Source organism: Pseudomonas sp. LBUM920, from assembly GCF_003852315.1.
Taxonomy (GTDB): Bacteria; Pseudomonadota; Gammaproteobacteria; order Pseudomonadales; family Pseudomonadaceae; genus Aquipseudomonas.
This window is the reverse complement of sequence record NZ_CP027762.1, coordinates 4,212,859-4,270,354: the sequence shown is the minus strand read 5'-3', so window position 1 is coordinate 4,270,354 and position 57,496 is coordinate 4,212,859. Positions and strand designations below refer to the sequence as shown.

Below are 57,496 nucleotides of genomic sequence, written 5' to 3'. Positions count from 1 at the left end.
AGGCGTGGATGTCGTCGATCTGCGTGGTGTTCCAGTTGAACCCGGCGGAGTATTTGAGGTTGCCGTAGGCGCCGATGTCCTGGCGATAATCGCCGACCAGATCGACGCCGCGGGTGGTGGTATCCAGGGCGTTGGTGAAGTAGGTGACCGCCTGGTTCGGGTTCAGCCCGGCGGCGGCGAGAATGGCGCTGATCTGCGGGGTGCCGCCCAGGTAGCCGGTCTGGGCGATGCGGTCCTTGATCTTGATCTGGTACGCGTCGAGGGTGATGTTGGTGGCATCGGTGGGCTGCAGGGTCAGACCGAGGCTGAAGTTGGTCGACTTCTCGGGCTTGAGGTTGCTGGCGCCCAGCGCCTTGGCCACGTCGGAGTTCACCGCCACGTTGCGGTAGTCGAACAGTTGGCCGTTGACGCTGGTTTGCGAGGTGGCGCTGTAGATCTGCTGGGCCAGCGACGGCGCGCGGAACCCGGTGCTGAAGGTGCCGCGCACGGCCAGGATCGGCGTCAGCTGGTAACGGGTCGAGAACTTGCCGTTGGTGGTGGTGCCGGAGCCGTCGTTGTAATGCTCATAGCGACCGGCCAGGTCCACGTGCCATTTATCGGTGAAATCCTGTCCGACCTCGCCGTATCCCGCCAGGCTGATACGGCTTTTTTCGGCGGCATCGGCCGGTGTGGTACCGGCGCCGGAAATCGTTCCTGGTGGAATGATTGACCCGTCGGCGCCAGTGCCGAATGGCCCGCTGGCGTAAGAGGCGACGTCGCCCTTGCCGATTTTGTAGTCCTCGTAGCGCTGCTCCAGGCCCCAGGAGATTTGCGTCGGCTTGTACAGGCCAAGGTCAAAGGCGCGGGTCAGGTCGAGGTTGTTGGTCCATTGGCTGAAGGTCTTCACGCCGGTGTCCACCGAGGTCGGCGACGTCGGGCCGTAGCTCAGGTTGTAGGTGTCGGTCAGCGTGGCGCGCGCATGGTCCTGGCCGTAGGTGCTGGACAAATCGTAGTCCCAACCGGCCGCCTGGCCTTTACCGCCGAACGCGACCTGGAAGTCATCTTCGATAAAGCGCAGGTTGTCTTCGATGCCTTCCGGGTACGGGGTCTGGATGCCGTTGAACGACGGTGGCTGGTGGAACGCCAGGGGCTTTTCCGAATTGCGATGGGTGAAGGTCGAGAACGAGTACAGGGTCAGCGCGTCGGCCACCGGCAGCTCGGCGTTGTAACCCAGGCTGAAGTTTTTCGCCTCGGGCAGGCCGGTGCCGTAGTAGGTGTGGCGTTGGCTGGTGTTGCCGGCAGAGTCGGTGTACGGCGCGTCGTCGGAACGGTCCGAGATGTTCTGCTTTTTCACGTCCAGGGCCAGGTTGATAAAACCATCGTTGGGCAGCGCCAGGCCGACGTTACCGGTTTGACGCACGGTTTCACCGTCGCCGTTTTCGTAGTTCTGGCCGTAGCTGGTGGACAGGCTGCCACCGTGATCGGTCTGCTTGAGCACGATGTTGACCACGCCGCCGATGGCGTCCGAGCCATATTGCGCCGAGGCGCCGTCGCGCAGGACTTCGACATGATCCACCAGGGCGGTGGGGATCATGTCCAGGTCCACTGGCTGCGAGCCGGAGTTGAGGTAAGTGCCATTGTTCAGCAGCGCGCTGTTGTGGCGGCGCTTGCCGTTGACCAGCACCAGCACTTGGTCGCCGTTGAGGCCACGCAGGCTGATCGGGCGCACCACCGAGGTGGAACCGAAGCCCGAGGAAGCCGGTTGGTTGAGGGACGGCAGCACCTTGCTCAGCGCACGGGTCAGGTCGCCCTGGCCGGTGGCCAACAGTTGCTTGGACGAAATCACATCCACCGGCGCCGGGCTTTCGGCCAGGGTGCGTGCCTGGCCACGGTTGCCGATCACGACGACCGTGTCCAAAGGGTTGTCACTGGCCGGCGCGTCGGCGGCCAGGGCCAGGCTGCTGTAGCTCGCGGCCTCGCACAGGGCGAGGAATAACAGGGTGTGGGCGAAGGCCTGGCGGCCTGCGGCGCGTGATGCATTCATGATGGGAAACACTCCAGTGGTTTTAAGGCGTTGGCCTTGATCGAGGTCGGCTTGTTGGGTTCAAGCTCTGGTGGAGGCAGGAGAGCAAAGGCTGTGCCACCTGAAAAAAATGTTTTAAAACAGCTGGTTGGAGTGATGTTGGCGCCTGTGTTGGTGTTTTTCTAACAGGCCAAAGGGCAGGGTGTTGGTTTTTGTGCAGGACACGCTCGCGCGGACCGCAATGCACGCCGTAACGCCGGGGTATTGCGGCTTGGCACACCCCTTGCTCTCCCCACGCCATACCTGAACCCAAGGAAGTTTTTTCTGTATGCCTAGACCCGGCCCGCGCAATGCCCTTTCTGATATCCCAGGCCTCACGGTCGGCCACGCCACGGACCTGCACGTCGACACTGGCGTCACGGTGATCCGCCCCGATGGCTTCTGGACCGCCAGCATCGACATCCGCGGCGGCGGCCCCGGCGGGCGTGAAACAGCGGCCCTGGAGCCGGAAAACATGGTCGGCCAGCTGCACGCGCTGGTGTTTGCCGGCGGCTCGGTGTTCGGCCTCGGTGCGGCCGATGCGGTGGCGGCCAAACTGTCTCAGGACGATGTTGGCCTGCATTTGAAACCCGGCGCGCCGGCGATTCCCATCGTGCCGGCGGCCGTGTTGCATGACCTGGCCAATGGCGGCGACAAGGCTTGGGGCCTGGAGCCGCCTTATCGGCGCCTGGGGTTTGAAGCGTTGGCGAATGCGGCTGAGGACTTCGAGCTGGGCTCGGTGGGCGCTGGCCGTGGCGCCATGGCGGGCGTGTTGAAAGGCGGGTTGGGCAGCGCCTCTCTGGACCTGGGCGATGGCTTGATCGTCGCGGCGCTGGTGGTCGCCAACCCGATTGGCTCGGTGTATATGCCCGATGGCGAAACCTTCTGGGCCTGGCCTTGGGAGGTGGAGGGCGAATTTGGCGGGCATCGGCCGCAAACCGAAATGGACTGCAGCGATCCGATGCCGGAGCTGTCGCGCCTGGACTCCATGGGCCGCTTGCAGGCCGGGGCCAATACCACGTTGGTGGTGGTCGCCAGCACCGCGCGGCTGACCGTCGCCGAGTGCAAGCGTGTTGCAATCATGGCCCAGGACGGGATTGCCCGAGCCGTGCGGCCGGCGCATCTGCCGTTTGATGGGGACACGGTGTTTGCCTTGGCGTCGGCGGCGGTGGCATTGACCGACGGCCCACGGCGGCAGGTGGAGATTGGTTGTATTGGGGCAGCCGCCGCGGATTGTGTGGCGCGGGCGATTGCCAGAGGGGTATTTGCCGCTCGGGGCTGATTAACCAGTGAGCGCGCTCAAAGGTGCGAGCTGGCACGCCAGCTCGCACATTTTTTAACGGTGTTTTTCAGCTGAAACGCAGCACTCGCGCCTGCGCTTTTGCTGCCTGCTCGGGTAGCCCCAACGCCTCATACACGCGCACCAAACTTCGGTTTGTCGGTACATCCCAGCCGTCATACCGGCGCCGTAATTCCAAGGTTTGCTGGGCAGTAAACCAATCACCTGTGCGCAACCGCGCATCCAGTTCGATCTGCGCAAACAAATCGCGCTGGGCATGACTGCCGCCAATCTCGTTCAGGCGCGGCAGGGCGATTGCCAGTTGCTCCAGGGCCTCGTGTACATGGCCTCGCGCATGCGCCAGTAAGCCGCGCGCCAGCGGCAATGTCACTTCGCCCCACACCGGTCGCGCCTCACCACTATGCTCGCGCAGCGCCGTCAGCAACCCATCCGCCTCGGGCTTGCCGGCCCGCGCCAACCCATACAGATATTGCACACTGAGAAACGGCTGCACCGTATCGCCCACCCGTGATTGCAGGTACGGCGCCAATGCTTGCCAGCGCTCACCCACATCGATGCCCGCCAGCTCCATACGCGCCAGCAAGGACACGGCGCCGACCTGATCCTGCGAGTATTGCGGCAGGATGCCCCACACGTGGCGGTCGTAAATCTCCAGGACCTGCTGGTCATCCCCGCGCGCGAGGTAAAACAGCGCCAGGTGCCACCAATTGTGCGTGTACATGAAGGAGTTCAGGCCGTCCCAGTGGTGCTTCACGCCTTGCAGAAAAGCCGTGCCTTCCTCGATACGGCCTTCGGTGAGCATCACATGGGCCAGGGCATGGTGGGCCCAAGGCTCGCTCGGTTGCAGGCGCAAGGCTTCGCGCGCGCTGGTTTGAGCCTCTTCGAGCAGATGGCATTGCTCATAGGCAAAAGCCAGCAGGCCGTGGCTGTGGGCGATGTCTGCGGCGCCGGCGGTGGCTTTGAGGCCGATGCGCAGCAGCGCCGGCCAGTTGCCGCGATTGAACTCCACATACTGGTTGAGCTTGGCGGCGAACAAGTCGCGCGGGTAGCGTTCCAGCAGGTGGTCGCTCAGGTGCACGACTTGATCGAGGTCGTCATTGATCCAGGCGTCCAGCACGGCAAGGTACAGCTGCGCGCGCGGGTGGTCGGTGTTCACGGCGGTGGCGCGTTGGCGGTAGTGGTCGGCCAGTGCCGGGCCTGCGGGGGACTCGATAAACATCAGCAACAAGCCGGCAAACGCATTGGCCAGCGCGGAGTCCGCGTTGGCGTCGGCGGTGGCCAGAATGCGCTCGGCGCGCGGCTGGTAACCGAGAAAGCCGCCGATGAAATCGTCCAGGCCCTGGCGGGTGGCGGCGTCGGTGGTGTCGATGGGGTTGCCCAGGTAATCCAGTGACATGAGGTTCGGCTCGTTGATACAGATAACGGTGACAGGGGCAAACCTTGTGCCAGCTGACACCCTGGAATCCCTGTGGCAGCTGGCTTGCCTGCGCTAGCGCTGGTTCGGCCAACTCATCCGCCCTCCGGCCCACCGCAATCGCAGGCAAGTCAGGTCCCACAAGTGAACGGCGGTGCTGTTGCTTTTTGCACACTCGCGCAGGTCGCTGTGGTTTTTTCATCAGCTCGCCCGATTGCAAATCCAGCAATCTCAAGCCCGAAGCCCCATGGCACAGCGCTTGCAAAACCGCTGGCATCTCTTTCAACCCGAGGAGCCTCCATGCGCTCATTCTCTTTGCGCCGCGTCCTGTCGTCCGTGGGCCTGTGCACCGTTTTGCTGGCCGGCCAGGCGCTGGCGCAACCCCAGGACGGCGGCGTGCTGAACCTGGTGGCCCAGCCGGAGCCGCCGTCGCTGATGCATGGCGTGGTCAGCCATGTGTCCACCCAATACGTGAGCGGCAAGATCCTTCAGGGCCTGCTGACGTTCGACACTGACCTGAACCCCAAACCGGTATTGGCCAAAGCCTGGACCCTTTCGCCGGATGGCCTGACCTACACCTTCGACCTGCAGGACGGCGTGCACTGGCATGACGGCCCGGCTTTCACCGCCGATGACGTGGTGTTCAGCTTCCAGACCTTCTACCCGGAGGTGGACAAGCGCCTGGGCGGCATCATCACCGAATACGTTGACAGCATCACCGCTACGGGCCCGTTGCAGGTGGTGTTCCACTTGAAGAAACCCTTCGCCCCGTTGCTGTCGGCCCTGGGCAGTGGCCTGCGCCCGGTGGTGCCCAAACACCTGTACGAAGGCACTGATTTTCGCAATAACCCCTACAACCTCAAACCGGTCGGCACCGGGCCGTTTGTGTTTGTCGAGTGGAAGCGCGGTGCCTACATCAAGCTGGCCAAGAACCCCACCTACTGGAAAAAAGGCCTGCCGCACCTCGACGGCATCATCTTTCACGTGATCCCCGACGGCTCCTCGCGCGCCGCCGCATTCGAGCGCAACGACGTGCAAGTGCTGCGCAGTGGCGATGCCGATTACGCCGACCTCAAGCGCCTGAGTGCCTTGCCCGATGTGCAGTCATCGCACAAGGGCTGGGAGCTGTATGCGGGCCTGGCGTTTTTGCAGATCAACACACGCAAGCCGCCGCTGAACAACCCCAAGGTGCGCCAGGCGATCCTGTATGCGCTGAACCGGCAGTTCATCGTCGATAACATCTTCTTTGGCTCGGGCAAGGTCGCCCAGGGCGAGTTCGTCTCGACCACGCCGTACCACGATCCACAACTGCCGCAGTACGCCTATGACGTGAACAAAGCCAAGGCCTTGATTGCCGAGTCCGGCGTGGACGTGGGCGCGGTGCGCATCCGCCTGCTCAATGGTGAGAAGGGCGGCGCGTGGGAGCGCCTGGCCGAATACACCAAGCAGTCCTTGCAACCGCTGGGTTTCAAGGTGCAGGTGGTGACGTCCGACGCCGCGACGTGGTTCCAGCGCGTCAGTGACTGGGATTTTGACCTGACCTACAACTTTATCTTCCAGATCGGCGACCCGTACCTGACCAGTGCCTACCTGTTCCGCTCCGACTACATCCTCAAGACTTCGCCGTTCGCCAACGTCAGCGGCTACAACAGCCCCGAAGCGGATGCGCTGTGGAACAAGCTCGCCGACACACCGGAAGGCCCGGAGCGCAAGCAGCTCTACAGCCAGTTGGAAAACGTGCTGAACACCGACCTGCCGATTGCGCCGATCTTTGAAATGCGCAACCAGACGCTGTTTCACAACCAGGTGAAAAACCTGCTGCAAACCGCCACCAGCCTTAACGAAGATTACGGAAGCGTCTACCTCGAGACGCCGGCGCCATGAACGGCGTGCTGTATCTGGGCGGGCGCCTGGCCAAGGCGCTGTTGATGGTGGTGGCGGTACTGGTGTTGAGCTTTGTGCTGATCCACCTGGCGCCGGGCGACCCGGCGCTGCTGCTGGCGGGCGAAGCGGGTGTGGACGATGTGCAGTTTATCGAGCAACTGCGCCAGACCATGGGCCTGGACAAACCGCTGGTTGAGCAACTGCTGATTTACCTGGGCCATATTGCCCAACTGGACCTCGGCTATTCCTACCGTAACCAGAGCTCGGTGTGGTCACTGATCGCCGAGCGGTTACCCGCCACGTTGGCGCTGATGGGCTCGGCGTTTGTAGTGTCGTCCGTGTTGGGCGTGAGCCTGGGTGTGTTGGCGGCGCGGGCCAGACAGAAGCGCCATTGGCTCGATGGCGTGATCTCCCACGGCGCCTTGCTGCTGTATGCGATGCCGCCGTTCTGGCTGGCGATGCTGTTGATTCTGCTGTTTTCCGTGAGCCTGGACTGGCTCCCGGCCTTTGGCATGGAGAGCGTGGGCCAGGACTTCTCGCTGCTTGATCGCTTGCGGCATCTGCTGTTGCCGTGCGTGTCGCTGAGCGTGCTGTTTCTCGCCCTGTATATCCACCTGACCCGCGCCGCCGTGCTCGACGCCCTTGGCCAGGAATACGTGCGCACCGCCCACGCCAAAGGCTTGCACCCCTGGCGCATCCTGTATGTGCATGTGCTGCGCAATGCGTTGCTGCCGGTGGTGACCTTCGCCGGGCTGCAACTCGGCCAACTGGCCAGCGGCGCGTTGCTGGTGGAAGTGGTGTATTCCTGGCCCGGTATCGGGCGCTTGATGTACGACGCCCTGGCGCAACGCGACTACGGCGTATTGATGGGTGGCTTTTTAGTGATTTCGATCCTGGTGGTGGGCTTCAACGTGTTGACCGATGTGATCTGCCGTTTCCTCGACCCGCGCATCGGCGCCGGAGGGCAGGGCTGATGGCGCTGCTCAAACGCTTTATCCGCCAGCCTTCGGCGTTGCTGGGCGCGGTATTTTTGCTGGTACTCGCGGGGTTGGCGATTGCCGCGCCGTGGCTCACCCACAGTTCGCCATGGGAGATGAACACCCAGCCGATGCTCGCCCCGTTCCATGATTCGGCGCATTGGCTGGGCAGCGATTTACTCGGCCGCGACCTGGGCAGCGGTTTGCTCTACGGCGCCCGCGTGTCCCTGGCCGTGGGCGCATTGGCGAGCCTGGCAACCTTGCTGGTCGGCTTGATCGTCGGCGCGCTGGCCGGTTATTTCGGCGGTTGGCTCGACGGCGTGCTGATGCGCGTCGCCGAGTTCTTTCAGATTATCCCGCAGCTGGTGCTGGCGGTGATTTTGGTGGCGGTGCTGGAGCCGTCCCTGGGCACCATTGTGCTGGCCATCGCCCTGGTTGCCTGGCCGGCGGTGGCGCGCCTGGTGCGCAGTGAATTCCTTACCCTGCGCCAGCGTGAGTTTGTGCAAGCCGCGCGGGTGCTGGGGCAATCGCCACTGGGGATCATCACCCAACAGATCCTGCCGAACGCCCTGGCGCCGTTGCTGGTGGTGATGACCTTTGTGATGGCCACGGCGATCCTCACTGAGGCGGCGCTGGCGTTCCTCGGGTTGAGCGACCCGGAAGCGATGAGCTGGGGCTACATGATCAACGCCTCGCGTGGCGTGTTGCGCGAGGCCTGGTGGATGAGCTTTTTGCCGGGCCTGGCGATTGTGCTGTGCGTGCTGGCGGTGAACCGGGTGGGCGAAGGCTTGCGCGTGGCTTTTGAACCGGGGAGGTCGCTATGACGTTATTGCGTGTCGAGAACCTGCGTATCGCCTTGCCGCCCGGTGCGGACCGCAGCCATGCGCTGTATGACCTGACGCTGCAATTGCGCAGCGGCGAATGCCTGTGTGTGGTGGGCGAGTCCGGTTCGGGCAAGTCGATGCTGGCCAAGGCGTTGCTGCGTCAACTGCCGACGCCGTTGACGGTGGAAAGTGGGCGCCTGGCGTTTCGTGATCAAGACCTGGCCGCCCTCAGCGACACCGCCATGCGCCAACTGCGCGGGCGCGATATCAGCATGGTCTTTCAGGAGCCGGTGAGCGCCCTTAACCCGCTGCTGCGCGTGGGTGAGCAGATCGACGAAACCCTGCGCGCCCATGGGGTGAACGCGGTGCGCGAGCGCCGTCGGCGCGTGGTCGACCTGCTCGGTTATGTCGGCCTGCCCGACCCTGAACGCCTGCGCCTGGCTTATCCGTTCGAGCTGTCCGGCGGGCAGCGCCAACGGGTGGTGATCGCCATGGCCCTGGCGTTCGATCCGGCGCTGTTGATTGCCGATGAACCGACCTCGGCCCTGGATGTGACCACTCAGGCGCAGATCCTCGACCTGTTGCGCAAAATCCAACAGGACAAGGGCATGGCGCTGTTGTTTATCACCCATGATTTTGCCGTGGTCGAGGCGATTGCCAACCGCGTGCTGGTGTTGCAAAAGGGCCATCTGGTGGAGCAGGGCAGCGCCCGCCAGGTGTTGCGCGAGCCGCAGGCGGCGTATACCCGGCAACTGCTGGCGGCGGTGTCGGCACAGCCGCTGGCACCGCGTACGGCGGTGGACGGCGCCGTGGTGCTCAAGGCCGAGCAACTGGGCAAGGTCTTCAGCACCCGTGCAGGGTGGGGCGCGCGCCGCACCACGCAAGCGCTGGACGCGGTTCAATTGCAACTGCGCGAAGGCGAAACCCTGGGGATTGTGGGTGAGTCCGGCTCGGGCAAATCCACCTTGGGCCGCTGCCTCGTGCGCTTGTTGCATGCCGACAGCGGGCACATCCAATGGCTCGGCCAGGAGGTTGTCGGTTTATCGGAACGGCGCCTGCGCCCGTTGCGCAGCGCGGTGCAGATGATCTTCCAGGACCCGTTCGCCTCGCTCAACCCGCGCCAGACGGTAGGCCGCATCATCATGACCGGGCCGCGGGTGCAGGGCCGCTCCAGGGCTGACGCCGAACAGCGCGCGCGGCAATTGCTTGACCTGGTGGGCCTGCCGGCCTCGGCCTTCGAGCGCTACCCGCACGAATTTTCCGGGGGCCAGCGCCAACGCATCGGCATCGCCCGTGCATTGGCGGTGGAACCGAAAATCCTGATTGCCGATGAGTGTGTTTCGGCTCTGGATGCGTTGATTCAGGTGCAGATTCTGGAGCTGCTTGAGTCGCTGCAACGGCGCCTTAAATTGAGCATCGTGTTTATCACCCACGACCTGCGCGTGGCGGCGCGGTTGTGTGATCGCATTGCCGTGATGCAACACGGCCGTGTGGTCGAGCAGGGCGAGACTGACAGATTGTTTGCCGATGCGCGGCATCCCTATACCCGAGCGCTATTGCAGTGCGTGCCGAACGCCGCCGTGCTTGAGGCCGACACGCTTTAATGCAGGCGCCGGCAAGGCCGCCGCCACACTGACCGAGTTTTTTGATCGAGGAATGCAGTGTTTATGAGTGCCAACCTTAGCCAGTTGCCAGTGGTGCGCGGTGAAGCCGTGGAGATCCGTCGCGGCCGATCCCTGAGCATCGCCCACCACCGCGGCACGCCCGAAACCGCCACCGTGGTGTTTTTCTGCCATGGCGCCGGCGGCAACAAGGACCAATGGCGCCTGCAATGGCAGGCGCTGAAGGCTGAGGGTTACAGCCTGGTCGCCTGGGACCTGCTCGGCCACGGCGACAGCGCCAAACCGCGAAAAGCCACTGCCTATGCCTGGTCGGAGCTGGTGGCCGACTACCTGGCGATCCTGCAACGCTACGGCGGTGCTCGCAACGTGATCGTGGCGCATTCCTTCGGCACCGGGCTGAGCTTGAGCACCTTGCTGGCCAAGCCCGCAGTGCCCGTCGACGCGGCGCTGTTACTGGGCACGCAGCTGCATCGACCGGTGACAGGCGGTGGCCTGATGGCTTTACCTGCGTGGCTGTTGGAATGGCTGCGTCCTGTGTTGGCCAAGGGCTTTCGCGAGCGCGCCTGGCACGCCACGGCCGACCCGGCGCTGGTGGCCTATGAAGAGAAACTCACTGAACGCAACCGCCTGTCCATGTTCAAGGCGCTGATGAAGCACGCCCAATGGCCGGACGCCGATCAGGTTCGCAGCCTGCTGTTGCCGGTCAGCGTGCTGGCCGGCGACAGTGACGGCCTCACGCCCGCCAGTGGCGGGCAAGCTCTGGCAGCGCAGTTGCCCAACGCGGTGTTTCAAGTGTTGGAGAATTGCGGTCACCAACTGATGCTGGAAAAACCGCAGGCGGTGCTGGCGGGGTTCCACGCACGGGTGAAGACTCGCAGCGCCTGAGCGGGCCTGTCAGCGTGGCACAGGAATAAACGCCACACTGCCGCCCGAACGTTTCTGGAACAGCCGCTCGCCATTGTCCGGCTGCGTGGTGATCACCTGATGATCCGTGCCCAGGTAGGCCAACGGTGTGGGGTCTTCCTTTGAGTATTGCGCGACGATGATCGTGTGCTGCGGGTCGAACCCCTGGCCGCTGGTTTTTTCCAGCCAGGCCATCAGGGCGGCGCTGTCGCCCTGACGCGGGAAGTCCTGGGTTTCGCTCACGTAGTAAAACGGCTTGCCGCCGTTTTGCAGGTACATCGGGACCTTGTTGTCGACTTCCACCAGCACCATCTGCCACTGATTCCACGGCGCGCTTTTCACCGCCTCGGCGTGCACATCCTCGGCGAATCGGGTGACGCCGCCGTTGCCGGTGGTCCAGGGGTAGACCACGCCCAGCACCAGCAGCAACACGCCGGCGGTGATGCCAAACGCCTTCTGCCAGCGCGGCCAACGGGCCGGTTGCTGCTGCAGGCGTTCACTCAGCCACCAGGCGCCCAGCAGCTGGGCGAAAGGCACCAGCGGCAACACGTAATAACTGCGGCGGCTGCCGCTGGCGGTAAAGAACACAAACAACAGGCCCAGGCCCCACACCAGCCAGCGCACGTTAGGAGGCGTTTGGCGCCAATGGCGCAGCGCCAGCCACACGCCGAGCAGCCAGCACGGCGCCCAGGGCAGGGTGTAGGCGGGCAGGTAGATCAGGTAGGTATAGATCGGCCCCATGTGGTCGAAGGGGTCGAAAAAGCGCACGACGTTTTCCTTGAACACCAGTTCAAGGCCGCTCTCGCCATAGGTGGGTGCCCCGTAAAAGTGGGACAACACGAAGGGAATCGAATAGAACGCCGCCGCGATCAGCATGGCCAGCAGCAGGCGCAGGTTGAGGTGGCGCCGGTAGCGGTGTTCGCTGAGCAGGTGCGGCAACAGCACCAGGCCCGGCAACACGAAGCCGATCAAACCTTTGAACAGCGACGTTGCCGCCAGCAGCAGGAAAAATACCGTGTAGCGTCCCAGCCGCGTGTCGTCCGGACCGCGCCAATACCACCAGACCGCCGACAGCACGCCACACACGGTCAGCACATCGGCTGTGGCCACGCGGGCCCAGAACAGAAAGTAGAAGGTGGTCGCCAGCATCCAGCCGGCAATCAGCCCGGTGCCTTTACGAAACAGGCGCTCGCCGATCAGGTAGACCAGCCAGATGCTCAGCCAGGCCGCGATCACGGATGACAGGCGCAGCGACCATGGCCCGAGTCCGCCCATCAGGTTGGCGCACGCGGTAATCAGCCAGTAAGAGGGCAGCGGTTTGTCGTAGTACGGTGCGCCCTTGAGGTAGGGGTCGAAGTAGTCACCGCTTTGCAGCATCTGCAGGGCGATGTTGGCCCAACGGGTCTCCGGCCCCCACAAATCGCGACTGCCCAGGCCCAGCAGCAGGAGTAACGCCGAGACGCCCAGCAGCAGCACCAGCGCGCCGCGTTCGGTTTTCCAGAAATTCATCGGCGGCTCTCACGGTGGGCATGACGTCAAGGAAGTTTGGGATAAATGATCAGCAGCATGGCGCCCTTGCGGTAGCGCTGGCCTCCGGGTGGCAGTTGCCCTTCTTCGCGATGTTCACTGGTGCTTCTGACGCGCATCAATACGCCGACCGAGCCTTGTTGGCGGGCTTCGCTCAGCCAGGGCTGAACATTTTCAAAGCTGACTTTGCGGTGCACCGAATCTGCGTATTTGAGGCCATAGCGCAGCTCGCCCTCGGTGTCGTAGAACGCCACGTCAGGGCGGCGCAAGCGCCAGGACAACGCCGAGGCCGAACCCAGTTCATTGCTGATCAAAGCATGGGTTTGTTGCAGTTCATCCAGATGCTCAAGCACGAACTGGTCGGGCATTTCGGTATCGGTAACCTCTTGCGGCATGCCGGCAGGCAGCAGCGCCACCAGCACGCCGATGGCCAGCGCAGGCATGGCCCACAGCGTCAGCGGGCGGAAGGCTTGCAGCAGATTTGCCAGGATCCAGCCCAACAGCACGATGAAGGTCAGCGACAGGCTGTACATCTCGGCGTGGCTGTTGCTGTACAACGGCTTGTCGATCTGCAGGTAAATCAGGGTCGCCATCGCGCCGAGGCCGATGACGAAATTGAGCAGGCCGTTAATGCGCAGGCTGCATGTTTTGCCGCGGTTGATCAGGTCGATCAACGCATGCCCCATCAGCAACGCCAGAGGCAGCAGACACGGCATGATGTAGGTCGGCAGCTTGCCGTTGCTCAGGCTGAAAAAAACCAGCGGCAGCAGCAGCCACAAGGCCAGAAAAATAATCGCCGGTTGGCCTTTGTCTTTCCAGGCGTTGATCACGGTCGCGGGCAACAGCGCCGCCCATGGCAGGCACGCCACCACCATGATCGGCAGGAAGAACCACCAGGCCCTGGCGTGTTGGGCATTGTTGGAGGAGAAGCGGCGGATGTGCTCGTGCCAGAAGAAGAAGCGCCAGTAGTCCGGTTCCTGCAGATGGATCGCCCACACCCACGGCAGGCACAGCACCACCGCCACCAGGATCGCCAGCGGGCCATAGCGCAACAATTCACCCAGGCGTCGTTGCCAGAGCATGTACGGCACGGCGATCAGCACCGGCAACAGCCAGGCCAGAAAGCCCTTGGTCATAAACCCCATGGCGCAGGCCACGCCCAGCACTGCCCAGGCGCCGAGCCGGCCACGTGAGGTGCGGCTGTCGAGCGCGAACCACAGAGCAACCAGGCTGAGGTTGACCCACAGGGTGAATTGCGGATCGAGGTTGGAGTAACCCGCTTGCCCCGCCACCAGCCCGAAGCTCATGTAGAGCAGGGCACAGGCGAAGCTCTTGCGCGGGTCGTTCCACAGGCGGCGGGCGATAAGGTACGCGAGCACAACGCTCAGGCCCGTGGTCAAGGCCGAGGCAATGCGCACCCCGAAGAGGTTTTCGCCAAACACCCACTGGCCGATGGCGATCAGCCAATAGCCAGCGGCAGGCTTTTCGAAGTAGCGCACGCCCATGAAATGAGGCGCCACCCAGTTGCCGCTCAACAGCATTTCCTGGCTGATCTGGGCGTAGCGGGTTTCATCCGGTATCCATAAACCGTGCAGGCCCAAAGGCAGCAGATAGAACACGGCGAAGGCCAGCAACAATACCGGCAGAGGTTTTAAACGGGTCATCAAAACGTCGCTCCTTGACGTTTAACGGTGGAGTACTGAGGCATGTAAGTAATAGAAGAAAAAGTCACAAAGTTCACTAAGCCACTGAAAATATTCATGACGTCCTGAAGTAACAGGCGCAGTTAAACATGCCAGAAGAGGGCTGTCGGTTTGCTGAACATACAGGTGGGTATATGTAAAAAAGTGTCTAGAGTTTTTTCAGGACGGCGGGCCACCCGGGGCTGTTCATGATGCCCAGGGTCTCGAATTTGCCGTTGGCCTTGACCCGAACAAACAGGGCGCTGCCGTACTCGGGAAAGGCCGCGTGGGGGAAACCCAGGGTCTTTTCGAAGTCGGCAATACAGCCGCTGTGGGTAACAAATACGAGGTTGCGCCCGGGCTGCTTGTGGCTGAGCAGTTCTTCGCCAATGGCCGCGCCGCAGATCGCCTGCTGCCCGGAGGTCAGCTCGGCATTGCCGAACATGAAGTGTGAGGTCTGGGCCGTGCGCAATGCGGGGCTGGCAAGCACGTCGCTACCTTCCATGCCGAGTTTGAGGAAGGCCTTGCCCAGTTCTTGCGCGCGTTGGGTGCCGACGACTGTCAGGCCCTCGGCGCCGCCGAAACAGGGGTTTGTCGAGCGGTCGCAGCGCTCTTCATGGCGCACCAGCACGATCAGGTCACCGTCGCGCCAGCTGGGCAGCACCTGCGAGCTCAGCAAGCGATTGCCCACGCTCAGGTCACGCGGTGATGAGGGCCACAGCAGGAAGCCGGCGAGCAGCAGCGCGATGACTGCAAGGCCCGCCCACCACTTTCGCAACCACTTGATATAGCCGCGGCGCGAACGCGGCTTGGTCAGGGTAAGGTCAACCACATCATTCACCATGGGCACTGTACTGCACTGTTTTTATTGAAGTAGGCGCAACGCTTCGACGGATGCCCGAAGTTAAGCAAGAGGCTGTCATAGGGCTGCTGTCTTTTCGCTGAACATCCAGCGGTTAAAAGTGGCCACGGCCGGCAACTAACTAGTTGCCGGCCGTGGGCGTGTGGTGGGCAATTTAGAGGGGCGAGGGTAGGCGGGCGGTGAAATCAATGTGAAAAAATTGCGTGGGCGCGACAATCAGCCGTTATCCTCGTTTGCAGTCTTTCAAGTGAGCGCTTTTATGTTGCAGGTGCACGGTGTCCTTAAAAGCTACGCCACCCCGCAGGGCTCGCTGACGGTGCTGGCGGGCGTCGATTTGCACCTGGGCGAACGCAGCAGCCTTGCGCTGATGGGCGAGTCGGGCAGCGGCAAAAGTACGCTGCTGCATCTGGTGGCCGGGCTCGACCGCGTGGACGGCGGCAGCATCCAGGTCGGCGCACAGCGCCTGGACCAACTGACCGAGGCGCAGCTGGCTCACTGGCGGCGCACCGAAATCGGCCTGGTGTTCCAGCAATTCAACCTGATCGGCAGTTTGCGCGTCGAGGACAACCTGGCGTTCCAGGCGCGGCTGGCAGGGCGCTTCGATCCGCAGTGGCAGGCACAATTGGTGGAGCGCCTGGGGCTGGGTGACTTGCTCAAGCGCTATCCCGAGCAACTGTCCGGCGGCCAGCAGCAACGGGTGGCGGTGGGGCGCGCCCTGGCCTCGCGCCCCGGCTTGCTGCTGGCCGATGAGCCGACCGGCAATCTGGACGAAGCCACCAGCGATGACGTGTTGCAATTGCTGTTGGACCTGCTGCGTGACAGCGCGACCAGCCTGTTGATGGTCACCCACAGCCCGCGCATCGCAGCGCGCCTGGACCGGCAAGTGGTCTTGCATCGCGGCCGTGTCGTGCCCGCGGACGCGCGTTGAGATGAGCGTTTTTTATTGGACGTTGCGCGCACTGCTCAGCCATTGGCGGCGTCACCCGGTGCAGTTTTTCAGCGTGTTGACCGGCCTGTGGCTGGCCACCGCACTGTTGACCGGCGTGCAGGCGCTGAACAGCCAGGCGCGGGACAGTTATGCACGCGCCAGTCAATTGATCGGCGGTGAGCCGCAAGCCAGCCTCAGCGCGCCGGACGCTGCCAGCTTCCCCCAGGCGCTGTTTGCCGAGCTGCGCCGTGCCGGGTGGCCGGTATCGCCGGTGGTGCAGGGGCGCTTGCAGCTCAAGGGGCATGAGGACCTGCGCCTGCAATTGATGGGCATTGACCCGCTGTCGTTGCCCGGCGGCGGGGCAGTGGCGGGGCAGCGGTTGAGCCAGGCGCAGATGATCGCGTTTTTCAACCCGCCGGGGCGTACCTGGATCGCACCGCACACCTTGTCGGCCCTGGGGTTGCATGAAGGCGAGCAACCGCTGACCGCGAGCGGGCAAGCCTTGCCACCGTTGCAGGTTCAGCAGGACATGGCTCCGGGCCTGTTGCTGACCGATATCGGCTTTGCCCAACCGCTGCTGGGCATGCCGGGGCAACTGTCGCGCCTGCTGCTGGACAAGGCCTTTGCCGCCGGTCATCCCACGCCACCGGCTGCGCTGCAACTCAAGCAGGGTGAAGACAACAACCTCGCGCGCCTCACCGAAAGCTTTCACTTGAACCTCGACGCCTTGGGCTTTTTATCCTTTGTGGTGGGGCTGTTTATTGTCCACGCCGCGATCGGCCTGGCGCTGGAACAACGGCGCGGATTATTGCGTACCTTGCGCGCCTGCGGGGTCAGCGCGCGCATGCTGATCCTCAGCCTGGGCGTCGAACTCGGCGTGTTGTCGTTGCTCGGCGGTGTGCTCGGTGTCGCCAGCGGGTATCTGTTGGCGAGCCTGCTGCTGCCGGATGTCGCCGCAAGTTTACGTGGGCTGTACGGCGCCGAGGTGCCGGGCCAGTTGAGCCTCAGCCCGTGGTGGTGGATGGCCGGGTTGGGCCTGAGTCTCGTGGGCGCGCTGCTGGCCGGCGGCAGCAGCCTGTGGCGAGCGGCGCGCTTGCCGCTGCTGGCACTGGCCAATGCCCAGGCCTGGCATGACGCGCACGCGCGCTGGTTGCGACGCCAGGGTTGGGTGGCGGCTACCGCGCTGGTCATCGCGCTGCTGGCGCTAGGGTTGGGCGACAGCCTGGCGGCCGGTTTTGTGTTGATGGCCGCCTTGCTGCTGGGCGCGGCGCTCGGCTTGCCGGTGGTGCTCAACGGCCTGCTGACGGCAGTGCTCGGGCGTAGCCGCTCCGTGCTCGGCCAGTGGTTTCTTGCCGACTGCCGCCAGCAGTTGCCCGCCTTGAGCCTGGCGTTGATGGCTTTGCTGCTGGCCCTGGCGGCGAATATCGGCGCGGGCTCCATGACCTCGGGCTTTCGCCAGACCTTCAATAACTGGTTGGAGCAACGCCTCACGGCGGAGCTGTACCTCAACCCGCAAAACCCGGCACAGGCCGAGCAACTCGCGACGTGGTTGGCGCAGCAACCCTTGGTGCAGGCGGTGCTACCGACCTGGCAGGTTGCCGTGCAACTGCAGGGCTGGCCGGCGGATGTGTTCGGCGTGGTCGACGACCCGACCTACCGCCAGCACTGGCCGTTGCTGGAGGCGGCAAGCACACCTTGGGACCAGTTGCTGCAAGGCGACACCGTCATGCTCAGCGAACAATTGGCGAGGCGCTTGAAGGTGCAGTTGGGCGATGCCATCGCGATCCCCACGCCTGAGGGTCTCTGGTCGCCCAAGGTGGTGGGAATTTACGCCGACTACGGCAACCCCAAAGGCCATCTGCTGGTCAATTCGTACCACCTGCTGGCGCATTGGCCAACGCTGACACCGGCCCGCTTCAACCTGCGGGTGCAGCCGCAAGATGTGCCACCGCTGGTGCGCGAGGTGCAGCGCACGTTCGCCCTGGATGACAGCCGCATTGTCGATCAGCAGCAACTCAAAGGCTGGTCGAGCCAGGTGTTTGAGCGCACTTTCGCCGCCACCGCCGCCTTGAACAGCCTGACCCTCGGCGTGGCCGGCGTGGCGCTGTTTATCAGCCTGCTGACCCAGAGCCAGAGTCGACTGGGCCAACTCGCGCCCCTGTGGGCGCTGGGCGTGACGCGTCGGCAATTGATGTTGCTCAACCTGGGCCAGACCTGGCTGTTGGCGGTGTTGACCCTGGTGCTGGCGTTGCCGCTGGGCCTGCTGCTGGCGTGGTGCCTGGACGCGGTGATCAACGTGCAGGCATTCGGCTGGCGCCTGCCATTGCAGGTGTTCCCTTGGCAGCTCGCTCAGTTGTTGGGGTTGGCGCTGCTGGCCACCTTGTTGGCCTCGGCCTGGCCGTTGTGGCAGTTGTACCGCAGTCGCCCGACGGATTTGCTGAGGACGTTTGCCAATGAAGATTAAAGCCTGGTTGTGGGCCGCCTTGCTGTTGCTGGCCGCGTGCGACAAAGCCCCCGCGCCGCCGGAAAGCTTCGCAGGCCTGGGCAGCGATGCGGCGGACTTTGCTCAGGTGGTGCCCGGCAAGGTCTTCAGTTTTCCCGAGGACCACGGCCCCCATGACGGTTTTCGCATTGAATGGTGGTATGTCACCGCCAATCTCAAGGACGCCCAGGGGAATGTGTTCGGCGTGCAATGGACGCTGTTTCGCAACGCGTTGAAGGCGGGGCCGGCGCAACCCGGCTGGCATGACTCCACGATCTGGCTCGGCCACGCCGCCGTCACCTCCGCCACTCACCACTACGCTGCCGAACGCTACGCGCGTGGCGGGATCGGCCAGGCCGGCGCCCAGGCGGTGCCGTTCAACGCCTGGATCGACGACTGGAATTTCGCAACCCGCCCCGGCGCCGCAAGCCCTCTGGCGCAGATGCAACTCAAGGCCGGCGGCGCGCAATTTGCCTACGACCTGCACCTGACCTCCAGCCGCCCGCTGGTGTTGCAAGGTGACAACGGCTACAGCCGCAAATCCGATCAGGGCCAGGCGTCCTACTACTACAGCCAGCCGTTTTTCACCGCGACCGGCACTGTCAGCATCGACGGCACCCCCTATCAGGTCAGCGGCCCGGCGTGGCTCGACCGTGAATGGAGCAGCCAACCGCTGGCGGCCAGTCAGACCGGCTGGGACTGGTTTTCCCTGCACCTGGATCGCGGCGAGCAGTTGATGCTGTTTCGCGTTCGACAAACAGACGGCGCGGGCTATCTCACCGGCACCTGGATTGATCAACAGGGCCGCACCGAGACGCTGCACAACGCCGATATCCAGCTCACGCCACTGACCACTACCGCGATCGACGGGCGCCAAATCCCGACGCGCTGGTCACTGAAAATTCCCGGCAAGCACCTGGATATCACCCCCCAGGCCGTCAATCCGAAGGCCTGGATGAACCTGAGCATTCCGTACTGGGAAGGGCCGGTGCAGTTTGAGGGTGGGGTGGGGTACCTGGAAATGACCGGGTATTAACGCGCCTCTGTGCAGGCGCTTTTTCTCTGCCCGGTAGGCAACTTCCCAATGTGAGTGCGCGCACCTGGACGTGTGTCCGGGCCGTATCGGCGCGCCTATAGGCTGAAGGCGTCGGTGGTTTTCAGTTGAAACGGGCGCGTGAAAAAATCGGCAAAAATACTGTACATGCATACAGCCTTGTTCTACATTCCATCCCAGGTGACCGGATGTCACCGATCACCTGAGCTTCAATTTTTTAACTATGGATGGATAAAAAATGAAACCGACAAAAGCCCTTATGCTGGGCGCGGCCATGATGGCCTCCTGCTTTATTTCGGCCTCTGCCCTGGCCGAGCCAACCCTTCCGGTACTCACCCCCGGTACGGTCAACCAAGGCGTGATCGATGCGCTGAAACCGGGTGGCACGCTGACGCCTGTGCCGATCCCGGACGATCTGCTGCAAAAGCTGCTGGATGCTAAAAACGGCAAGGTAAAACCCGCTGGCAAGGCGGCCAGATCCGCACCGTTCAACACTGCCATCGGCGAGCTGAAAAAGCCGAGCCAGTCCAACCTGAAAAGTGCTGCCGTCGCCGCCTTTGAGCCGCTGTTTCCGACCCTGGATATCAACACCCTCTACACCATCGACCAGGTGCAAACGGGCCAGGAGTTTCCCTACCACTTCAACCTGCCGCACAACGCCCGTGTATTGGTGCAGTTGATCAACCAGAGCGCCGGCGCCGATATGTCGCTGAGCCTGTTCCGCGATGACGGCCAGGGCAACCCGCAATTGATCGATACGTCCGATAACCCAGGCAACGCCGATGAATACCTGGGCGGCATCCTGCCGGCGGGTGATTACTACTGGTTCATGGTGGCCAAGACCGCAACCAACGCGCAGTTCAGTTTTGGTGTGGCGGTGGACACCAACATCGACGCTTTTGAGCCCAACGACACACCGGAAAGTGCCTTTGCGCTGCCGGACTCGATGAACAAGGTGACTGGCAACCTCGACAACGCCAATGACGTTGACTACTTCGACTTCAAGGCGGTGCGCGGCCAAAGCGTGAGCATGTACCTGGCGGGTGATGAAAATGGCAGCCGCAACCAGTGGCTCTTCGAGCGTTTCGATGGTGCCAACTGGGTCACCGTGCCGGCCGGCTCCACGTCGACCTACCCGAGCGTCACGCCGGGCACCACCGTCAAGGTGCGCGTACGTGCCAACCCGGGCGTGGCACAAGACCCGACCAAGCAGTACGCCTTGAGCCTTGGCTCGACGCCACGGTTGAACACGTCGGATGTGAAGGGCGACAACATCGTGCGGGTACCGGCTTCGATATTCTGGATGGCGACCCAGGCCGGGCGCACGTTGAACTGGACCACCAACTGGTCCGATTCCACGGGCGCACCTCTGTTGGGGGTTACGCCTGTGCTGCGCGTTGACAAGCGCTTTGTGGGCGCCGAGTACCACTGGACCGACTTCAAGGCCAGCACCAACAGCGCCGGCACCTCCCAGGCCAGCGCCGCGCTCGGCGAATGCTTCGGCGATTATCGCGTGCAATACCCGGACAGCAGCACCGGCGTGAAATACAACTGGGAGACCACCTTCAACTTCGGCGGCTGGCGTATCGAGCTGGACGAGTTCCCCGGCGTGGGGGTGGGCGGTGACAATGTGGCGTACGTGACCTTTGGGCACATCTGCACCCAGGACATCATTCACTGATCTGTTGACGCAAGCATGAAGGGGCAGTCCATCCGGACTGCCTTTTTTATTCGCGGGCCAGGGCCTGCTTCATTGGCAGGCGCGCCATGCTCATGCTTTTCAACGAGCCCAGGTACAACCAGTCGCCGTATTCACGCGCGGTGGTGATGGGCGAATAATTGCCCGTGCTGCCATCCTGCAAGTTGGCGATGACCTTGCCGTCGGTATCCAGCCCCAGCACAAAGGCTTTGCGCTCGATGGGCCTGGGCACCACCATCAGCGCCCGTACCATCACCTTGCGCAGCAACGGATAGCCGGCGAAGCCATCCAGCAACGGGTTGCGCGGCGAATACAGCGCGACCCAGAAGCGATCGCTGCCGTTGAAGCTGAGGTTGTCCGGCAGGCCCGGCAGATTGTCGATAAACAAGTCGTGGCTACCCACGTGCTCACCCTTGAGCCAGTAGCGGCTGATGCGGTAGGCGCCGGTTTCGTTCACCAGCACATAGTTCTCATCCAGCCCCAGCGCCACGCCGTTTGCAAACTGCAGCTGGTCAAGCAACACCTCGGTGAGGCCGGTGGCAAAGTCATAGCGCAACAGCCGACCATCGCCGCCATGTTCGATCACGGCTTCGCCATCCTGGCCATAGCCCCAGCGACTTGACGCGTCACTGAAATAGGCAAAGCGCCCACTGGCGTCAACGGTCACGTCATTGGTAAAGCCAAACGGCAAGCCATTCGCGCTGCTGGTCAGCGGTGTGAGTTGGCGATTGGCATCCAGCGCGAGCAGGCCCTTGACCCCATCGGCAATGATCAAACGCCCATCCGGGTGCAACGCCAGGCCGAGCGGACGCCCGCCGGTATTGGCCAACACTTCCAGGGTGTGGCTGTCGGGCGATGTTCGGATGATGCGTCCGTCCTGCAGGCCACTGATCAAAAAACCTTGCGCATCCAGCAACAAGGCCTCGGGCCCGGCGATGTCCGATGCGCCGATTCGTTGCACCGCCTTGAGCCGCTGATTCTCGGCGTAGGTGCCGTCCTTCATCGAGGGCGCCTTGGGCGGGGCCCAGTTCACCGGTTGTACGTGGGTAGGCATCAGCAGCAGAAAGGCGATCAGCGCAAGCGATACAACGAACAGCCCATGACGAAAATTATGACGGCGGTGGCTCATGACTGTTCCTGGTTGTCGTGGGCGTTGGGTTCCCACTGCAGAGTGCCAAACAGGTAATCCATCAGCGGCAGGACGATATTAAAATTGCGCCCTTGCATCAGTTCGCGGCGGTGGTGCAGGGCGTGCAATTGGTGCATCTGGCGGATCCACGGTAGGCGTGCCACGCGGTGGTTGGCAGGCAGGTGTTCGCAGGCGTGGAACACCTCGTACAGCAAGTAACCGAGGATCATGCAGGCGGCAAACAGCCCGGCGATGTTGGGGCTCAGGTGGTTGAGCAACCACCAGGCGGGCAGGGTAATTGCCAGGCTGTGCAGCACGATCAGCCACGCCGGAAACAGGATCACGCGCCAGTCCCGAGGGCTGTCGTAGGTCATGTGGCCGGGCGTGAAGAAACTGTGATGGTCGCCGGTGTGACGCGCATAAAACAGCCGGGCGAGGGTGTGCTTGTGATGACCGAGGTGGCGGTGCACGAGGTAGATGCACAGGTTGAAGAACACCAGGGTCAGGGGCACGGTCAGCCACTGGAGCGCGGTGATGTGGTCGGTGGAGGACCCGGCGAGGAGGATGCAGAAAATGCCATAACCGAGGACGAAACCGGCGTGCAGCCATGGGTGGTAATGGCGGCTTATGGCCGCGCGATAACGGGTGCGGAAGGTCTCGGTAGGGTGGGCCATGGCGGTCAGCTCGGTATTTTTTTGTTGGAGGCTGAGCTTAGTTGGTGGTGGAGAATGTGCGAGTTTTTGCGCCGTACACCGATCAAAATGTGGGAGCGGGCTTGCTCGCGAAAGCGGTTAGCCAGTCGCGGTATGCAGTGACGGACACACCCTCTTCGCGAGCAAGCCCGCTCCCACATTTGCACCAAGACCGACCAATGGCCTCTTGCACAGCCCTGATTTACTTGCTAGCTTCTCGCAAAATGTTAACGATAACATTTGCTCTAACAATAAAAACAAAACAGAGAATCACGCCATGAAAATGCTCCCCAAAACCCTGTGTTTACTGGCTGTCAGCATCACCCTCGGCAGCGCGGCTCCAGCCTTTGCCGACGCCGCCAAACCGATCCGCATCGGCGCCTCCTTCCAGGAGATCAACAACCCCTATTTCGTCACCATGAAAAACGCCCTCGAAGAAGCCGGCGCGACCATCGGTGCAAAACTGATCATCACCGACGCCCGTCACGACGTGTCCAAACAGGTCAGCGACGTCGAAGACATGCTGCAAAAGGGCATCGACATTCTGTTGATCAACCCCACCGACTCGGTCGGCGTGCAATCGGCGGTCAAATCCGCCCATGCCGCCGGGGTTGTGGTGGTTGCGGTAGACGCGCAAGCCGACGGCCCACTGGATTCCTTCGTCGGCTCGAAAAACTTCGACGCCGGTTTCCAGGCGTGTGAATACCTGGCCAAGAACATTGGCGACAAAGGCAACATCGCGATCCTCGACGGCATCGCCGTGGTGCCGATCCTCGAGCGTGTGCGCGGCTGCAAAGAGGCGGTGGCCAAGCACCCGGACATCAAGATCGTCAGCATTCAGAACGGCAAGCAGGAACGTGACCAGGCGCTGACCGTCACCGAAAACATGCTGCAAGCCCAGCCCACGCTCAAGGGCATTTTCAGCGTCAATGACAACGGTTCTCTGGGCGCCTTGTCGGCCATCGAAGCCAGTGGCCTGGACGTCAAACTGGTCAGCGTCGACGGCGCGCCGGAAGCGATCAAGGCGATCCAGAAGCCCGGCAGCAAGTTCATCGCCACCTCGGCGCAGTACCCACGCGATCAGATCCGCTTGGCCCTTGGCATCGCGCTGGCCAAGAAGTGGGGTTCGCAAGTGCCTGCCACCCTTCCGGTGGACATCACCTTGATCGATCAGGCCAAGTCCAAGGACTTCAGCTGGTAAATCGCCCGGGCCCCACGTCACACGTGGGGCTTGAGGTCTCCTTCTGAATACGAGGTCGCCGGTATGAGCAGTCTTCTGAAGCTGGAAAATATCTGTAAGCGTTACCCGGGCGTGCAGGCCCTCAAGGGCATCAACCTGCAAGTGGAACGCGGCGAGATTCACGCCTTGCTCGGGGAAAACGGCGCGGGCAAGTCGACCCTGATGAAGATTCTCGGCGGTGTCGAGCATCAGGACGAAGGGCAGATCCTGATCGACGGCCAGGCGCAGCAGTTCGCGACCTACCGCGATGCGATCGCTGCCGGCATTGGCATTGTGTTCCAGGAATTCAGCCTGATTCCCTACCTCACGGCGGTGGAAAATATTTTTCTCGGCCACGAGTTGAGCAACCGCTTCGGCCTGCTGCGCAAGCGCGAGATGGTCGAGGCGTCGCAAGCATTGTTCAAGCGCCTGGGCGTGAACATCGATTTGCAGTGCGCGGTCAAGCACCTGAGCGTGGCCGAGCAGCAGTTTGTCGAAATTGCCAAGGCCCTGGCCCTGGACGCGCGTTTACTGGTGCTCGATGAGCCGACCGCCACGCTGACGCCCAGCGAGGCCGAGCTGCTGTTTCAGATCATGCGCGAACTCAAACGCCAGGGCGTGGCGGTGATTTTTATCTCCCATCACCTGGAGGAAATCTTCCAGGTGTGCGATCGCATCAGCGTATTGCGCGACGGCGGCAATGTCGGCGTGACCGATGTGGCCGACAGTGACATTGATCGGCTCGTCGAGATGATGGTCGGCCGCCGCCTGGAATGCAGTTTTCCGCCTAAGCCGACCGATGCACGCGGCCCGCTGTTACTGGAGGTCAAGGACATTCAGCTGGTGCGCAACGGCCCGCATAACCACTTCCAGTTGCACAAGGGCGAGATCCTCGGCTTTGCCGGGCTGGTGGGTTCAGGCCGTACCGAACTGGCGCTGGGCATGATGGGCGCGCTGCCGTCGGTGAGCAAAGAGGTGTGGTTGCGCGGCGAGAAAGTCACCCTCGATGACCCGGCGCAAGCCCTGGCCCACGGCATCGGCCTGCTGCCCGAAAGCCGCAAGAGCGAAGGATTGATCACGGACTTCAGCATTCGCGAAAACATCTCCCTGAACAACCTGCCCAAGTACCAGAACGCCTCCGGGCTGATCGACAAGGCCAGGGAATGCGCCAGTGTTGAAGGCCTGATGCGCCAGCTGTCGATCAAAGCGCCCAGCGGCGAAAGCCGAGTGTTCAACCTCAGCGGCGGCAACCAGCAAAAGGTCGTGATCGCGCGCTGGATCAACCACCACTGCGACGTGCTGGTGTTCGACGAACCCACACGCGGCATCGACGTCGGCGCCAAGGCGCAGATCTACGCGCTGATGCGCAGCCTCACCGAGCAGGGCTACGCAATCATCATGATTTCCTCCGAACTGCCCGAAGTCATCGGCATGTGCGACCGCGTCGCCGTGTTTCACAAGGGCGCCATCGTCAAGGTACTCGAAGCGTCCGCCGTCAACCCAGAAGAGGTCATGCGCCATGCAACAGGGGGCTCAAGTGAATATGTCCATTAACACCGGCGACACCGGCCGGCTGCGCTTGAACCTGGCGCGGCTGGTGCGTTCGCCGGCGTTTTATCCGTTCGTGGGGCTGGTGGTGGTGACCCTGGTGATGATCCTCGCCAGCGACACGTTCCTGACCGCCAGCAACCTGTCGAACATCGCCCGCCAAGTGTCGATCAACGCGATCATCGCCGTGGGCATGACCTGCGTGATTCTCACCGGCGGGATCGACCTGTCGGTGGGGCCGGTGATGGCACTGTCCGGTACGTTGACCGCCGGCTTGATGGTCGCGGGCTTGCCGCCAGGCCTGGCGATAGGCGCCGGGATGCTGATCGGCGTGGCCTTTGGCATCGGCAACGGGCTGTTCGTCGCCTACCTGCACATGCCGCCGATCATCGTCACTCTGGCAACCATGGGCATCGCCCGTGGGTTGGGCCTGATGTACACCGACGGCTACCCGATCTCCGGGTTGCCGGAGTGGTTCGGCTTCTTTGGGCGCCAGAGCCTGTTCGGCATCGAAGTGCCGATCCTGATCATGCTGATGACTTACGCAGCCGCCTACGTGTTGCTGCAACACACGCGCATCGGCCGCTACATCTACGCCATCGGCGGCAATGAAGAAGCGGTGCGTTTGTCTGGCGTACGGGCGGCGCGCTTCAAGTTGCTGGTGTACGGCATCAGCGGCCTGACCGCCGCGATTGCCGGGCTGGTGCTGACGTCACGCTTGATGAGCGGCCAGCCGAATGCGGGCGTGTCGTTTGAGCTCGATGCGATTGCCGCAGTGGTACTCGGTGGCGCGTCGATTGCCGGCGGGCGCGGGGTCATCGTCGGCACCTTGCTCGGCGCCATGCTCCTGGGCGTGTTGAACAACGGCCTGAACATGCTCGGCGTTTCGCCCTACGTCCAGAGCGTGATCAAAGGCGCAATCATTTTGCTGGCGATCTTTATCAGCCGTCAGCGGCACAAATAAATTCCTACCAGACAGGACCGAACCCCATGGACAAGCACACCCACATGCAAGCCGTCGTCTGCCACGGCCCGAAGGACTATCGCCTGGAGCGCATCGGCAAACCCAAGGCGCGCGCCCATGAACTGGTGATCCGCATTGCCGCCTGCGGCATCTGCGCCAGTGACTGCAAATGTCACTCCGGCGCGGCGATGTTCTGGGGCGGCGACAACCCGTGGGTCAAGGCGCCGGTGGTGCCGGGCCACGAGTTTTTCGGCTATGTGGAGGAAGTGGGCGAGGGCGCCGAGGAGCATTTTGAAGTCGCTGTCGGCGACAAAGTGATTGCCGAGCAGATCGTGCCGTGCGCCAAGTGCCGCTTCTGCAAGTCGGGCAAGTACTGGATGTGCGAAGTGCACAATATCTTCGGCTTTCAGCGCGAAGTGGCCGAAGGCGGCATGGCCCAGTACATGCGCATCCCCAAGACCGCCATCGTGCACAAGATTCCAGAGTCGGTGTCGCTGGAAGACTCGGCGCTGGTGGAACCGATGGCCTGCTCGATCCACACCGTCAACCGCGGTGAAATCCAGCTCGATGACGTGGTGGTGATTGCCGGTGCCGGCACGCTCGGGTTGTGCATGGTCCAGGTCGCCGCGTTGAAGACGCCGAAAAAACTGGTGGTGATCGACATGGTCGACGCGCGCCTGGAGCTGGCCAGGCAATTGGGCGCCGACGTGGTGATCAACCCATCGCGCGACAACGCTCGCGAGATCATCAACGGCCTCACCGACAACTATGGCTGCGACGTGTACATCGAAACAACCGGCGTACCGGCCGGCGTGACCCAGGGCCTGGACTTGATTCGCAAGCTCGGGCGCTTTGTCGAATTCAGCGTGTTTGGCGCCGAGACCAGCGTCGACTGGTCGATCATTGGCGACCGCAAGGAACTGGACGTACGCGGCGCGCACCTGGGCCCGTATTGCTACCCGATTGCCATCGACCTGTTCGAGCGCGGCCTGGTCACCTCCAAAGGCATCGTCACCCATGATTTCCCGCTGGATAACTTTGCCGAAGCGTTCGAGCTGGCCAACTCGACCAAGTCGATCAAGGTGCTGTTGAAGCCGGTGGCCTGAATGATGGAATACGTAATAGGTGTCGACATAGGAACCCAGAGCACCAAGGCGCTGCTGGTGGATGGTCAAGGCACGATCATCGCCCAGCACAGCCAGGGGTATCGCGTGGATACCCCGAAAGTGCGCTGGGCCGAGCAATGGCCGCAGGTGTGGCTGGACGCCGTGGAAGCCTGCGTGGCGCAGTGCATGGCCAAGGCCGGCGTGGCGCCAGCGCAGGTCAAGGCGCTGTGCATCAGCAGCCTGTACGGCGGCTCGGGAATTGCCGTGGATGCGCAGATCACACCGCTGCACCCGTGCCTGATCTGGATGGACCGCCGCGCCAGTGAGCAGGTGGCGTGGGTGCGTGAACAGGTGGATTTGGAGCGTCTGTTCGCGGTCACCGGCAACTCGGTGGACAGCTACTACGGCTTCACCAAGATGCTCTGGCTCAAGCAGCACCAGCCGCAGGTGTGGGCGCAAACACGTTACCTGCTGCCGCCCAACAGTTACATCAACTGGTGCCTGACCGGCGAGTTGGCGGTGGACCACAGCAGCGCCGGCAACATTGGCGGCGTCTACGATGTGGCGCAGCGCGGCTGGTCTGAAGAGATGCTCGCGGCACTGGGCATTCCCTTGGCGATGATGCCCGAGCGGCTGGTGTATTCCGGTGAAGTCGTGGGCGGTTTGCTGGGCGCGTGGGCTGCGCGCCTGGGGTTGCACGCGGGTACGCCGATCCTCGCCGGAGGTGTGGACGCCGCCATGGCGACGTTGGCCGCCGGTGTCACGCAACCGGGCAACCACGTGGCGATGATCGGTACCAGCATGTGCTGGGGCTACTTGAACCAGCAAGTGGACGCGCGCCACGGGTTGGTGAGCATGCCGCATGTCTACAACGGTCATCGAGACCTGTACATCTTTGGCGGCGCGATCACCGCCGGGGCGTCGGTCAGTTGGTTTCGCGAACAGTTCTGTCAGGCCGAAGAGCTGCAGGCCAAGACCACCGGGCAGGACAGCCTGGCGCTGCTGGAGCAGAGCGCGATGAAGGTTCCGGCAGGCAGCGAAGGCTTGCTGTTCCTGCCGTATTTGATGGGCGAGCGCAGCCCGGTGTGGGACGACCGCGCCAGCGGCAGTTTTGTCGGGCTGAACCTGTACCACAGCCGCATCCACCTGTACCGCGCGGTGCTGGAAGGCGTGAGTTTCGCCCTGCGCCACAACATCGAAGCCGGCACGCAGGGCGCGCACTCACTGGACCCGCGCCTGATTGTGGTGGGTGGGGCGAGTCATTCGGATGTGTGGATGCAGATCATTGCGGATGTCACGCGGTACCCGGTCTACACCATTGTGCAGGAGGTGGAAGCGGCGCTGGGCGCAGCGTTGCTGGCGGCGCACACGGTGGGGTTGGTGAGTGATGGGGCGATGGAGAAGGGCTGGGTGCAGCTGGAGTTGCGGGCGCAGCCCAAGCGCGAAAACGTCGCGGTCTATGACCAGGCGTTTGGCGAGTACTTGAAGCTGTATCCAGCGCTCAAACCGATCATGCACGCCCTGCAAACCAACTGATACAACGCGGTCCAAAGGTGGGAGCAGGCTTGCCTGCGATTTTCGGTGCTTCAGTGACAAATAGGTTAACTGAGCCACCGCTATCGCAGGCAAGCCAGCTCCCACAGGGGATCTTCATTGCCTATGGAACAGTGACCATGAACGCAGCCTTCGACTTCACCCACCAGCGCATCCTCGTTACCGGTGCCACCAGCGGTATCGGCCACGAAATCGCCCTGCAACTGATCGCCAGCGGCGCCGAGGTCTTTGCGCTTGGGCGTGGCGCCGAGGCGCTGGCCACCCTGGGCTGCCACCGCGTATGCGTGGATATCGCCGACAGCGTCGCCCTCGACCAGGCCCTGCAAGACCTGCCGGCCATGCACGGCCTGGTCAATTGCGCGGGCATCTCCCGACTCGAGCCCGCCGTTGCGATCAGCGCCGATGCGTTCGATCAGGTGATGCAGGTCAACGCCCGTGGCGCCGCTCAGGTTGCCAGCCGTGTCGCGGCAAAAATGATCGAGGCGAAAGTCGCTGGCAGCATCGTCAACGTCTCCAGCCAAGCCTCGTTGGTCGCGCTGGACGATCACCTTGCCTACTGCGCTTCCAAAGCCGCGCTGGACGCGATCACCCGTGTGCAATGCGCCGAATGGGGCCGCTTCGGCATTCGCGTCAACAGCGTCAATCCCACGGTCACGCTCACGCCGATGGCAACCATGGCCTGGTCCGAGCCCGCCAAGCGCGACCCGGCGCTGGCGGCGATTCCGCTCGGGCGTTTTGCTCAAACCGTAGAAGTGGCCTTGCCGGTGCTGTTCCTGCTGAGCAGCGCCGCCAGCATGATCAGCGGCGTGAGCCTGCCGATCGATGGCGGCTACACCAGCCGTTAGCCGTTTTCCAGTACGCCTGCGATCACCACTTTGTCGCGTGGCTTGTACGGGTCTTGCAGGCGGTCGAGCAGCAGGCGTACCGCGCTGCTGCCGGCCAGGGACGCGTCGTGGGCCACACAGGCGATGGGCACGCCGAAGATATCGGCGAAGGGCAGACGGTCGATGCCGCAGATGGTCAGGCTGTCGTGCGCGATGTTGTGCATGCGCAACGCACGCAATGCGCCGAGGGTGATCAACTGGTTGAAGCCCATGATCGCGTCCGGCGCCGTGTGTTCGGCCAGGTAATCGAGGGTGTGCAGGTACGACGGCATCAACGTGTAGTCGCCGGCCTGCACTTCAACTTCAATATGTGGATGGTCGGCAAGCACTTCGCGCAGGCCCTTGAGGCGTTCCACGGTGATACGTGAATGCGCAGGCCCGGTCAGCACCAGCAGGCGCTTGAGCTCGGGTGTCTGGCGCAGCAGGTAGTGCGCGGCCTGGATGCCGCTGTGGTAGTTGTCGAGCACTACACGGCTGAACGGGCTGTCGTGAAGCGTGCGGTCGAGCAGCACCACCGGGGTTTTGCCATTGCCCAGGCGCTCCAGGTAATCGGGCTGGTAGCTTGGCTCATCGGAGACCGGCGAGAGGATGATCCCCGCCACGCGGTAGCCCAGCAGGGTGTCGACGGCCTTGCTTTCCAGCTCTTCCAGTTCGTCGGTGTCCACCAGCATGATGGTGTAGCCGTGCTGTTTGGCCTCACGGGAAATTGCCTTGATCATTTCGCTGTAGAACGGGTTGTCTACCGAGGCGGTGATCACGCCGATGATCAGGCTTTCACTGCGCTTGAGCCCACGGGCGAAAGCGTTCGGCACATAATCGAGCTCCCGCGCCACTTCAAGGATGCGCGCCAGGGTGGCGGGTTTGACCAGGTCGGGTTTGCTCAGCGCGCGGGACACGGTGATGGTGGTCATGCCGACCCGTTTGGCGATGTCGCTGATGGTGACGGACTTTTTCTTGTTCATCGGTCAGGCTGCAAAAGGAAACACCCGCAGGCTAGCATGCGCGCAGGTCCAGGGTGATTCAAATCAGCGGGTCCCAGCGTTGTGACCAGTCACTTTCGGCCTTGACCACGCCGCGCAGCAATTCCAGGGCCTGTTGCAACACGGCTGAATCGCGCGCGCGTGAATAGACCAGGTAGGTTGGAAAGCTGAACTCCGGTGCTTTCGGCACCCGCTGCATCACGCCGCTGTCCAGGTAGCTTTGCACCACACGCGTGCGGAAATACCCGGCGCCGCCATTTTCCAGGATGTACTGCAACGCCAGCGGGCCGAGGTTGAAACTCAGCGCGGCGCGGGCCTTGTCGGGCAGGGCGGTGTCATGTTGCTGGCGAAAGCCAGGGCCCCAGTCGATGTAGACGTAAGGGTCCGGCTTGCTCACCAGTTGCACCAGGATCAGTTTTTCTTCCAGCACCTGTTCTACCTGCAGGCCCGGCCAATACTGAGGCTGGAACACGAGGGCGGCATCGAGTACGCCCAGTTCCAGTTGGCGCAGCAGGTATTCGCCTTCACGCACTTCGGTGCGCAGGGCGTGCCCCGGGATGTGTTCGCGCAGGGCTTGTGCCCAGCCGAGCATCAGCGGATTGCACAGGCTGACTTCGCCGCCGATGTGCAGGACATTGCGGTAACCGTCGGGCAACGGCAGGTCGCGTTTTGCGGCTTCCCAGGTTTGCAGCAGCTGGTTGGCGTATGTCACGAAGGCCTCGCCGTCGGCGGTCAGGCGGGCGCCGGCGCGGTTGCGGATGAACAGCGTGCTGCCGAGCTGGCTTTCGAGGTTTTTCACGCGTGCGGTGATGGCGGTCTGGGTGACGTGCAGTTTCTCGGCGGCGGCGGCCAGGCTGCCGCAGCGGGTGATTTCGAGGAAGGTGCGTGCCAGTTCGATGTCCATGAAGCCCCCAGGGATGAATGGGGGGGATTGTAGTGGAATACGGTCTGGGCTGGGGTGTGGATGGCTTGGGGTTCTTTAGGTCGATTGGGGGTATATCCGTTGCTGCGGTAATGGCGGCTTAGGGTTCCGCTCTTACAGCGGGTCACTTTTGGCAAACGCCCCAAAAGTAACCAAAAGGTCTTTGCCCCACCACTCGGCCCCTCGCTTAGGCTCGGTGTGCCCTCACTCCGGCTTGAATCCGTGGGCCGCCGCGACGGGCCATCCATGGCCCAACGCGGCTAACCCGGCGTCCTGCCGGGTTACCCACGGATTCAAGCCTGCGGTCGGCCAGCGTGGTTGACGGGGCCTGTCAGATCAAGATCAAAAGCAGAGCACGGCGGCCTGAAAGCCGACCTGAGTGGTAGAAGCAAAAGCAGGGCAACAGCACAGCAGCACATCTCTATCTGATGCACTGCGATCCAAATGTGGGAGCGGGCTTGCTCGCGAAGGCGGTGTATCAGTCAGCTCATGTATCACTGACACACCGCCTTCGCGAGCAAGCCCGCTCCCACAATTTGACCGATTTTAGCCGTCAGCACTGCACTGCTTTGCTTTTCTGTGGGAGCTGGCTTGCCTGCGATGCAGACACCTCGGTGTATCAGGCATAACCAGTAGATGCCATCGCAGGCAAGCCAGCTCCCACAATTTGACCGAGTCCCGCCTCCACCATCGCAGTGCTTTGCTTTTCTGTGGGAGCTGGCTTGCCTGCGATGCAGGCAACTCGGTGTATCAGGCACAACCAGTTGATGCCATCGCAGGCAAGCCCGTTCCCACAAGTTGACCGAGTTCAGCCGCCCGCACCGCACTGCTTGGCTTTTCTGTGGGAGCTGGCTTGCCTGCGATGCAGGCACCTCGGTCTATCAGGCACAACCAGCCGATTCCATCGCAGGCAAGCCAGCTCCCACATTGATTGGGTTTTCACAGTGGATCTGTGGAGTTTTTTAGAGTGATCAAACTCCAGCAAACAGTGCGGGCTGATCTCGCCTTCCAGCGCGGTCATGTGGTGTTCGGCATCGCACATGGGTTCATGCATCAAGCTGCGCACCGCGCGTTCGTCGCCGGCACGAAAGGCAATCAGCAACTGCTTGTGAAGTCGTCTTTGCTCAACCGTCCGAGCACCTACACTGCCAGTTCTACTTCGATGACCTTGCGCAGCGGGTACACCTGCTCGCCGTCCAGGGGCTGAAAATGCAGGTAGTTGCGCAATGCACGGCTGGCGGGTTCGGTGCCGGCCGGGTTCGGACACGCGCCGCCACCGGGACCGGGCGCGTACTCACCAGGCCTTCCACTTCCAGCGATTTGAGCGCTCCACGGGCCGAGCCTTTGGAGCACTGGACGCTTTCCATCAACTCGCGCTTGGTAGGCAGGCGGTCGCCGGGTTTCAAGGCATCGGTGACGATGGAGCGCTTGACCGACTCGACAATCACATCGCAGAGCTTCTGGCGTTTGCGTCGCAACGGGCAGCTGAGCATGGGCGTCTATTGAGCCTATTAATGCGGATTAATAGCGCTTAATAACGATTGGTCGAGAGCGTCAACGCAGGGTGTCGTCTTCGACGCGTAGAAGCCGTAATCGCAGTGATTATTCCCAGCGGCCGAGGTCGAGACAGCGCGTGGAGGGCGGCGGCTGTCGGCCGTTGACCAGAAAATCCGCGACCCAGCGGTTGGCGCAACCGGCCGCAACCGCGTCGGGCCGGGATGATTCCTTGAGCAACAATTGCTCGACGCCGGAGGCCACCGGCTCAGCGTGCCCGGCGTTGACCAAGACCATGCGCGCGACGCGTTCGGTAAACAGCGCGGCGTACCGACTGCCAAGTCGGGTGGCCTGGGCATTGCCGAGGAAGTTGAGCCGGGCCTCGCCCAGTTGTTCGCGCACAAACTCCATATCGCGCGCGGCCTGTTCCACACCGGTTTCCTGGCTCAGGTCGCGGGGGCTCAGTTCGATCACGTCATAACGGTTGGTCAGGGTGCGATAGGCCGCCGTGGCGTAGGACTCCCAGCGGCCGACCAGTTTGAGGACGAAGGTTGCGCCCTGGCCCGTTTGCGGTTCGCCGGCCTGAATGAACACCACACCTTCGCGGCTGAGCGGTTGCCGGGCGCCGACACGGGTCAGGGCCAGGCGCACCGTGCCACGCTTGGGCGCGGCGTGGTCACGGGGCACGCTGACGCTGGCGCATTGGGTGCGCTCCAGCACCTCAGGGTCCGGCCGTTCAAAGGCGGGGAAGGGACAATCCAGCAGCCAGTCGATTGCCGTCGGCGCGATCAGAGGCTCGGCAAAAGCCCGGCTTGCCATCAGCCAGAGGCAGACGCACGCCAGGCTTTTTACAACAACGCTGGGTTTCATCAAGAAGGTCCGGGCAGCCGTTTGAAGACGGCTTTTTTACCAAGGACCTCGGGTCGAAGAATGTAGGTTTGTTAAACGGTTTGTGTAGGACAACGGAGTTTCGTTATCAGAAACCGGCGGTCCACCCACCCCCCAATGCCTTGTACAGCGCAATGCTGGCTTGAAGACGCGACAGCCGCAGTTGCACATTCAGGTCTTGTGCCGCGTACAGCGTGCGTTGGGTTTCGAGCACCGTCAGCCAGTCTTCCGCGCCCGCCTGGTAACGGCTTTCGGCGATGCGGAAGGCGATCTGGGCCTGTTGCAGTTCTTCGCTTTGCCAGTCGCGTTGCTGATCCAGGCGCGTGATGCTGCTCAGGGACTTTTCCACGTCGGCAAAGCCGTTGATGATGGCGCCGCGATAGGTTTGCAGCAGCTCATCCTGACGGGCGCGGGCCTTGTCGCGTTCGGCGCTTAAACGACCATTGTTGAAGATCGGCGCCACCAGGCCCGAGGTCAGGTTGTAGAACGGGCTGCGCAGGAGTTCCTCGGCCTTGTAGGCGCCCGATCCCAGCGTGGTGCCCAAGGTCACCGTGGGCAGCATCGCCGCACGGGCCACCGTGACATTGGCACTGGCCGCCGCAAGCTGCGCTTCGGCCTGGGCCAGGTCGGGGCGGCGGCTGAGCAGTCGGCTGGGCACGCCCGGGCCGATGCTCGGCCAGGTCAGCGCCTGGAACGACTCGGCGCCCAGGCTCAGCGCTTGCACGGGCTGGCCGAGAAGGGCAGCGAGGGTGATCAGCGATTCTTCGGCCACTTGCTGAATCAGCGGCAGTTGACGTTGCTGGCTCGCCACCAGGCTCTTCTGTTGCGCCAGTTCCAGGGCCGTGGCGGAGCCGGCGTCGTAGCGGGTCTGGACCAGGTCGAGCACATTGCGCGCGTTCGCCAGGTTCAGCTCGGCGATCTGTTGGCGCTGGCGCGCGGCGAGGGTTTGCGCATAGCGGTCGGCGACGTTGCTGAGCAGCGTCAGCTCGACGGTGGCCTGGTCGAACTCACTGGCGCGCAGGGTCTGCAGGGCACTGTCGCGGGCGGCAGCACGCCCGCCCCAGAAATCCACTTCATAGCTGGCGGTGAGGTTGGCGCCGAAGCTGTCGACGGTCTTATTACTTTCCGTTGCGTCCAGTGAGGAATTGCCGCTGCCGCGCAGCAGTTTTTCGCGGCTGGCGGTGAGGTTGAAATTCACCTCGGGCAACAACGGCGCACCGGCAATCACCGCGCTGGCCTGGGCCTGACGCACGCGCGCCATGGCGGCCGCCACGTCATAGCTGTCGCGCCGGGCCTGGTCGATCAGGCGGTTGAGTTGCGGGCTGCCAAATTGCGTCCACCACCGCTGGTTGGTGGCTTGCGTGGCCTGTCGCTCGGCGTATTGCCACGCGGCGGGCGGCGCGATGCCGCTGTCGACCTGGGGCGGGTGGCCGGTGCAGGCGTTGAGCAACAGGCACAGGCTGAGCAAGGGCAGGTTCGGCGGGATGCATCGTTTATTCACTGGTCAACGCCTTAACCGGATCGAGCCGGGCAGCTTTACGGGCCGGCATGAAGCCGAATACGACACCGGTGACCAACGCACAGCCAAACGCGCCAAACACCGCCCACAAGGAAAATTGCACCGCCACCTCGGCCAGCACCAGCACGCCGCCTACCAGCAGCGCCAAAGCGATGCCCAACAGCCCGCCAACCACCGAGAGCATCACTGCCTCGGTGAGGAACTGGCGCAGGATGTCGCGCTGGCGCGCGCCGGTGGCCATGCGGATACCAATTTCTCGAGTCCGTTCGCGCACGGTCATCAGCATGATGTTCATCACGCCGATACCGCCCACCAGCAGGGAAATCGCGGCAATCGAGCCGAGCATCAACGACAGGGTGTTCTGCGTGCGCGCCTCGGCCTGGATCATTGCCGCGTTGTTGGTCAACTGGTAGTCGCGCTTGCCGTTGTGCAGCTTGAGCATCAACTGGTCGATGGCCATTTCGGCCTCATGCACCTTGCGCGCATCGGCGGCGGCAATCGCCACGTATTCGGGGTTGTAGGTGCCGAACAGGCGCACGCTGGCGGCGGTGTAGGGAATGGCGACACGGTCATCGCTGTCTTTGTTGCCGGAACTGGAGCCTTTTTCAGCCAGCACGCCGATGACCTGGAAAGGCACGTTCTCGATCAGGATGTATTGGCCGATCGGGGTGGCGACGTTCTTGAACAGTTTCTCGCGGATACGGTGGCCGATCACGGCGACGGTGGCGCCGGCGCGCTCGTCAGCCTCGGTGAAGTAGCTGCCCTCGACCACCGGCCAGTTGAAGATCTCCGGGAAGTTGACGTCGTTGCCGCCCACATAGGCGAGGTAATCCAGATTGCCGAACCGTACACCGGCGTCGCTGCCATTGACCGGCATGATGCGCTTGACCTGGGGCAGCGCCGCCAGGGCCGCGACATCGTTAAGGGTAACGATGCCCAGCGGCGTGCGCGGGTTGGGCGAGGAGCCACTCAGGTAGATGATGTTGGAGCCGAACGCGCCCATCTGCGCCATGACCTGGCGCTTGCTGCCTTCGCCCACCGCCAGCATCACCACCACCGACGCCACGCCGATGATGATGCCCAGCAGGGTCAGCGCGGTGCGGAAGCGGTTGATCCACATCACTCGCCAGGCCGCTTGCACGGCGTCCACCAGTTCGGCTTTCCAGGCGCCGTTGTGTTCGGCACCGTCGGCCAGGCGCTGGCGCAGGTCCACGGCTTGCAGCGCGCCGCTGTGGGCGGCGGCGGGCACGTGGGTTTCACGGGTTGCCGAGTCACTGATGATCAGGCCATCACGGATCTCGATGATGCGGTTGGCGCGCGCCGCCACTTCACGGTCGTGGGTAATCAGAATGACCACATGGCCCTGGCCCGCCAGTTCATCCAGCAGCGCCATCACCTCGGCGCCGCTGTGGCTGTCGAGGGCGCCGGTGGGTTCGTCGGCGAGAATGATATGCCCGCCGTTCATCAGGGCGCGGGCAATGGACACGCGTTGTTGCTGGCCGCCGGAGAGCTGATGCGGGCGGTTGCCGGTGCGGTCGGCCAGGCCCAGGCGGGTCAGCAGCGCCTTGGCCCGGGCGTGCCGTTCGGCGGCGCTGATGCCGGCATAGATCGCCGGCATCTCGACGTTTTCCTGAGCCGAGCCCGACGGGATCAGGTGGTAGCCCTGGAACACGAAACCAAAGGCTTCACGACGCAGCCAGGCCAATTCGTCGCTGTCCAGGTGCGCGACGTTTTCGCCGGCGAACAGGTAGTCGCCCTCGGTGGGGCGATCAAGGCAGCCGAGAATGTTCATCAGCGTGGATTTGCCGGAGCCCGACGCGCCGACGATGGCGACGAATTCCCCGGCATGGATCGACAGGTCGATCCCGCGCAACACGTCGACCTGCGGGCTGTCGCCGCCGCCGTAGGATTTGCGGATGTTCTTGAGTTCGATCAGCGGCGTGGTCAAGTCAACCCCCGTTGCCATCGACCGGGCCGATCAGCAGGTGATCGCCTTCATTCAAGCCCTCAAGCACTTCGACCCGCAGGCGGTCGCTGATACCCAGGCGCACCGGGCGCTCCTCGATATCGCCGTTTTTGGCCACCACCCGTGCGAACGGCTGGTCGGCGCCGTGGCTGCCCAACAAGGCCGCGACGGGGGCCGTGAGTACGTCCTTGACCTGACTGGCGACGAAAAAAACCTGGGTGGTCATTTCGGCCATCAGCGCATTGTCGGCGTTGTCCACATCCAGCAGCACGGTGTAGAGCACCACGCGGCCACTCCCGCTTTTGCTGGCGCTGCTGGGGCTGCCACTGCCCTGACTGGTTTCATTCAGCGGCTTGGGCGGTATCGGCAAGATCTGGCGCACGGTGCTGGTCCAGCGCCGGCTGCCACCGGCGAGGGTGGTGAAATAGGCGCTCATGCCCGGTTTGACGTGGCCGATGTCGGCTTCGGAGACTTCGGCCCACACGGTCATCGGCGATAACTTGGCAATGCGCAGGATCAGCGGCGTCTGTTGCTGGGCGTTGAGGGTCTGGCCGACCCGTGCGTCCACCGCCACCACTGTGCCGCTCATGGGCGCATAGATGCGTGTATAGCCCAATTCCGCCTCGTCGCTGCGCAGGCTGGCCTGGGCCTGGCGGATCTGTGCCTGGAACATCTCGACCCGGGCCTGGGTGGCTCTCAGTTCGGCCTTGGCAGTTTGCACGTCTTCTTCGCGAGTGGCGTTGCCGGCGGCCAGGCGCCGTTGACGCTGGTATTTCTGACGCGCGAGTTCGTGCTGGGCCTTCTGTTCCTGCAGCTGGGCCTTGAGGTTTTCGATGGAGTAGCGACTGGCGTCGAGTTTGGCTTTTTGCGTCGAAGGGTCGATTTCCACCAGCAACTGGCCTTCTTTGACCTGATCCCCGGCCTCGACGTTAATCTCGCGGATCTGCCCGGACGCCTGGGCGCCGACGTCGACATACCGGCGCGGTTGCAGCGTACCCAGCGCCGTGACGCTGTTTTCAATATTGCCGCGGGTGACGGTGACCGTGGACAGCGTATCGCGGCCGGGCGGCAGCACCTGCCAGGCGGCCACCGCAAGGATGGGGATCAGGCACGCGACAGCGAGCAGGGCGCGTCGAGCGGGGCGAGGGCGTTTCATGCGTTGGTTCCAGCCAGGAAGTGAGGGCCGCAGTTGCGGAGGGGCTGAGTGTTATACGAGAAAATTGCCCGCAGATTTAGGCGTTTACATGCACGGAAACAGCTCTATGGAATAAAAAACTCGCGCATTGATGCAAGACTTCTTTAAAAGTAGATGAGAATTACTATAAATTGCACGTACTCAAACTGCCATCATCCATGGCCTGTCTTCTTAAGTACTCAAGGATTTGATGCCGTCGCCCTGACGGCCGGGAGTCATGTTGGAAAACTACTATCGCGAGCTGGTGTGTTTCCTCAACGCCAAGCTGGGCAACCGTCAGGTGGCCGAGGATGTGGTGCATGACGCTTATGTCCGAGTGCTGGAGCGCTCCAGTGACACGCCGATCGAACAACCGCGCGCGTTTTTGTACCGCACCGCGCTGAACCTGGTAATCGATGGTCATCGGCGTAACGCCTTGCGCCAGTCCGAACCCCTGGACGTGCTGGACAGCGAGGAGCGTTTCGCCACCAGTTCACCGCATGCCTGCCACGATCAGGACCAGCGCCTTGAAATGCTCGAGCGTGCCCTGTCCGAGCTGCCGGCCACCTGCCGCGACAGCTTCCTGCTGCGCAAACTCGACGGCCTGTCCCACCTGCAAATCGCCGAACGCCTGAGTATTTCCCGCAGCCTGGTGGAGAAACACATCGTCAACGCCATGAAGCATTGCCGGGTGCGCATGCGCGAGTGGGACGCGCACTGATCAATGATCAGTTAAATTTTATTTCACTGTCCTCGTTTCCTATCAACACATGACCTGTTGTGCAGGTCGTGAAGGTATTCCCGCCCCACCGCCAAGGGGCTTATCCAGAGGACACTGGAATGACACAGGCAATTGCTTCGCCCGCGGTTCACGACCTGATCGGTATCGGTTTCGGCCCTTCGAACCTGGCGTTGGCCATCGCCCTGCAGGAGCGCGAAAAAGCCCAGGGCAAACTGGACGTGCTGTTTCTCGACAAACAGGCCGATTACCGTTGGCACGGCAATACCCTGGTGACCCAGAGCGAACTGCAGATTTCGTTCCTCAAGGACCTGGTGACCTTGCGCAACCCCACCAGCCCTTACTCCTTCGTCAATTACCTCAAGGCCCACGACCGCCTGGTGGACTTCATCAACCTGGGCACTTTTTACCCGTGCCGGATGGAGTACAACGACTACCTGCGCTGGGTCGCGGGGCAGTTCCAGGCCCAGGCGCGCTACGGCGAGGAAGTGCTGGCGATCGAGCCGATCCTGCAACAGCAACACGTTGAAGCACTGCGCGTGATCTCCCGTGACGCGCTGGGCGAACAGCATGTGCGCACCACCCGTTCGGTGGTGGTCAGCGCCGGCGGCACGCCGCGTGTGCCTGAAGCGTTCAAGGCCCTCAAGGATGATGGCCGCGTATTCCACCACTCCCAATACCTGGCGCGCATGGCCCAGCAGCCGTGTATTGAAGGCAAGGCGATGCGCATTGCAATCATTGGCGGTGGGCAAAGCGCGGCTGAAGCCTTCATCGACTTGAACGACAGTTTCCCGTCGGTGCAGGTCGACATGATCCTGCGCGGTTCGGCGCTCAAGCCCGCCGACGACAGCCCGTTCGTCAACGAAGTGTTCTCACCGGCGTTTACCGACCTGGTGTTCCAGCAGGTCGGCGCCGAGCGCGAACGCCTGGTGGCCGAGTACCAGAACACCAACTATTCGGTGGTTGACCTGGACCTGATCGAGCGCATCTACGGCATTTTCTATCGCCAGAAAGTCTCCGGTGTCGCCCGCCAGGCGTTCCGCACCATGACCGTGGTCGAGAAAGCCAGCGCCAGCCCGCTGGGCATCGAACTGTCCTTGCGCAACAACGCCAGCGGCGAAACCAGCGTCAGCCACTACGACGCGGTGATCCTGGCCACCGGTTACGAGCGCCAGATGCACCGCGAACTGCTCGCGCCGCTGGAAGCCTATATGGGCGACTTCGAAGTGGCGCGCGACTACCGCATCGTCACCGACGAGCGCTGCAAGGCCGGCATCTATATTCAGGGCTTCAGCCAGGCAAGCCATGGCTTGAGCGATACCTTGCTGTCGGTACTGCCGATTCGGGCGGATGAGATCGCGGCGTCGCTGTATGAAAACGATCGCCATCGGGGCAAAGCGCGCTCGGTGCAGGACCTGCTCCTCGCAACTGCGAGCTGATCGAGCACAGTCCTACAGACGGCACTGGCGCCAAGGTTGAGCTACTGGTACTGTACAAAAAACCAGTATCGGTAGCTCTCCATGCAGTTGATCGAAAAACTCAGTATCCTCGCCGACGCCGCCAAGTACGACGCTTCCTGCGCCAGCAGTGGCGCGCCCAAGCGCAGTTCCGAGGGCAAGGCCGGGCTGGGTTCCACCGACGGCATGGGCATCTGCCACAGTTACACCCCGGACGGCCGTTGTGTGTCGTTGCTCAAGGTGTTGCTGACCAATTTCTGTCTTTACGACTGCCAGTACTGCGTCAACCGCCGCTCCAGCGACGTGCCGCGTGCGCGTTTCAGCCCGGAGGAGGTGGTCACCCTGACCCTGGATTTCTACCGGCGCAATTGCGTCAGCGGGCTGTTTCTCAGTTCCGGCATTATTCGCTCGGCCGACTACACCATGGAGCAACTGGTCAGGGTCGCCAAGCTGTTGCGCGAAGAGCATGACTTTCGCGGCTATATCCACCTCAAGACCATTCCCGAAGCCGACCCGGCACTGATCGCCGAGGCCGGGCGTTATGCCGATCGGCTCAGCGTGAACATCGAGTTGCCCACCGATGCCAGCCTGCAAACCCTGGCGCCGGAAAAGCAGATCGTTTCAATCAAGCAAGCCATGCAAACCATCTACACCGGTGAGCAAACCGTCCTCAATGAGCCGCGCGCGCCGCGTTTCGCCCCGGCCGGGCAGAGCACGCAGATGATCGTCGGCGCCGACGACACCGACGACAGCACCATCTTGCACGGCGCCGAGGCGCTGTACGGCAACTTCAAGTTGCGCCGCGTCTATTATTCGGCGTTCAGCCCCATCCCCAACAGCCCGAAAAGCGTGCCCCTGGCCGCGCCGCCGCTGATGCGCGAGCACCGTTTGTATCAGGCAGACTTTCTGTTGCGCAGTTACGGTTTCAGCGCCAACGAACTGTTTAAAGGCCCCGGTCACCTGGCGCTGGATATCGACCCCAAGCTGGCCTGGGCGCTGGAGCATCGCGAGGTGTTTCCGCTGGACTTGAATCGCGCCGAACCCACGTTGATTGCGCGCATCCCCGGCATCGGCTTGCGCACTACCCAGCGCCTGGTGGACCTGCGCCGCGAACGCAAAATCCGTTTCGAAGACCTGGCGCGCATGCGCTGCGTGCTGGCCAAGGCCAAGCCGTTTTTCATCACCAGTGACTACCACCCACAACAGGCCGACACCACCAGCGTGTTGCTGCGCGAGCAACTGCGCGACCGCCCGCAGCCTCAGCAAATGGGGTTGTGGGGATGATCAGCCTGGAATGCGACAACCTGTTCAGCACCTGGCGCGAACAGGCGCGCTGGCTGCTCAGCCATCAGGTTGACCCCAGCCAGGTGAGCTGGGGCGAGGCCGAGGTGGCAGACCTGTTTGCCACCGACGAGCCGATTCCTGCGCAGCTTGGGCCGTTCCAGGCGCGCATTCCCAAGGCGCTGTTGGCGCTGTTGGAGTCGGCCGCCTGCTATCACGGCGATCAGCGCTGGAGCTTGCTCTACGAGGTGCTGTGGCGAGTCAGCCATGGCGACCGTACCGCCATGCTGGCCGGGGACAAGCTGGGCAGTGAGTTGCAACGGCGGATCAAGCAGGTGAGTCGCGAAGCTCACCACCTGCACGCATTTGTGCGGTTTATCGCGCTGCCCTCAGAGGCCGGGCCGCAGTTGCCGGAATACGTGGCCTGGCATGAGCCGGCCCACGACATATTGAAATCAGCCAGTCAGCACTTTATCGGGCGCATGGGCCGGCATCGCTGGATGATCGCTACGCCGCTGGATGGGGTGTATTACGACGGTCAGCAGTTGATTCATCAACGCGAATGCCCCGAAGCCTGGCAGCAACTGGCGCAAAACGTCGAAGACCCTCACAGCGCCATGTGGCTGACCTACTACAGCCATATCTTCAACCCGGCGCGCTTGAACCCCAAAGTGATGGAAGGGCACTTGCCCAGTCGATTCTGGAAGAACCTGCCGGAGGGCAAGTTGATTCCGGGGTTGATCAGCGAGGCGCGGACGGGCAAGCAGCGCGATGGGCAGGCGAAGCTGATTGGGACCAAGCCGGGCAAGCGAATTTCCAGCGGGCACGGTTAAAACGGCGAGAGGGGGCCGGTACCCGATAGCGGTGTGTCAGTCACCGAATGCAGCGCCGGGCGAATCATCAGGACGGTGTTGGTGGTTTGCATGGGTGCACGGGTCTATGGGGGGCTGAGCTGTGGGGGTATTTTGTGCGTTGCGGTTGGGGAATCCCGGCTGAAACAGAGGGGCGGCTCAGCCGGGAAAGCTGAAAAGTGGGGTGGGGCAGCCGAATCGGCTGAGAGGCTTGAAATGCGCTCAAACTGTGGGAGCTGGTTTGCCTGCGATAGCGATAGGTCAGTACTGAATGTTCTGACTGACAGACCGCTATCGCAGGCAAGCCAGCTCCCACATTAGTATGGTGGCGGTCGTGACACCCGAGCCAGGAAGGAGAATGCATGTCTACCGCTGTTCGTCTTGCCCAAACCACCGATGCCGAGGGGATCAGCCAGGTCATCCTGTCGGCCTTGCACAGCAGCAATGCGCGGGATTACCCGGCGGATGTGATCGCTCGCGTGGCGAGCAATTTTACGCCTGACGCCGTGCTGGCCTTGCTCCAGCGTCGGGTTGTGCTGGTGGCGGTGCAGGGTCAGGTGATCGTCGCCACTGCGGCGCTGGATGCCAATGTGGTGCGCTCGGTATTCGTCAACCCGGCGTTGCAGGGGCAGGGCATTGGCCGGTTGTTGATGATTGAGATCGAACTGCGTGCGCGAGATGCCGGGGTGACGGTCTTGAACGTGCCGTCTTCGCTGACCGCCGAGCCGTTCTACACCAAGATGGGTTTCCACACGGTGCGCGATGTCTACCACGGTAACGAGCGCACGCTGGTGATGGAGAAGGCGCTGTTGTCCCGTCACCCCATCGGGCCGTATCGCGACCGTCAGCACCGTGCACAAGTGGTGGCCTTGTGGCAGGAGGCGTTTGGGTACGACACCGCGCACAACCTGCCGACGTTGGCGATTGATAAGAAGCTGGCGGTCAACGATGGGTTGTTTTTTGTGGCCACGGATAAAAAGGCTGTGATCGGCAGCATTCTCGCCGGTTACGACGGGCATCGTGGTTGGCTGTATTCGGTGGCGGTGCACAGCGATTATCGTCGGCAGGGCCTGGGGGCTTCGTTGGTGCGGTATGCCGAACAGGCGTTGACTGCACTGGGGTGCATGAAGATCAATTTGCAGATTACGGGCGGCAATGATGCGGTGGTGGGGTTTTATGAGGCGCTGGGGTATGGGGTGGAGCCGAGGATCAGCATGGGCAAGAAAATAGCAGTGAATATTCCGCCGCAGTCCTGAACACACCGTCGCGCAAATGTGCGAGCGGGCTTGCCCGCGATGGCGGTCTATCAGTCAACGTGTTCAGTCACTGATAGACCGCTATCGCAGGCAAGCCAGCTCCCACATGGGTTGTGTGGGGCTGGCTTTAGGGCTTAGACCTTGACGATCCAGCCTTCTGGCGCTTCGACGTCGCCGGTTTGCACGCCGGTCAGTTCTTTGTAGAGCTGCTGGGTGATCGGGCCGACTTCGGTTTCGCTGTGGAACACGTGCAGCTTGCCGTTGTACTGGATGCCGCCGATCGGCGAGATCACGGCGGCTGTGCCGCAGGCACCGGCTTCCTTGAACTGATCCAGTTTGTCGATGAACACTTCGCCCTCGACCACTTTCAGGCCCAGGCGCGACTGGGCCAGCTCGATCAGCGACAGGCGGGTGATGCCCGGCAGCACCGAAGGTGACTTCGGCGTGATGAACTGGTTGTCGTGGGTGATCCCGAAGAAGTTGGCCGAGCCGACTTCTTCGATCTTCGAATGGGTCATCGGGTCCAGGTAGATCGCATCGGCGAAACCGGATTTTTTCGCTTCGGCACCCGGCATCAGGCTGGCAGCGTAGTTGCCACCCACTTTGGCGGCGCCGGTGCCTTGTGGCGCGGCGCGGTCGAACGTGGAGATCTGGAAGTTGTGCGGCACCAGGCCGCCTTTGAAATAGGCGCCGACCGGGATGGCGAAGACCGAGAAGATGAACTCCGGCGCGGTACGCACGCCGATGTTGTCACCGGTGCCGATCACGAACGGGCGCAGGTACAGCGCGCCGCCGCTGCCGTACGGCGGGATGAACCGCTCGTTGGCCTTGACCACTTGCTTGCACGCTTGGATGAAGTCATCGGTCGACACGTGCGGCATCAGCAGGCGTGCACAGCTGCGCTGCATGCGCGCTGCGTTCTGGTCAGGGCGGAACAGGTTGATCGAACCGTCCTTGCAACGATAGGCCTTGAGGCCTTCAAAGCATTGCTGGCCATAATGCAGGGCCGTGGAGCCCTCGCTGATGTGCAGCACGTTGTCGTCGGTCAGGGTGCCTTCTTGCCATTCGCCGTTTTTCCAGACCTGGAGAAACCGCTTGTCGGTCTTGATGTAGTCAAAACCCAGCTTGTCCCAATTGATGCTTTCGTTACCCATGACACCCTCTATCTCTGGTCAACCGCCTGGTCGAAGGCAGGCGTGTCGGTTTTTTCTGGATGGGCGCAACAATACTGCATTATTGGCCGGTGTGGGAGCAGGTGGGTGGGCCGTTCAGCATGTGTGTTGGCTGATCCGCCGTTATCGCAGGCAAGCCGGCTCCCACATTTGGAATGCACTCCCCTGTGGGAGCCGGGCTTGCCCGCGATAGCCTCACCGCGGATTTACAGGTGCAGCGCGTGGCCCAAGGCTCTTAGGGCCGCTTCTTGTACAGCTTCGCCGAGCGTCGGGTGGGCGTGGATGGTGCCGGCCACATCTTCCAGACGCGCGCCCATTTCCAGGCTCAAGCCGAAGGCGGTAGACAGCTCGGAGACGCCCACGCCTACGGCCTGCCAGCCGACAATCAGGTGGTTGTCACGCCGCGCAACCACACGCACAAAGCCGGTTTTCGACTCCAGCGTCATCGCCCGGCCATTGGCGGCGAACGGGAAGCTCGACACGATGCAGTCCAGGCCCGCGGCCTTGGCTTCGTCCGGGGTCTTGCCGACCACCACCAGTTCCGGGTCGGTAAAGCACACCGCCGGGATTGCAGCCGGGTTGAATTCGCGGGATTTACCGCTGATCAGTTCGGCCACCATTTCGCCCTGAGCCATGGCGCGGTGGGCCAGCATCGGCTCGCCGCTCAGGTCGCCGATCGCCCACACGTTGCGCATGCTGGTCTGGCAACGGCTGTCGATCCTGATCGCCGAACCGTTCATGTCCAGGTTCAGCGCTTCCAGGTTCCAGCCCTGGGTATTGGGTGTGCGACCCACAGCCACCAGCACCTGATCGGTCTCCAGCGACAAGGTGTCGCCATTGGGATCGCGCACTTGCAGGCACTGGTTCTCAAAACCGGTGACGCTGTGTTTCAGGTACAGCTTCACGCCCAGTTGCTTGAGGGATTCGGCTACCGGCAATGTCAGCTCGGCGTCATAGGCGGGCAGGATATGTTCCTGCGCCTCGACCACACTGACCTCGGCGCCAAGCTTGCGGTAGGCAATGCCCAGCTCCAGCCCGATATAGCCGCCGCCCACCACAATCAGACGCTTGGGCACATGCGTGGGCGCCAGGGCTTCGGTGGAGGAAATGATCGGCCCGCCAATCGGCAGCATCGGCAGGTTGACGCTCTTCGATCCGGTGGCCAGCAGCAGGTGTTCGCATTGGATTCGCTGGTCGCCGACGTCGACCGTCTTGCCATCGACCACCTTGGCCCAACCGTGGATCACTTGCACTTTGTGCTTTTTCAGCAGGGCGGCGACGCCTGTGGTCAGGCGATCGACAATGCCGTCTTTCCATTCCACGCTCTTGCGGATATCCAGCGTCGGCACGTCGACTTCGATGCCCAACTGCGAACCCTGGCTGTGGTGCACGGTTTGCTGAAATTGCTCAGCCACGTGAATCAAGGCTTTGGACGGAATGCAGCCGATGTTCAGGCAAGTGCCGCCCAGCGCCTGGCCTTCGACCAGAATGGTCGGGATACCCAACTGGCCAGCGCGAATCGCCGCGACGTAACCGCCAGGGCCGCCACCGATGATCAGTAGCGTGGTGTGTAATGTCTGGGACATGCCTTACTCCAAAAACAGGCTGGCGGGTTGTTCGAGCAGGCCGCGAATGGCCTGGATGAATTGCGCCGCGTCCATGCCGTCGACCACGCGGTGATCAAAGGAGCTGGAGAGGTTCATCATCTTGCGGATCACGATCTGGCCCTTGATCACCATCGGCCGCTCAACGATGCGGTTGACGCCGACGATGGCGACTTCCGGCAGGTTCAGCACCGGCGTGCTGACGATGCCGCCCAAGGCGCCGAGGCTGGTCAGGGTAATGGTCGAACCCGACAGCTCGTCGCGACTGGCCTTGCCATTGCGTGCGGCGGTGGCCAAACGCGCGATTTCCTCGGCATTGCCCCACAGGCTGCGCGCTTCGGCGTGACGCACCACTGGCACCATCAGGCCGACGTCGCTCTGGGTAGCGATGCCCACATGCACCGCACCAAGGCGGGTGATGACTTGGGCTTCGTCGTCGTACCGCGCGTTGATCTGCGGAAAATCGCGCAACGCCACGACCATGGCGCGCACGATAAACGGCAGCAGGGTCAGCTTGCCGCGCGTGGCACCGTGCTTCTCGTTGAGGTGCACGCGCAACTCGTCGAGGGCGGTGACGTCGATTTCTTCCACGTAGCTGAAATGCGCGGCGCGCCGGGTGGCGTCCTGCATGCGCTGGGCAATCTTGCGGCGCATGCCGATCACCGGGATTTGTTCTTCGTCGGTGCGTTCGGCATAGGGGTTGGCAGCGGTTTTATTTTGCGCCGGACGCTGGAGCAAGAAAGCCTCCAGATCTTCGTGCAAAATCCGGCCCGCCGGACCAGTGCCCTGCACCAGGCGTAGCTGGATGCCAGCATCCAAGGCATGTTTGCGCACGGCAGGGGAGGCCAGTGGGCGCTCGTCAGCTTCACGGGCCACGTGTGGTTGAGCTGCAACCACGGGCGCGGGCGCGGGCTTGCTTGGCGCTGGCGCGGGTTTGGCTTCAGCAACCGCAGCTGGTGCAGGCGCAGGCGCAGCGGTTGCCGGTGCAGCCATCGCCGGTACATCCTTGGCGTTACCCGCGCCTTCCACTTCAATGCTGATCAAAATACTGCCCACGGCCATGACTTCACCCGGCTCGCCGCCGAGGGAAATCACTTTGCCGTGCACCGGCGAGGGAATGTCCACCATCGCCTTATCGGTCATCACATCCGCCAGCACCTGGTCTTCAACCACCAGGTCGCCGACCTTTACGTGCCATACCGACAGTTCAACTTCTGCGATGCCTTCGCCAATGTCCGGCATCTTGATAACGTGCGTGCCCATTCAGACCTCCATGACCCGTTTCAACGCCGCGCCCACACGGGACGGCCCTGGGAAATACGCCCACTCTTGCGCGTGCGGGTAGGGCGTGTCCCAGCCGGTGACGCGTTCGATCGGCGCTTCCAGGTGATGGAAGCAATGCTCTTGGACCAGCGACACCAGCTCGGCACCAAAACCGCAGGTGCGCGTGGCTTCGTGCACCACCACGCAACGGCCGGTCTTTTTCACCGACTTGACGATGGTTTCCAGGTCCAGCGGCCACAGGCTGCGCAGGTCGATGACCTCGGCGTCGATGCCGGTTTCTTCGGCGGCCACTTGCGACACATACACGGTGGTGCCGTAGGTCAGCACCGTGACGGCCGAGCCCGGACGCACGATGGCGGCGACGTCCAGCGGCACGGTGTAGTAACCGTCCGGCACTTGTGCTTGCGGGTGTTTCGACCACGGCGTTACCGGGCGGTCGTGGTGGCCGTCGAACGGGCCGTTGTACAGGCGTTTGGGCTCGAGGAAGATCACCGGGTCGTCGTTTTCGATCGAGGCAATCAGCAGGCCTTTGGCGTCATACGGGTTGGACGGCATCACCGTGCGCAGGCCGCAGACCTGGGTGAACACCGCTTCGATACTCTGGCTGTGGGTCTGGCCGCCATAGATGCCGCCGCCGCAGGGCATGCGCATGGTCAGCGGCGCAGTGAACTGGCCGGCCGAGCGATAACGCAGGCGCGCAGCTTCGGAGATGATCTGGTCGGTCGCGGGGTAGACGTAGTCGGCGAACTGGATTTCTGCCACCGGGCGCAGGCCGTAGGCACCCATGCCCACCGCCACACCGACAATGCCGCTTTCGGAGATCGGCGCGTCGAATACCCGCGAGCTGCCGTACTTGTTCTGCAAGCCCTCGGTGCAACGGAACACGCCGCCGAAGTAACCGACGTCCTGGCCGAATACCACCACGTTATCGTCACGCTCAAGCATCACATCCATGGCCGAGCGCAAGGCCTGGATCATGGTCATGGTGGTGGTGGTCATGGCGGTTTCCACTTCGATACGGTTGTTGTGATCGTTCATGGTCAGATCCCCAACTCTTGACGCTGGCGCTTCAAGTGCTCCGGCATCTCTTTATAAACGTCTTCGAACATGGTGGCGGCGCTTGGAATCTGGCCGCCGGCGAGGATGCCGTACTGTTCGGCTTCTTTTTGCGCCTTGACCACTTCGGCCTCAAGTTCGGCACTGACCGCCGCGTGTTCCTCTTCAGACCACTGGTCAATCTTGATCAAGTGCTGCTTGAGGCGCGTAATCGGGTCGCCGAGCGGGAAGTGGCTCCAGTCATCGGCGGGGCGGTATTTGGACGGATCATCCGAGGTCGAGTGCGGACCGGCGCGGTAGGTGACCCATTCGATCAGCGTTGGCCCGAGGTTGCGGCGTGCACGCTCGGCCGCCCAGGCGGAGGCGGCGTACACGGCGATAAAGTCGTTGCCGTCCACGCGCAGGGAGGCGATACCGCAACCCACACCGCGTCCGGCGAAGGTGGTGGCTTCACCGCCAGCAATGGCCTGGAAGGTGGAAATGGCCCACTGGTTGTTGACCACGTTGAGAATCACCGGCGCACGGTAGACGTGGGCGAAGGTGAGGGCGGTGTGGAAGTCGGATTCGGCGGTGGCGCCGTCGCCGATCCAGGCCGAGGCGATCTTGGTGTCGCCCTTGATCGCCGAGGCCATGCCCCAGCCCACACCTTGTACGAATTGGGTGGCGAGGTTGCCGGAAATAGTGAAGAAGCCAGCGTCCTTGACCGAGTACATGATGGGCAACTGGCGGCCCTTGAGCGGGTCGCGCTCGTTGGACAGCAGTTGGCAGATCAAGTCCACCAGCGGCACTTCGCGCGCCATCAGAATGCTTTGCTGGCGATAGGTGGGGAAACACATATCGTCGATGTTCAAGGCCAGGGCCTGGGCGCTGCCGATGGCTTCTTCGCCGAGGCTTTGCATGTAGAACGACATTTTTTTCTGCCGCTGGGCGACCACCATGCGGTTGTCGAAGATCCGCGTCTTGAGCATGGCGCGCATGCCTTTGCGCAGGATCTCGACAGAAACGCCTTCGGCCCACGGGCCAAGGGCCTGGCCTTGGTCGTCGAGCACGCGAATCAGGCCCTTGGCCAGGTCAGCGGTGTCGGCGGGTTCTACGTCAATGGCGGGTTTGCGCACCAGGCCGGCGTCGGTCAGACGCAGGTAGGTAAAGTCGGTCTTGCAGCCTGGGCGGCCCGAGGGTTCGGGAACGTGCAGGCGCAGTGGTTCGTACTGCTGGGTCATGGCTTTCTACGCTCTATCTTGTGAATTTCTTGTAGTGGGCGCGCTAGCTGACAGTCCGTCTCCGGGTAGGAGAAATCTTGTCCTACAACAATCATAGGCGTGGCGTAGAAGAATATTTATCTGTGTTTCGTTGCGCTCGCGATCATTTGCGGATAAAAAAACTGCATAAACATAATAAACAGGTGATTTTGTCTCATGCGCAAACTGGACCGTACCGATATCGGCATTCTCAACGCCCTGCAGGAGAACGCGCGCATCACTAACGCCGACCTGGCTCGCTCGGTCAACCTGTCACCCACACCGTGTTTCAACCGGGTCAAGGCAATGGAAGAGTTGGGCCTGATTCGCGATCAGGTCACGCTGCTCGATGCCGATTTGCTCGGGCTGCACGTCAACGTGTTTATTCATGTGAGCCTGGAAAAGCAGAACGAGCTGGCGCTGCAGCAGTTCGAAGGTGCGATCTCGGACCGCCCGGAAGTGATGGAGTGTTACCTGATGGCCGGTGATCCGGACTACCTGATCCGCGTGCTGGTGCCGACGATCCAGTCGCTGGAGCGCTTCATGATGGACTTTTTGACCAAAGTGCCCGGCGTCGCGAATATCCGCTCCAGCTTTGCGCTCAAGCAAGTGCGCTACAAGACGGCGCTGCCTTTACCCGCCAATGGCATCAACCTCGGCACATGACCTCAGCCGCGCCGCTGTAAAAAAGTGGGCGCGGGCTTGCTCGCGAAAGCGGTGTGCCAGGCACACGATGAGTTGACTGACCCGCCGCTTTCGCGAGCAAGCCCGCTCCCACGTTTAGATTCTCTTTCAGAGTTGGTTAAGCGGAATCTTCAGGTAAGTCACCCCATTCCCCTCAGCAGGCGGCATATGCCCCGCCCTCACATTCACCTGAATCGCCGGCAACAACAGCGTCGGCATCCCCAGCCCGGCATCACGTTTCGTGCGCATCGCAACAAACGTCGCCTCATCCACCCCGTCATGCACATGAATATTGCCCGCGCGCTGTTCCGCGACTGTGGTCAGGCACTTGGCCTCGCGGCCTTCAGGCGGGTAGTCATGACACACGTACAGTTCGGTTTCCAAAGGAAAGGCCAGCAACTTACGCATCGACGCATACAACTGCCGCGCATCGCCACCCGGGAAATCGCAGCGCGCCGTGCCCACGTCCGGCATGAACAGTGTGTCACCCACCAGAATCAAGCGGTCGTCGATCAAGTAGGCCATGTCCGCCGGGGTATGCCCGGGCACATGCAGCGCCTGCGCTTTCAGGTTGCCGATATGAAAGACCTCATCGGGCGCAAACAAATGGTCGAACTGCGAGCCATCGACGCGAAATTCCGGCTCCAGGTTGAACAGGTTCTTGAACACGTCCTGGACCTTGCTGATCGACTGACCAATGGCGATCTTGCCGCCCAGTGTACGGCGCAGGTACGGCGCGGCAGACAAGTGATCGGCATGCGCATGGGTTTCCAGCAGCCATTGCACCTGCAGGCCGTGCTCACGCACAAACGCGATGACTTTGTCGGCCTGGGCCGTGTCGGTGCGCCCGGAGGCCGGGTCGTAGTTGAGCACCGAGTCGACGATGGCACATGGGCCGCCGTCCATTTCATGGATGACGTAGGTGAAGGTCGACGATGCCTCGTCCAGAAAAGCGTGAATCAACGCTGGCATGGCGGCTGTCCCTGTTGAGGAAGAAAAACGGTGAAGAAAAAAGTCGTTACAATCAGTTTACGTTTACACATAATGTTTTGAGCTTAAGTGACGTAAAGGACCCGAAGCAAATGGAATCTACTCTGAGTGAGGGCGAAGTCGCCCAGTTGCGCGCATCGGCGTCCAAGGCCTGCTCCTTGCTCAAGGCGTTGGCCAACGAGGACCGTTTGTTGATCCTGTGCCAATTGACCCAGGGCGAGCGCAACGTGGGTGAACTGGAAGCGCTGACCGGCGTGCGCCAGCCCACGCTGTCTCAACAGTTGGGCATCCTGCGTGACGAAGGGTTGGTCGCCACCCGTCGGGAAGGCAAATACATTTTCTACGGGCTGGCCAGCCATGAAGTGATTCAAGTGATGAAAACCCTGTCCGGGCTGTACTGCGGCGCGGTCATGAAAAGCTGGGCGTGACGCCATCCGGCAGCGACCCTTGTGTGCATGTAAAAGAAAGGCGATTGACCATGAATGACCAACACTGTGGCCCTACCATCAGTGGCGATATCGTAGTCATCGGCGGCGGTTCGGCGGGCATCGGCCTGCTGGCCAGCCTGCTCAAACGTGACCCGCACCTGAACATCACCCTGATCGAACCGAGCGACTATCACTGCTACCAGCCGGCCTGGACCCTGGTCGGCGGCGGCGCCTACGACGTCAAAAAGACCCGGCGGCCACTCGCCGATGTGCTGCCCAATGGCGTCACCTGGGTGCAGGCCGCCGTCACCGAAGTGCTGCCCGAGGCGCAGATTCTGGTGCTCGACAGCGGCCAGCGCGTCACCTGGAACAACCTGATCGTGTGCCCCGGCCTGCGCCTGGCCTGGGAAAAGGTCGAAGGCCTGCAAGACACCCTGGGCCAAAACGGCGTGACCTCCAATTACAGCTACGAGCATGCCGCCTACACCTGGCAACTGGTTCAGCAGCTCAAGGGCGGCAAGGCGATTTTTACCCAGCCGGCCATGCCGATCAAATGCGCGGGGGCGCCGCAAAAGGCGATGTACCTGTCCTGCGATCACTGGCGCAAACAAGGCCATCTGAAAAACATCGACGTCGAATTCGATCTCGCGGGCGCCGCGCTGTTTGGCGTCGCGACCTTTGTGCCGCCATTGATGAAGTACGTCGAAAAATACCAGGCACGCCTGGCGTTCAATTCCAACCTGGTCAAGGTCGATGGCCAGGCGCGCAAGGCCTGGTTCGAGGTGAAAGACGCTGCGGGCACGGTCACGGTTCAAGAGAAATCCTTCGACCTGCTGCACGTGGTCCCGCCGCAAGTCTCTCCGGACTTTATCCGCCAAAGCCCGCTGGCCGACGCCGCCGGCTGGTGTGAAGTGAACCCCCACAGCCTGCAACACCTGCGTTACCCACACATCTTTGGCCTGGGCGATGTGTGCGGCACCACCAATGCCAAGACCGCTGCCGCTGTGCGCAAGCAGATCGTGGTGGTCGCTGAAAACCTGCTGGCCCTGCGTCAACAGGCGCCGCTGCCGCTCAAGTACGACGGCTATGGTTCCTGCCCACTGACGGTGGAGAAGGGCAAGGTGGTACTGGCCGAGTTCGGCTACGGCGGCAAACTGCTGCCGACCTTCCCGCTGGACCCGACCCAGGCGCGCCGTTCGATGTGGTTTCTCAAGGCCACGCTGCTGCCGTGGTTCTACTGGAACGGCATGCTCAAGGGCCGCGAGTGGCTGACCCGTCTGAGCAAGGTGGATTAAATGCTGCTGGCAAGCGTATTGGGCGTGTTGATGGGCCTGGTCATGGGCCTCACGGGCGCGGGCGGCGGCATCCTTGGGGTGCCGGCGCTGGTGCTGGGGTTGGGCTTGACGATGACCCAGGCGGCGCCGGTGTCATTGCTCGCGGTGGGCGCGGCGGCGGCGGTCGGCGCAATCGACGGCTTGCGCCATGGTCTGGTGCGTTACCGCGCGGCCTTATTGATTGCCTTGCTTGGCGCACTGTTTTCGCCCCTGGGTGTATTTTTCGCCCATCAACTGCCGGAGCCCGTGCTGATGGGGCTGTTCAGCGCATTGATGGTGCTGGTGGCCTGGCGCATGTTGCAGCGCGAAAAGGTCGACGCCGGGCCCAGCGATCATGGCGCCGCGTCGTGGGGCCAGAAGAACTGCATGCTTGATCAGCAGACCGGGCGCCTGGCCTGGACGGCCAAGTGCAGCGCCACGTTGGCCGCCCTCGGCGCGGTGACCGGTGCGGTGTCGGGTTTGCTCGGCGTGGGTGGCGGCTTTCTGATCGTGCCGGCGTTCAAGCAGCTGACGGATGTGCAGATGCGCGGCATCGTCGCCACCTCGTTGATGGTGATCAGCCTGATCTCGCTGATTGGCGTCGCGGGTGCGTTTCATGCCGGGGTGAGCATCGAGCCTGTGGGCTGGGTGTTTATCGGCGCGAGCATCGTCGGCATGCTGATTGGGCGGCGCCTGTGTTCAGTGATCAAGGCGCGCACCCTGCAAGTCGGCTTTGCCAGCCTGTGCGTGGTGGTGGCTATTGGCATGGTGCTCAAGGCCACACTCTGACCGACCTGAAATACATTCCAACGGTGGGAGCGGCTTGCTCGCGAAAGCGGTGTGCCAGACACCGAATGAGTCGACTGACCCACCGTCTTCGCGAGCAAGCCCGCTCCACCGTTTTGAACGTGCCCGTTCAAGAGTTCAATTGCTGCCCTGACATGGCAAGATGAACGTCTCTCAGGTTTACTACTCCCTGAGTAATGGATTCACCGACCTTGCACGTCGGCTTATCAAGGCCATCGAATGGACAAATACACCCCCCACACCTGGCAGCCCCACGAGCGACCGAGCCTGCCCGGCTCGCCGTCGACGCCGCTGCACCCCACGCACAAGCGCTGGTTGTTTGCGATGGTCGGCGTGCTGGTGGCAATCACCGGTGGGCTGGGCAACGCGCTGGTGATCGCCAACCTGCAATATTTGCAAGGCGCCTTGGGCGCGACCACCGCCGAAATGGCCTGGCTGCCCGCCGCCTATGTGATGACCAATGTGTGCATGAACCTGCTGCTGGTGAAGTTTCGCCAGCAGTTTGGCCTGCGCGCGTTCACCGAGGTGTTTCTGGTGCTGTATGCGCTGGTCACCTTCGGCCACTTGTTCGTCAACGACCTCAGCTCCGCCATCGCGGTGCGGGCGGCCCACGGTATGGTGGGCGCGGCGCTGAGTTCGCTGGGTTTGTACTACATGATCCAGGCGTTCCCGGCCAAGTGGCGCATGAAAGCCCTGGTGCTCGGCCTGGGCACGGCGCAGCTGGCACTGCCACTGGCGCGGTTGTTCTCTGAAGACCTGCTGCAAATTGCCGAGTGGCGCGGGCTGTACCTGTTCGAACTGGGCATGGCGCTGATCTGCCTGGGTTGCGTCTTCCTGCTCAAACTGCCGCCCGGCGATCGCTTCAAGACCTTTGAAAAACTCGATTTCCTCACCTTCGGCATCCTCGCCACCGGCGTGGCGCTGCTTTGCGCGGTGTTGTCGCTGGGGCGTATCGATTGGTGGCTGGAAGCCCCGTGGATCGGCGTGGCGTCGGCCTGTTCCCTGGTGTTGATCATGGCCGGCCTGGCCATCGAGCATAACCGCGCCAACCCATTGTTGATGACCCGTTGGCTGGGCAGTGGGGTGATGATTCGCCTGGCCCTGGCGGTGGTGTTGATTCGCATGGTGTTGTCGGAGCAATCCACTGGCGCCGTGGGCTTCATGCAAATGTTGAACATGAGCTACCAGCAGATGCACACCCTCTACGTGGTGATGCTGGCCGGGGCGATTGCCGGGCTGGTGGTCAGTGCGCTGACGATCAACCCGGCGCACCTGTTGATGCCCTTGATCATCTCCCTGGCGCTGATGGCCACCGGCTCGGTGATGGACAGCTTCTCAAGCAACCTGACCCGTCCCCAGAACCTGTATATCAGCCAGTTCCTGCTAGGCTTTGGCGGCACCTTTTTTCTGGGGCCGACCATGGTGCTGGGCACGCGCAACGTGCTCACCAACCCGCGCAACCTGGTGAGTTTTTCGGTGATGTTCGGCATCTGCCAGAACCTTGGCGGCCTGATAGGCGCGGCGTTGCTGGGCACTTTCCAGATCGTGCGCGAGAAGTATCACTCCAGCATGATCGTCGAACACCTGACCTTACTGGACCCGCGTGTGGCCGCGCGGGTGCAAAGTGGCGGTTCGGCGTATGGCGGTATCATCGCCGACCCGCAATTGCGCAACCTGATGGGCATTCGCAGCCTGGCCACGGCGGCCACGCGTGAGGCGAATGTGATGGCCTACAACGATGTGTTCATGTTGATTGCGATCATCGCGATCCTCACCATGCTCTGGATCTTCATCCGCAGTCTGTGGCTGATGAGCACCACCAAAGCAGCAGCCCCTCCCGTTCAACCCAGCGGCGTTACTTCATGACCGAAACAACCACGACCACCACCAACGCCATCGCCTCCACCCCGGAAGGCACCGCTCCACCGGGAGCAACCGCGACTGAGCCACGCTCACTGCGGGTGCGCGTCATCTCATCGCTGGGCTTTGCCGCAATTGCCATCGTCGGCGTGCTGATCGTGCTCTATGCCTGGCAATTGCCGCCCTTCAGCAGCGCCGTGGAGAGTACTGAAAACGCACTGGTGCGCGGCCAGGTGAC

Annotated in this window: 46 protein-coding genes and 1 pseudogene (2 of these 47 running past the window's edge); 27 read left to right on the top strand and 20 right to left on the bottom strand. The window is 62.5% G+C overall.

What is annotated here, in order from left to right:
- Positions 1–2,023: the 5' portion of a TonB-dependent receptor plug domain-containing protein gene (locus tag C4J83_RS19690; RefSeq protein WP_106578911.1), read on the bottom strand. 404 nt of this gene lie to the left of the window's left edge; only the first 2,023 of its 2,427 coding nucleotides appear in the window; its start codon is at positions 2,021–2,023; the stop codon falls past the left edge of the window.
- 307 nt (positions 2,024–2,330) lie between these two features.
- On the opposite strand from C4J83_RS19690, the gene C4J83_RS19685 reads away from it, so the two are divergent.
- On the top strand, positions 2,331–3,323 hold the full coding sequence (locus C4J83_RS19685; protein ID WP_124417973.1) for a P1 family peptidase: 993 nt from the start codon (positions 2,331–2,333) through the stop codon (positions 3,321–3,323).
- Positions 3,324–3,390: 67 nt separating this feature from the next.
- On the opposite strand, the gene C4J83_RS19680 is transcribed toward C4J83_RS19685, so the two are convergent.
- A complete protein-coding gene (locus C4J83_RS19680) occupies positions 3,391–4,737 on the bottom strand; it encodes a tetratricopeptide repeat protein (RefSeq protein ID WP_124417972.1) in 1,347 nt (448 codons plus the stop codon).
- Between the two features lie 318 nt (positions 4,738–5,055).
- On the opposite strand from C4J83_RS19680, the gene C4J83_RS19675 reads away from it, so the two are divergent.
- From C4J83_RS19675 to C4J83_RS19655, 5 genes are all read left to right on the top strand, one after another.
- Positions 5,056–6,639, top strand: coding sequence for an ABC transporter substrate-binding protein (locus tag C4J83_RS19675; protein WP_124417971.1), 1,584 nt, complete (start codon positions 5,056–5,058; stop codon positions 6,637–6,639).
- Positions 6,636–7,613, top strand: a complete 978-nt coding sequence (locus C4J83_RS19670; RefSeq protein WP_124417970.1) for an ABC transporter permease — start codon at positions 6,636–6,638, stop codon at positions 7,611–7,613. The genes C4J83_RS19675 and C4J83_RS19670 overlap by 4 nt, the downstream gene beginning before the upstream one ends.
- Complete coding sequence (locus C4J83_RS19665) at positions 7,613–8,440, top strand: ABC transporter permease (RefSeq protein ID WP_119735769.1); 828 nt, start codon at positions 7,613–7,615, stop codon at positions 8,438–8,440. Before C4J83_RS19670 ends, C4J83_RS19665 begins: the two co-directional genes overlap by 1 nt.
- Entirely contained in the window at positions 8,437–10,044 is a 1,608-nt protein-coding gene (locus tag C4J83_RS19660; RefSeq protein ID WP_124417969.1) for a dipeptide ABC transporter ATP-binding protein, read from the top strand. Before C4J83_RS19665 ends, C4J83_RS19660 begins: the two co-directional genes overlap by 4 nt.
- Before the next feature lie 63 nt (positions 10,045–10,107).
- Positions 10,108–10,947: an alpha/beta fold hydrolase gene (locus tag C4J83_RS19655; RefSeq protein WP_124417968.1), complete on the top strand. Its 840-nt coding sequence runs from the start codon at positions 10,108–10,110 to the stop codon at positions 10,945–10,947.
- A 9-nt stretch (positions 10,948–10,956) separates the two neighbouring features.
- Here the strand turns inward: C4J83_RS19655 and C4J83_RS19650 are convergent, their stop codons facing one another.
- From C4J83_RS19650 to pmrG, 3 genes are all read right to left on the bottom strand, one after another.
- A complete protein-coding gene (locus tag C4J83_RS19650) occupies positions 10,957–12,474 on the bottom strand; it encodes an ArnT family glycosyltransferase (protein WP_124417967.1) in 1,518 nt (505 codons plus the stop codon).
- Positions 12,475–12,500: 26 nt separating this feature from the next.
- Entirely contained in the window at positions 12,501–14,156 is a 1,656-nt protein-coding gene (gene arnT / locus C4J83_RS19645) for a lipid IV(A) 4-amino-4-deoxy-L-arabinosyltransferase (protein ID WP_124417966.1), read from the bottom strand.
- Between the two features lie 187 nt (positions 14,157–14,343).
- Positions 14,344–15,018 (bottom strand): lipopolysaccharide core heptose(II)-phosphate phosphatase PmrG, encoded by a 675-nt coding sequence (pmrG, locus tag C4J83_RS19640; protein WP_164487990.1) that lies wholly within the window; start codon positions 15,016–15,018, stop codon positions 14,344–14,346.
- Positions 15,019–15,295: 277 nt separating this feature from the next.
- Here pmrG and C4J83_RS19635 point away from each other — a divergent pair, with 277 nt between their 5' ends.
- The 4 genes from C4J83_RS19635 (at position 15,296) to C4J83_RS19620 (ending at position 21,181) form a co-directional block, all read left to right on the top strand.
- Entirely contained in the window at positions 15,296–15,964 is a 669-nt protein-coding gene (locus C4J83_RS19635; RefSeq protein WP_124417964.1) for an ABC transporter ATP-binding protein, read from the top strand.
- Between the two features lies 1 nt (position 15,965).
- Entirely contained in the window at positions 15,966–18,428 is a 2,463-nt protein-coding gene (locus C4J83_RS19630; RefSeq protein ID WP_124417963.1) for an FtsX-like permease family protein, read from the top strand.
- Positions 18,418–19,482, top strand: a complete 1,065-nt coding sequence (locus tag C4J83_RS19625; protein WP_124417962.1) for a lipocalin-like domain-containing protein — start codon at positions 18,418–18,420, stop codon at positions 19,480–19,482. Before C4J83_RS19630 ends, C4J83_RS19625 begins: the two co-directional genes overlap by 11 nt.
- 256 nt (positions 19,483–19,738) lie before the next feature.
- A complete protein-coding gene (locus C4J83_RS19620) occupies positions 19,739–21,181 on the top strand; it encodes a hypothetical protein (protein WP_124417961.1) in 1,443 nt (480 codons plus the stop codon).
- 46 nt (positions 21,182–21,227) lie between these two features.
- Here C4J83_RS19620 and C4J83_RS19615 read toward each other — a convergent pair whose 3' ends face one another.
- Complete coding sequence (locus C4J83_RS19615) at positions 21,228–22,328, bottom strand: SMP-30/gluconolactonase/LRE family protein (protein ID WP_124417960.1); 1,101 nt, start codon at positions 22,326–22,328, stop codon at positions 21,228–21,230.
- Entirely contained in the window at positions 22,325–23,002 is a 678-nt protein-coding gene (locus C4J83_RS19610; protein WP_106578896.1) for a sterol desaturase family protein, read from the bottom strand. Before C4J83_RS19610 ends, C4J83_RS19615 begins: the two co-directional genes overlap by 4 nt.
- 295 nt (positions 23,003–23,297) lie before the next feature.
- Here C4J83_RS19610 and C4J83_RS19600 point away from each other — a divergent pair, with 295 nt between their 5' ends.
- From C4J83_RS19600 to C4J83_RS19575, 6 genes are all read left to right on the top strand, one after another.
- Positions 23,298–24,221 (top strand): substrate-binding domain-containing protein, encoded by a 924-nt coding sequence (locus tag C4J83_RS19600; RefSeq protein WP_124417958.1) that lies wholly within the window; start codon positions 23,298–23,300, stop codon positions 24,219–24,221.
- A 63-nt stretch (positions 24,222–24,284) separates the two neighbouring features.
- Positions 24,285–25,793: a sugar ABC transporter ATP-binding protein gene (locus tag C4J83_RS19595; protein ID WP_124417957.1), complete on the top strand. Its 1,509-nt coding sequence runs from the start codon at positions 24,285–24,287 to the stop codon at positions 25,791–25,793.
- Positions 25,759–26,751 (top strand): ABC transporter permease, encoded by a 993-nt coding sequence (locus C4J83_RS19590; RefSeq protein WP_106578893.1) that lies wholly within the window; start codon positions 25,759–25,761, stop codon positions 26,749–26,751. Before C4J83_RS19595 ends, C4J83_RS19590 begins: the two co-directional genes overlap by 35 nt.
- A gap of 26 nt (positions 26,752–26,777) precedes the next feature.
- Positions 26,778–27,857 (top strand): alcohol dehydrogenase catalytic domain-containing protein, encoded by a 1,080-nt coding sequence (locus C4J83_RS19585; protein WP_106578892.1) that lies wholly within the window; start codon positions 26,778–26,780, stop codon positions 27,855–27,857.
- A gap of 3 nt (positions 27,858–27,860) precedes the next feature.
- Entirely contained in the window at positions 27,861–29,393 is a 1,533-nt protein-coding gene (locus C4J83_RS19580; protein WP_124418898.1) for an FGGY-family carbohydrate kinase, read from the top strand.
- A 137-nt stretch (positions 29,394–29,530) separates the two neighbouring features.
- Positions 29,531–30,256, top strand: a complete 726-nt coding sequence (locus tag C4J83_RS19575; protein WP_119735742.1) for an SDR family oxidoreductase — start codon at positions 29,531–29,533, stop codon at positions 30,254–30,256.
- On the opposite strand, the gene C4J83_RS19570 is transcribed toward C4J83_RS19575, so the two are convergent.
- The 7 genes and pseudogenes from C4J83_RS19570 to C4J83_RS19535 form a co-directional block, all read right to left on the bottom strand.
- Entirely contained in the window at positions 30,253–31,257 is a 1,005-nt protein-coding gene (locus tag C4J83_RS19570; protein WP_106578890.1) for a LacI family DNA-binding transcriptional regulator, read from the bottom strand. The two genes, C4J83_RS19575 and C4J83_RS19570, sit on opposite strands and share 4 nt — an antisense overlap.
- Before the next feature lie 58 nt (positions 31,258–31,315).
- Positions 31,316–32,179 carry a LysR family transcriptional regulator gene (locus C4J83_RS19565; RefSeq protein WP_106578889.1) on the bottom strand — a complete coding sequence of 288 codons (864 nt, stop codon included), beginning with the start codon at positions 32,177–32,179 and terminating at the stop codon, positions 31,316–31,318.
- A 982-nt stretch (positions 32,180–33,161) separates the two neighbouring features.
- Positions 33,162–33,690: pseudogene (locus tag C4J83_RS19555) on the bottom strand (FadR/GntR family transcriptional regulator); the annotation flags it as partial.
- 109 nt (positions 33,691–33,799) lie between these two features.
- A complete protein-coding gene (locus C4J83_RS19550) occupies positions 33,800–34,561 on the bottom strand; it encodes an alpha/beta fold hydrolase (RefSeq protein ID WP_124417956.1) in 762 nt (253 codons plus the stop codon).
- A gap of 106 nt (positions 34,562–34,667) precedes the next feature.
- Positions 34,668–36,080: an efflux transporter outer membrane subunit gene (locus C4J83_RS19545; protein ID WP_124417955.1), complete on the bottom strand. Its 1,413-nt coding sequence runs from the start codon at positions 36,078–36,080 to the stop codon at positions 34,668–34,670.
- A complete protein-coding gene (locus C4J83_RS19540; protein WP_164487951.1) occupies positions 36,073–38,064 on the bottom strand; it encodes a MacB family efflux pump subunit in 1,992 nt (663 codons plus the stop codon). Before C4J83_RS19540 ends, C4J83_RS19545 begins: the two co-directional genes overlap by 8 nt.
- The gene (locus C4J83_RS19535; protein WP_124417954.1) at positions 38,048–39,220 is read right to left on the bottom strand and encodes an efflux RND transporter periplasmic adaptor subunit; all 1,173 of its coding nucleotides are present in this window, start codon (positions 39,218–39,220) and stop codon (positions 38,048–38,050) included. The genes C4J83_RS19540 and C4J83_RS19535 overlap by 17 nt, the downstream gene beginning before the upstream one ends.
- Positions 39,221–39,476: 256 nt before the next feature.
- Between C4J83_RS19535 and C4J83_RS19530 the strand changes: the two genes are divergently transcribed.
- The 5 genes from C4J83_RS19530 to C4J83_RS19510 all read left to right on the top strand — a co-directional run bounded on the left by C4J83_RS19530 (position 39,477) and on the right by C4J83_RS19510 (position 44,822).
- Positions 39,477–39,959 carry a sigma-70 family RNA polymerase sigma factor gene (locus tag C4J83_RS19530; protein ID WP_106578885.1) on the top strand — a complete coding sequence of 161 codons (483 nt, stop codon included), beginning with the start codon at positions 39,477–39,479 and terminating at the stop codon, positions 39,957–39,959.
- 119 nt (positions 39,960–40,078) lie between these two features.
- Positions 40,079–41,416, top strand: coding sequence for a lysine N(6)-hydroxylase/L-ornithine N(5)-oxygenase family protein (locus tag C4J83_RS19525; RefSeq protein WP_119735720.1), 1,338 nt, complete (start codon positions 40,079–40,081; stop codon positions 41,414–41,416).
- An 81-nt stretch (positions 41,417–41,497) separates the two neighbouring features.
- On the top strand, positions 41,498–42,718 hold the full coding sequence (locus C4J83_RS19520) for a putative DNA modification/repair radical SAM protein (protein ID WP_124417953.1): 1,221 nt from the start codon (positions 41,498–41,500) through the stop codon (positions 42,716–42,718).
- On the top strand, positions 42,715–43,548 hold the full coding sequence (locus tag C4J83_RS19515) for a TIGR03915 family putative DNA repair protein (protein WP_119735718.1): 834 nt from the start codon (positions 42,715–42,717) through the stop codon (positions 43,546–43,548). The genes C4J83_RS19520 and C4J83_RS19515 overlap by 4 nt, the downstream gene beginning before the upstream one ends.
- Positions 43,549–43,928: 380 nt before the next feature.
- Entirely contained in the window at positions 43,929–44,822 is an 894-nt protein-coding gene (locus C4J83_RS19510; RefSeq protein ID WP_124417952.1) for a GNAT family acetyltransferase, read from the top strand.
- Positions 44,823–44,956: 134 nt separating this feature from the next.
- Here the strand turns inward: C4J83_RS19510 and C4J83_RS19505 are convergent, their stop codons facing one another.
- The 5 genes from C4J83_RS19505 to C4J83_RS19485 all read right to left on the bottom strand — a co-directional run bounded on the left by C4J83_RS19505 (position 44,957) and on the right by C4J83_RS19485 (position 51,158).
- Complete coding sequence (locus tag C4J83_RS19505; RefSeq protein WP_124417951.1) at positions 44,957–45,976, bottom strand: branched-chain amino acid aminotransferase; 1,020 nt, start codon at positions 45,974–45,976, stop codon at positions 44,957–44,959.
- Between the two features lie 224 nt (positions 45,977–46,200).
- Positions 46,201–47,580 (bottom strand): dihydrolipoyl dehydrogenase, encoded by a 1,380-nt coding sequence (gene lpdA / locus C4J83_RS19500; RefSeq protein ID WP_124417950.1) that lies wholly within the window; start codon positions 47,578–47,580, stop codon positions 46,201–46,203.
- Positions 47,581–47,583: 3 nt separating this feature from the next.
- The gene (locus C4J83_RS19495; protein WP_124417949.1) at positions 47,584–48,861 is read right to left on the bottom strand and encodes a dihydrolipoamide acetyltransferase family protein; all 1,278 of its coding nucleotides are present in this window, start codon (positions 48,859–48,861) and stop codon (positions 47,584–47,586) included.
- Complete coding sequence (locus tag C4J83_RS19490; protein ID WP_119735708.1) at positions 48,862–49,920, bottom strand: alpha-ketoacid dehydrogenase subunit beta; 1,059 nt, start codon at positions 49,918–49,920, stop codon at positions 48,862–48,864.
- A 2-nt stretch (positions 49,921–49,922) separates the two neighbouring features.
- The gene (locus C4J83_RS19485) at positions 49,923–51,158 is read right to left on the bottom strand and encodes a 3-methyl-2-oxobutanoate dehydrogenase (2-methylpropanoyl-transferring) subunit alpha (protein WP_124417948.1); all 1,236 of its coding nucleotides are present in this window, start codon (positions 51,156–51,158) and stop codon (positions 49,923–49,925) included.
- 195 nt (positions 51,159–51,353) lie between these two features.
- Between C4J83_RS19485 and bkdR the strand changes: the two genes are divergently transcribed.
- Positions 51,354–51,842 carry a Bkd operon transcriptional regulator BkdR gene (gene bkdR, locus C4J83_RS19480; protein ID WP_078743488.1) on the top strand — a complete coding sequence of 163 codons (489 nt, stop codon included), beginning with the start codon at positions 51,354–51,356 and terminating at the stop codon, positions 51,840–51,842.
- Between the two features lie 126 nt (positions 51,843–51,968).
- On the opposite strand, the gene C4J83_RS19475 is transcribed toward bkdR, so the two are convergent.
- Positions 51,969–52,832, bottom strand: coding sequence for an MBL fold metallo-hydrolase (locus C4J83_RS19475; RefSeq protein ID WP_124417947.1), 864 nt, complete (start codon positions 52,830–52,832; stop codon positions 51,969–51,971).
- Positions 52,833–52,942: 110 nt separating this feature from the next.
- Here C4J83_RS19475 and C4J83_RS19470 point away from each other — a divergent pair, with 110 nt between their 5' ends.
- From C4J83_RS19470 to C4J83_RS19450, 5 genes are all read left to right on the top strand, one after another.
- A complete protein-coding gene (locus C4J83_RS19470; protein WP_016974127.1) occupies positions 52,943–53,278 on the top strand; it encodes an ArsR/SmtB family transcription factor in 336 nt (111 codons plus the stop codon).
- A 50-nt stretch (positions 53,279–53,328) separates the two neighbouring features.
- Positions 53,329–54,573, top strand: a complete 1,245-nt coding sequence (locus C4J83_RS19465; RefSeq protein ID WP_124417946.1) for an NAD(P)/FAD-dependent oxidoreductase — start codon at positions 53,329–53,331, stop codon at positions 54,571–54,573.
- Positions 54,574–55,380, top strand: coding sequence for a sulfite exporter TauE/SafE family protein (locus C4J83_RS19460; protein WP_119735700.1), 807 nt, complete (start codon positions 54,574–54,576; stop codon positions 55,378–55,380).
- A gap of 237 nt (positions 55,381–55,617) precedes the next feature.
- Positions 55,618–57,264: an MFS transporter gene (locus tag C4J83_RS19455; protein WP_106578871.1), complete on the top strand. Its 1,647-nt coding sequence runs from the start codon at positions 55,618–55,620 to the stop codon at positions 57,262–57,264.
- Positions 57,261–57,496 carry the beginning of an HlyD family secretion protein gene (locus tag C4J83_RS19450; protein WP_119735698.1) on the top strand. Its footprint extends 910 nt past the window's final position, so 236 of the gene's 1,146 nt are visible here — the first part of the coding sequence; it begins with the start codon at positions 57,261–57,263; the stop codon falls past the right edge of the window. Before C4J83_RS19455 ends, C4J83_RS19450 begins: the two co-directional genes overlap by 4 nt.

What these genes read in the sequence shown, in the direction of transcription:
- C4J83_RS19685 (WP_124417973.1), top strand. Translation starts at nt 2,331, where the DNA reads ATGCCTAGACCCGGCCCGCGCAATGCCCTTTCTGATATCCCAGGCCTC.
- C4J83_RS19680 (WP_124417972.1), bottom strand. Translation starts at nt 4,737, where the DNA reads ATGTCACTGGATTACCTGGGCAACCCCATCGACACCACCGACGCCGCC.
- C4J83_RS19675 (WP_124417971.1), top strand. Translation starts at nt 5,056, where the DNA reads ATGCGCTCATTCTCTTTGCGCCGCGTCCTGTCGTCCGTGGGCCTGTGC.
- C4J83_RS19670 (WP_124417970.1), top strand. Translation starts at nt 6,636, where the DNA reads ATGAACGGCGTGCTGTATCTGGGCGGGCGCCTGGCCAAGGCGCTGTTG.
- C4J83_RS19665 (WP_119735769.1), top strand. Translation starts at nt 7,613, where the DNA reads ATGGCGCTGCTCAAACGCTTTATCCGCCAGCCTTCGGCGTTGCTGGGC.
- C4J83_RS19660 (WP_124417969.1), top strand. Translation starts at nt 8,437, where the DNA reads ATGACGTTATTGCGTGTCGAGAACCTGCGTATCGCCTTGCCGCCCGGT.
- C4J83_RS19655 (WP_124417968.1), top strand. Translation starts at nt 10,108, where the DNA reads ATGAGTGCCAACCTTAGCCAGTTGCCAGTGGTGCGCGGTGAAGCCGTG.
- C4J83_RS19650 (WP_124417967.1), bottom strand. Translation starts at nt 12,474, where the DNA reads ATGAATTTCTGGAAAACCGAACGCGGCGCGCTGGTGCTGCTGCTGGGC.
- arnT (WP_124417966.1), bottom strand. Translation starts at nt 14,156, where the DNA reads ATGACCCGTTTAAAACCTCTGCCGGTATTGTTGCTGGCCTTCGCCGTG.
- pmrG (WP_164487990.1), bottom strand. Translation starts at nt 15,018, where the DNA reads ATGGTGAATGATGTGGTTGACCTTACCCTGACCAAGCCGCGTTCGCGC.
- C4J83_RS19635 (WP_124417964.1), top strand. Translation starts at nt 15,296, where the DNA reads ATGTTGCAGGTGCACGGTGTCCTTAAAAGCTACGCCACCCCGCAGGGC.
- C4J83_RS19630 (WP_124417963.1), top strand. Translation starts at nt 15,966, where the DNA reads ATGAGCGTTTTTTATTGGACGTTGCGCGCACTGCTCAGCCATTGGCGG.
- C4J83_RS19625 (WP_124417962.1), top strand. Translation starts at nt 18,418, where the DNA reads ATGAAGATTAAAGCCTGGTTGTGGGCCGCCTTGCTGTTGCTGGCCGCG.
- C4J83_RS19620 (WP_124417961.1), top strand. Translation starts at nt 19,739, where the DNA reads ATGAAACCGACAAAAGCCCTTATGCTGGGCGCGGCCATGATGGCCTCC.
- C4J83_RS19615 (WP_124417960.1), bottom strand. Translation starts at nt 22,328, where the DNA reads ATGAGCCACCGCCGTCATAATTTTCGTCATGGGCTGTTCGTTGTATCG.
- C4J83_RS19610 (WP_106578896.1), bottom strand. Translation starts at nt 23,002, where the DNA reads ATGGCCCACCCTACCGAGACCTTCCGCACCCGTTATCGCGCGGCCATA.
- C4J83_RS19600 (WP_124417958.1), top strand. Translation starts at nt 23,298, where the DNA reads ATGAAAATGCTCCCCAAAACCCTGTGTTTACTGGCTGTCAGCATCACC.
- C4J83_RS19595 (WP_124417957.1), top strand. Translation starts at nt 24,285, where the DNA reads ATGAGCAGTCTTCTGAAGCTGGAAAATATCTGTAAGCGTTACCCGGGC.
- C4J83_RS19590 (WP_106578893.1), top strand. Translation starts at nt 25,759, where the DNA reads ATGCAACAGGGGGCTCAAGTGAATATGTCCATTAACACCGGCGACACC.
- C4J83_RS19585 (WP_106578892.1), top strand. Translation starts at nt 26,778, where the DNA reads ATGGACAAGCACACCCACATGCAAGCCGTCGTCTGCCACGGCCCGAAG.
- C4J83_RS19580 (WP_124418898.1), top strand. Translation starts at nt 27,861, where the DNA reads ATGGAATACGTAATAGGTGTCGACATAGGAACCCAGAGCACCAAGGCG.
- C4J83_RS19575 (WP_119735742.1), top strand. Translation starts at nt 29,531, where the DNA reads ATGAACGCAGCCTTCGACTTCACCCACCAGCGCATCCTCGTTACCGGT.
- C4J83_RS19570 (WP_106578890.1), bottom strand. Translation starts at nt 31,257, where the DNA reads ATGAACAAGAAAAAGTCCGTCACCATCAGCGACATCGCCAAACGGGTC.
- C4J83_RS19565 (WP_106578889.1), bottom strand. Translation starts at nt 32,179, where the DNA reads ATGGACATCGAACTGGCACGCACCTTCCTCGAAATCACCCGCTGCGGC.
- C4J83_RS19550 (WP_124417956.1), bottom strand. Translation starts at nt 34,561, where the DNA reads ATGAAACCCAGCGTTGTTGTAAAAAGCCTGGCGTGCGTCTGCCTCTGG.
- C4J83_RS19540 (WP_164487951.1), bottom strand. Translation starts at nt 38,064, where the DNA reads ATGGCAACGGGGGTTGACTTGACCACGCCGCTGATCGAACTCAAGAAC.
- C4J83_RS19535 (WP_124417954.1), bottom strand. Translation starts at nt 39,220, where the DNA reads ATGAAACGCCCTCGCCCCGCTCGACGCGCCCTGCTCGCTGTCGCGTGC.
- C4J83_RS19530 (WP_106578885.1), top strand. Translation starts at nt 39,477, where the DNA reads ATGTTGGAAAACTACTATCGCGAGCTGGTGTGTTTCCTCAACGCCAAG.
- C4J83_RS19525 (WP_119735720.1), top strand. Translation starts at nt 40,079, where the DNA reads ATGACACAGGCAATTGCTTCGCCCGCGGTTCACGACCTGATCGGTATC.
- C4J83_RS19520 (WP_124417953.1), top strand. Translation starts at nt 41,498, where the DNA reads ATGCAGTTGATCGAAAAACTCAGTATCCTCGCCGACGCCGCCAAGTAC.
- C4J83_RS19515 (WP_119735718.1), top strand. Translation starts at nt 42,715, where the DNA reads ATGATCAGCCTGGAATGCGACAACCTGTTCAGCACCTGGCGCGAACAG.
- C4J83_RS19510 (WP_124417952.1), top strand. Translation starts at nt 43,929, where the DNA reads ATGTCTACCGCTGTTCGTCTTGCCCAAACCACCGATGCCGAGGGGATC.
- C4J83_RS19505 (WP_124417951.1), bottom strand. Translation starts at nt 45,976, where the DNA reads ATGGGTAACGAAAGCATCAATTGGGACAAGCTGGGTTTTGACTACATC.
- lpdA (WP_124417950.1), bottom strand. Translation starts at nt 47,580, where the DNA reads ATGTCCCAGACATTACACACCACGCTACTGATCATCGGTGGCGGCCCT.
- C4J83_RS19495 (WP_124417949.1), bottom strand. Translation starts at nt 48,861, where the DNA reads ATGGGCACGCACGTTATCAAGATGCCGGACATTGGCGAAGGCATCGCA.
- C4J83_RS19490 (WP_119735708.1), bottom strand. Translation starts at nt 49,920, where the DNA reads ATGAACGATCACAACAACCGTATCGAAGTGGAAACCGCCATGACCACC.
- C4J83_RS19485 (WP_124417948.1), bottom strand. Translation starts at nt 51,158, where the DNA reads ATGACCCAGCAGTACGAACCACTGCGCCTGCACGTTCCCGAACCCTCG.
- bkdR (WP_078743488.1), top strand. Translation starts at nt 51,354, where the DNA reads ATGCGCAAACTGGACCGTACCGATATCGGCATTCTCAACGCCCTGCAG.
- C4J83_RS19475 (WP_124417947.1), bottom strand. Translation starts at nt 52,832, where the DNA reads ATGCCAGCGTTGATTCACGCTTTTCTGGACGAGGCATCGTCGACCTTC.
- C4J83_RS19470 (WP_016974127.1), top strand. Translation starts at nt 52,943, where the DNA reads ATGGAATCTACTCTGAGTGAGGGCGAAGTCGCCCAGTTGCGCGCATCG.
- C4J83_RS19465 (WP_124417946.1), top strand. Translation starts at nt 53,329, where the DNA reads ATGAATGACCAACACTGTGGCCCTACCATCAGTGGCGATATCGTAGTC.
- C4J83_RS19460 (WP_119735700.1), top strand. Translation starts at nt 54,574, where the DNA reads ATGCTGCTGGCAAGCGTATTGGGCGTGTTGATGGGCCTGGTCATGGGC.
- C4J83_RS19455 (WP_106578871.1), top strand. Translation starts at nt 55,618, where the DNA reads ATGGACAAATACACCCCCCACACCTGGCAGCCCCACGAGCGACCGAGC.